Consider the following 43,878-nt stretch of genomic DNA (forward strand, 5'->3'; position numbering starts at 1 on the left):
CCGGGCGATCGAACGGTTGAAAACGCTCTTAGCGGATGAAGATGAGGAAGGTGGGAGTTAAGGCTGGCTGATGCTCTGCCGGCTGGAACACCTCCACAACTTGTACAGATAGAAGAGCCTGTGAGCCATGATAATGGTTTGCAGGCTTTTTCGTTGCGGCATACGTTGATGGCTGTTGATATCGTGCAGCGGGGAAGGATGAGGGGCAGAGAGTGGATTATTGGACGCGGCATAAGAAGAAGGAGCGCCCCGCGGGCGCTCCTTCTTCTATGGTAAGGTATATTATTGAGCGGGATCAGGTGTGCGTCCCTTGCTCTTGACCTCGGAATTGGTAGGCATCTTGTCCATTTCCTTGCCTAGCTTGACGATGTCGTCCTCTGTGGGCGCCATCGAATTGACATCAGCCTTAACGCCTTCTACAGCAGCCTGGGCGCTGTCCTTTGCTTGCTCGCTTACGCTAGTTACCATCTCTTTGGTATGCGTGCTTACGCTTGCTGCAAGCTCCTTGGCGCATTGTCCGATCGACTGGAGCTGATTTCCGATATCCGAGCGAAGCTGCTGGCCGGACTTCGGCGCGAACAACAGAGCTGTGATGGCTCCGACCGCTCCTCCTACCAATGCTCCGACTACAACTCCGCTTGTGGATGTGTTTTTGGACATAGTACATCTCTCCTTCGATTTCCATTGGGCCATACGAACCTGCATATCGCCTCTTATGGATTATTAACCCGATGCGGGGCATTCGAAACAAATAAAAAAGCCGTCTTGCACGCCGGATGCGCGAAGACAGCTTGTCCCTTGAGTTACTTGATGACGCCGCAGGCGATGCGAGCGCCGGAATTGCCAGAAGGGTCGGTTACGTAGTCGTCTGCTTTTTCGTGAATGATGAGCGACGTACCGCCTTCTTTGGTCAGAGAATTCGGCTTGCCTGGCAATAAGGTCGCGGTCTCGCTTTCCAGCATGGCGGTGACTGTGCCGTCTTCATTCACTTTAATATTCGGCAGATCGCCGGTATGGAAGCCTTTCGGGTTTTTGAAGCCATGCTGCTTATGATGCGGATTGAAGTGGTCGCCGGCTGTCTTGAAGTCCGGTGTATCACACTTGCCTTCGGCATGGAAGTGAATGCCGTGCACGCCTGGAGTCAAACCTTTGGCTTCCAGATGAATCAGTACTTTGCTGCCTTGCTGTTTCAAATGGGCGTTGCCGATCTCTTCACCCTTGCTGTTCACAATGGAAATCGACTGCTCTGCAGGAGCATTGTCTTCCTCCGCACTGGCGAGGGCCACCGTCTGGGAAAGCAGCAGCACCGAAAGGAGCATCATTATTTTTTTCATGGGTTCCTCCTGAAGTATGGACATGTAGATTTAACCGTTGCTGGAACGGCTTTATCTTTAGGATGTGCATAAATATGGAAAATATTCTATAGGTGATAAGTTTCCGCATTAAATAAGGATTTGGGGAAATTTAATTCCAAAAAAAACCTAATCAGGTATTACAATTTTGAAGGGACAGGTCGATACTAATAAAAGAACGGGATTAGGACTATATGACTATTAATCTGGGGGTGTTGCGATGCGTATCATGTCAAATTTACCAGCGCTTAATGCTTCCCGTACTTTATCTATGAATCAATATCGAATGTCTGTAGCCATGGAAAGGTTGTCATCCGGTTATCGGATTAATCGCGCAGCGGATGATCCGGCTGGTTTGTCGATCTCGGAGAGAATGCGCGCACAAATTCGAGGGCTGCAGCAAAGTGCAAGGAATATTCAGGATGGCATATCACTAATTCAGGTTGCAGAGGGTGCAATGCAGGAAATGCATGCCATGCTTCAGAGAATGAATGAGCTGGCCGTCCAGGCTTCGAATGGCACTTATAATGATAGCGACAGAAAAAGTATGCAAAAAGAATTTGATTTGCTTAGGACCGCTATAAATGATATTGCGAAGAATACACAATTTAACGGTAACCACTTATTAAATGGCGGCTTACCGATTCATATCAATACTTTAGGACAAAATGGGCATGGATTAGATCTGGAAAGACCTGAAGTAACAAGTTCAATGCTTGGCTTGACAGGTCTTGATATTTCCACACAAAACGGGGCATCCGATGCATTGTCTTCATTGAAAACCGCAATGAGCACTGTTTCGACGGAACGGGCAAAACTAGGCGCATCACAGAACCGTCTTGAACACACGTATAACTTTGTTATGAATTATGTGGAGAATTTGACTGCCGCGGAGTCGAGAATAAGAGATGCAGATATGGCGAAAGAAATGATGGAATTAGCTAGGGCACGTGTCTTAGAATCCGTTGGATTAGCGATATTGGCTCAAGCCAATTCGTTTCCGAAAAGTATTTTAAAGCTACTGGAGATATAGGAGTACGATAAAAATCCCACTGTTTTCGTGATACAACGAAAACAGTGGGATTTTTATTGCTGCTATATCCATGAATACTCTTATGTTGCAGTGGTCGGAGTAACTGGATTCGAACCAGCGACCTCACCCACCCCAAGGGTGCGCGCTACCAGGCTGCGCCATACCCCGGTATGTTCCTTCTCTATTTCTATGATATGAACCAGTCCACTATGTGTAAAGATATGGATGAATTATGGCGTCTCATACAGCACTTGGCCAGTCAGAGACAGGTCATAGCCGGAGATGGAGTGCAGTTCCTGCCGGAACTCATCTGAGCGCAACACAGCCAGTAGCTCGTGAAGCCATGGCTTGCTGCGGTCGTATTTCAGAATAACCAGATCGTATCGTTCTTGCGTGAGCGGGATAAAATCCACCTGTTCCACAATGGATGCGGCTCTGGCGGTTCCCACTCCTACATCGGCTTCACCCGATGCAACCTTGGAGGCGACGGAGATATGGCTGGTGTGGATGTTGTCATAGCCAGTAATGCTCCCAGGCGAGATTCCGTTCAGCCGCAGCTGCTCATCCAGCAGTACACGCGCCCCCGACCCCACCTCTCGATTGGCGAGCCTTAGTCCGGGGAGGTTAAGATCCCGCCATGCAGTAAGGCCGTAAGGGTTGCCCTTTGACACGTACAATCCGGCAGGACGGCTTAACAGATTGACGACGATGTACGGCATGCCAATGAGCAGGCGGCGGATATAAGGGATATTATATTCGCCGCTGTCACCGTCCAAGAGATGCGTACTGACGATGTCCGCCTCCCCTCTGTACATGCTGATCAAGCTGTCTAGGCTTCCGGTATGCGAGCGCAGCGGCCGTAGCCCGGGCATGCGGCGCTCCAGATGGCTGGCGAGCATATCAAGACTGATATCCTGTCCGGTGAGGACAGGCGCTGTGCCCGTCCGATGGGCAACGATTGGAGCAGCCGTCGGAGCCGTATATGCCTCTTGTCCGGCTGACTTTGCTTTGCTGCGCTGCTTGTAGGCTTCAAGGTCAGAAGCGTCGATGCGCATTTGCTTGCCGACCCGATAGGAGGGGAGCTCACCCTTTTTAATCAGATCATAGACGGTTAGCTTTGAAATTTTAAGCAGTTGGGCGATTTCTTCCGTCGTGTAGGAGAGATGCTGAGACATGTTCGATTGTCCTCCTGGTCCGTTTTCCAATTTTGATATAGCCATTGTAGCATATTGGAGCCGGGTGAACGGAGGGCAGGAATGATATTTACAGATCGGAATAGGGGTATGTATAATGCTATTTAGATATATTTGAATATAAATAGATATAACTAGTTATTGGAGCGAGGGAGAATGAACGGAATGAAGAGAAAAGCAATTGTAATTCTGATGGCGGTTGTAATGATGTTGGTAATGACTGCTTGCGGCAAAGACTCTAAGGAGACGAAAGCGGAATTGACGATATCCGCAGCGGCAAGCTTGACCGATGCGCTGAACGAGCTGAAAGCGGCTTATGAGAAGGAACATCCAGGCGTTACGCTGTTGTTCAATTACGGAGCTTCCGGCTCGCTGCAGCAGCAGATTGAGCAAGGTGCGCCAGCGGACTTGTTCTTGTCGGCTGCGGCCAAGAACATGGACGCATTGGTGGATAAGGGACTTATAGATGCGCAGGATCGAATCAACTTGTTATCCAACGAGCTTGTTCTGGTGACGCCGGAGGGCAAAGGGGACAGTGTCGGGAGCGTACAGGATTTGTTGTCTGCTTCGGTGAGCAAGCTCGCAATAGGCATTCCAGAGAGCGTGCCTGCCGGTGCGTATGCGAAGGAAGCGCTGACGAATGCCGGTATATGGGACCAGCTTCAAGAGAAGGCGGTTCAGGCCAAGGACGTGCGGCAAGTGCTTCAGTATGTAGAGACGGGCAACGTGGATGCGGGCTTTGTCTACCGCACGGACGCACTGTCATCGGAATCGAAGACGGACATCGCTTTTGCGGCCGATCCGGACAGCTACAAGCCGATTCTGTATCCGATCGGGATCATCAAGGCGACCAAGCATGAGAAGCAAGTACGCGAATTGTACGACTACCTGCAGACGGAAGAAGCGCTCAACCTGTTCGTGAAATACGGCTTCAGCCTGCCGAAGCAGCCTTAATGAGCTGGCAATCGTTCTGGCCGCCAGTCGTACTGTCATTGCAGGTGGCACTGATCTCCAGCATTGTCGCGGCCGTGGCGGGCATTGCCGCAGCATGGTGGATGTCGAGAAGGTCATTCCGAGGCAAAATCTTGCTGGAGACGGCTTTCATGCTGCCGCTGGTGCTGCCACCCACTGTGGTCGGCTTTCTGCTGCTCGTGCTGTGGGGACGGCAAGGGATTCTTGGCAAAGCGGCAGAGTGGGTCTTCTCCGCGCCGGTTCTCTTCTCGCCATGGGCGGCTGTTATCGCTTCGATCGTAGTGGCGTTCCCGCTGGTGTACCAGACGATGAAGGTAGCGCTCGATTCGGTGGACAAGAATCTGGAGGATGCCGCACGTTCGGCAGGCGCCGGCGAGTGGAAGGTATTCCGCTATGTTACGCTGCCGCTGACGATGCGCGCCGTAATGACTGCCTATATACTCGGCTTTGCGCGCAGCTTGGGCGAGTTCGGGGCAACACTGATGATTGCGGGCAACATTCCGGGCAAGACGCAGACCATTCCTACCGCGATCTATGTCGCGGTCGATTCCGGCAATATGCCGATGGCTTGGGCCTGGACGGCTGGCATGGTCGTGATCTCGTTTGCCCTGCTGCTGGCGACGGGCGGTCTTCGGAAAAATCCATAAAAGGGCTCGCCTGCAAGGCGGAAATCGTGTGCGGCTGTGATTGCACGAGTGTAGAAGAGCTTTTCTCCGAGAAGAGCCGATGAATGCGATAAATCAGATTGCAAGGTATGGAAAATCGGTGAAAGCAGCATTTACTGCTGCTTTACACTTTCAGAAGACAGGAGTAATATTCGGATTAAGCTTTACAGCAATCGCTGAGTTTCCCGCAAGAGGCGGGAAAACGGGGGAACCATTCGCCAAGTGAACAGTCCGGTGTGAGAGCCGGAAGTTCGGATGGCAAGGGGTGAATCGCTTGCAGCGCCAGATTGGGCGCCGGCCAAGCGTAGGGCGACTCTCACCGTCCGAATCCGACAGCTAACCTCGTAAGCGTAGATGGAGAGGAAGTGGCTTGTGATCGCATTGGCGACCACAGGGGACACGTGCCTCTGTGGTTTTTTGATGCGCAAATAGGATTATGACCAAGCAACACGCTGAGTTTCTGCACAGAGCAGAAAACGGGGGAACCATTCGATTTTGCGCCAAGCGTGAAATCCCGGGGTGAATCCGGACCTGGCAGGTCCGGTAGGGCGGCTCTCACGCCCGAATCCGACAGCTAACCTCGTAAGCGATTCGAGAGAGGCCAATTGCAGCTCTTCAGCATAAGCGAAGCTTGTTTCGCTATGCCTACAGAAGAAGCCGCGAGGGACCCCTCCTTCGCAGGCTTCTTTTTTTGCGCCCAATTGGCTGAAAGGGATAAAGGAGAATGAAGAGTGAACTCGTTCCATTCAAAGCTTACGCTGGTATATGCGCCGAATGAATACGGTCGGCAATTTGTGAAGCTGTTGCTATACAAGGGCTGGCCTGTAGCGGCTTTGGTCAGCAGCGGCAGGCAACGGCGAATCCATGAGGGATTCGGAATCAGCTGCTTTATCAAGCTCGATACGAAAGACCAGGATTGTTCGCTGAAGGGCGGACAGATTCATGATGTGTATTTATTCGATAACTCTGTGCCGCTGGTTTGCAGGTACTTAAAGCTATTCCGTCCGCTTGTATCGGGCAGAATCATCGTGGTGACCCAGAATAACAGCATTCCAGGGCTATATCGGCATTTGGGAGCGGATCAGCTGCTGCATGCGTCGCTGCAGCCGGAGGAGCTTGTATCGGAATTCGAAGAGAATCGATTGGAGAAGAACGGAGAGGAGGATGCATCGTGCTAGATGTGATCTTGGTTGCATTTTTGGTTGTGCTGGTGGCTTCCGTATGGGGCCTTGCCGCTTGGTCGGCGAAGGAAACGGATAGCGGGCGGAAGGATCAATAGTTTATCCATTATGGGTGATGAAATGAGGGACTGGAAGTGACGATTGCCGGGCTTCTTTCGATTGGCATTTTTCTATTAATCGTTGTGACGTTGGCAAAGCCAACAGGATTATATATCGCGCGTGCATTCGATTATTCGCCTACAACTCTCGACCGCGCTTTCGGCTGGCTGGAGAAGCCGATTATGGCGCTTAGCGGCATCCAAAAAACGAACCAGACCTGGAAGCAATATGGGTTATCGCTCGTGTTCGCCAACGCTTTTATGATTCTGGTCGTCTATATGATCTTCCGGCTGCAGCACTTGCTCCCTCTCAATCCGGGCAACATTGCAGCTATGGAGCCTACGTTGGCGTTCAATACGGCTATCAGCTTTATGACGAATACGAACCTGCAGCATTACAGCGGGGAGAGCGGCATGTCTTATTTGGCACAAATGCTTGCAATTGTCTTCTTGATGTTCACGGCACCGGCAACGACGCTTGCCGCAGCTATGGCGTTCATTCGAGGCTTGGCTGGCAAGCCGCTTGGCAATTTCTTTGTCGATATGATTCGTTCCATTACGCGCATTCTGCTGCCGATTGCTATCGTCACATCGCTTCTGTTCGTATCGCAGGGTGTGCCTCAGACGCTGGAGCCTTCTGTGACGGCTGCGACGATGGAAGGAGCTGAACAGCATATCGCAAGAGGGCCTGTCGGATCGTTCCTGGCGATTAAGGAGCTGGGCAACAACGGCGGAGGCTTCTTCGGAACAAACTCTGCTCATCCCCTCGAGAATCCAACCAATCTGTCCAATCTGCTGCAAATGCTGCTCATGATGCTGGTGACGACAGCGTTGCCGTTTGCCTACGGGAAGATGGTTGGCAACCGGAAGCAGGGCCTTGTCTTATTTTGTGCAATGGGCGTGATGTTCCTCGTTATGATAGGAGCCTCGCTGGCCGCTGAGAGTGCCGGCAATCCCGCCCTTGGGGAGATCGGCATGGATTCGTCGCAAGGCAGCATGGAAGGCAAGGAGGCGAGGTTCGGTCTGGAGGCTTCTTCCTTGTATTCCGTCGTTACGACCGCTTCGGAGACGGGAGCTGTCAATACGATGCACGATACGCTTACGCCGCTGGGCGGGCTGGTGCCGCTGGCCAATATGATGCTGAATACGATCTACGGCGGGATCGGCGCCGGATTTATGAATGTGCTGATGTATGCCATTATCGCGGTATTTATTGCCGGGCTTATGGTGGGCAGAACGCCGGAATTTTTGGGCAAAAAAATCGAAAGCAGGGAAATGAAGCTGATCGCGATTGTTCTGCTGGTACAGCCGCTGCTCATTTTGGTGCCATCTGCAATTGCGCTCATGGTATATCCGGAGACCGTCTCGAATCCGGGTTTTCACGGTCTGACTCAGGTATTGTACGAATTCACCTCCTCCGCTGCCAATAACGGATCTGGATTTGAAGGGCTGGGCGACAATACGCCGTTCTGGAACATGATGACGGGAGCGGTTATGTTTTTCGGGCGTTATATTGGCGTTATCTTGCTGTTGGCGGTTGCAGGGTCGCTGCTCGCGAAGAAGCCGGTGCCGGATTCGATCGGCACATTCCGTACGGACCAGCCATTATTTGGCGCTCTGTTCGCAGGAACGGTCTTCGTGGTTGGCGCGCTTACGTTTTTCCCGTTTGTTGTACTGGGACCGATTGCGGAGCAATTGACCTTAATGCCATAGTGCTTTTTCGTGAAGGAGAGAGAATCTCGTGAGCCATAAAAAACAATCGATGTGGACGGGGCCGATCGCAAGACATGCGATGAAAGAGGCTTTCCTGAAGCTGGACCCGCGTCTCATGATTAAAAATCCGATTATGTTTGTCGTTGAACTTGGATTTGTAGTTGCGCTATTATTGGCGGTATTCCCGGATGCGCTGGGGTCCTCGGATATCGATGCCTGGTTCAACCTTGCGGTGGCTGCCATTCTGCTCTTGACCATTCTGTTCGCCAACTATGCGGAAGCGCTGGCGGAGGGTCGGGGCAAGGCGCAGGCTGACTCATTAAGAAGCGCGAAGAAGGAGATGCATGCGCGGAAAGTGGCGGGCTCCCGCATCGAGACGGTGCCATCGCATACGCTGCGCAAGGGTGATATTGTGCTGGTCGAGCAGGGAGAGCTGATACCTGCTGATGGCGAAGTCATCGAGGGGCTCGCTTCCGTAGATGAGTCGGCGATTACAGGAGAATCGGCGCCAGTGATGAAGGAAGCGGGCGGCGACTTCAGCTCGGTCACAGGCGGTACAAGGGTCGTCAGCGACCGGATCAAAGTGCGTGTCACCAGTGATCCCGGCGATTCGTTCCTGGACCGGATGATCTCCCTTGTAGAGGGCGCGAAGCGGCAAAAGACGCCGAACGAGATTGCGCTTAACACATTGCTTGTGACTTTGACGGTCATTTTTATGATCGTTGTCGTGACGCTGCCTTTTTTTGCGCGGTACTTGGGCATTACGCTTGAGGTGCCTGTGTTGATCGCTTTGCTTGTGTGCCTCATCCCGACCACGATTGGCGGATTGCTGTCCGCGATCGGCATTGCCGGGATGGACCGCGTGACGCAGTTCAATGTGCTGGCGATGTCGGGAAAGGCCGTAGAGGCTGCCGGCGATATTAATACGATTATTTTGGATAAAACAGGCACGATTACGTTCGGTAACCGGATGGCTAGCGAGTTCCTTCCTGCTGAAGGAACGACGCTGGAAGAGCTTGCAGGCTGGGCAGGGATATGCTCGCTGAAGGATGAAACGCCAGAAGGCCGTTCTGTACTGGAGCTGAATAAGCGTCTCGGGATCGAATCGGATGCTGCCTTCCTTGATGGGGCTGAGGTTGTGGAATTCAGGGCAGAGACCCGTATGAGCGGTCTCGATTTGAAGGATGGCCGGAGAGTCCACAAGGGCGCGGTCAATGCCGTGAGGAAATGGGTGGAGGAACAAGGCGGTTCCATTCCCGCAGGCTTGAAGGAAAGGGCCGACGAGGTGGCCTCGCAAGGCGGAACGCCTCTGGCAGTCGCGGTGGAGGCACGCTTGTACGGCATTATCTACTTGAAGGATACGGTCAAGCCCGGCATGAAGGAACGCTTCCAACAGATGCGGGAGATGGGCATCAAGACGATTATGTGTACAGGCGATAATCCGCTCACAGCGGCTACGATTGCGAAGGAAGCGGGGGTCGACGATTATATCGCCGAGAGCAAGCCGGAGGATAAAATCGCCGTCATCCGCAGGGAACAGGCTGCAGGCAAGCTGGTTGCGATGACGGGTGACGGCACCAATGATGCACCGGCACTGGCTCAAGCTGATGTGGGCATTGCGATGAACAGCGGTACGGTGGCGGCCAAGGAAGCGGCTAATATGGTCGATCTGGATTCCGATCCGTCCAAAATCATTGAAGTCGTCGCCATCGGCAAGCAGCTTCTGATGACCCGGGGTGCTCTGACGACCTTCAGTATTGCGAATGATATCGCCAAATATTTTGCGATTATTCCTGCGATGTTTATCGTGGCCATTCCGCAGATGAGCGCTCTTAATGTGATGCAGCTGGCATCGCCTGAATCAGCGATTTTATCGGCATTAATTTTTAACGCTATTATTATTCCGCTGCTGATCCCCCTAGCGATGAAAGGAATTGCCTATAAGCCGATGTCATCCTCCAAGCTGCTGAGCCGTAATCTGCTGCTCTACGGCGCGGGGGGAGTGATTGTCCCTTTTGCCGGGATTAAGGCGATTGATATGATCGTTCAACTATGGGTGTAAAAAGCAGTTGAGATGTTCTAAGGAGGCTAGGAGCATGGTATCCATAATAATCCGCAGCAGCTTGGTGCTCATGCTGCTGTGCGGAGTCATCTATAATATCGCCGTGACGGGAATTGCCCAGCTGGCTATGCCTTATCGCGCTGACGGAAGCTTGCTCTTGAACGAGAAAGGTCAAGTGATTGGTTCAGAGCTGATCGGGCAATCATTCACAGAGCCGGGATGGTTCCATGGACGCGTATCCAGCATTGGCTATGCGGCTGATGGCTCGGGTACCCCGAATTATGCGCCATCGAACCCGGAGCTGCTGGCACGGATGCAAGCGTCAGCAGAGGAGTGGAGGCAGGCTAACCCGAATATACCGCTCGGCCAAGTTCCGCAAGACTTGCTTACGAATTCGGGCTCTGGACTGGACCCGCATATTAGCGTGGAGGCAGCGCTGGCCCAAATTCCGCGCGTCAGCCAGTGGAGCGGCGTATCTGCGGAGACACTTAAGCAATTGGTTCAGGAGCAAACCAAGGAAAAAGAGCTCGGTGTGTTCGGCAAACGTGTTGTGAACGTACTGCTCCTTAATCTGGAGCTGAAAGATCAGGTCGAGCCGGCTGGCTAAGCAGGGCTTATGGAGCCCTGAGTCTCGTCCGTAAGGGCGAGACTCAGGGTATTTGCGTAGAAGGGAGGCGCGCGTATGAATGAGTATCGGCGCAAGACGCCGGAGGAGCTGCTGCAATCCATAGCAGGCCTTCATCGGGGCAAGCTTAAGGTATATATCGGAGCGTTCACCGGTTCAGGCAAAACTTATCATATGCTGCGCGAAGGGCACGAGCTGTTGCAGCAAGGTATAGATGTCGTCTATTGCGCCGTCACGACGTCGGCCAGGCCGGAGACGAAGCAGCAGCTGGAAGGGCTGGAGCGAATTCCGAGCCTGAAGTGGATGAAAAAGGGCTCTGAGATGAAGGATTTGGATCTGAATGTGATTCTCGCCCGTAATCCAGAGGTTGTGCTGACGGACGGATTGGCGCATCGGAATCAGCCGGGCTCTGCCAGACCATCACGGCTTGAGGATATTAAGCATCTGCTGGCTAATAGCATCAGTGTGATCGTAACGGTAAATGCGATCGAGCTGGAGGGAGCACGCTTGCTGGCCAAACAGCGGGTGGAGCTTGAATCGGCGGATACGGTGCCTGACGATGTGCTTGCAACAGCCCATGAGGTGCGGCTTATTGACGTATCGCCAGAGACGATGCTCAAGCGGATCGGGGATGGCAGCTTGGGCAGCAAAATTCCTGCCCCCCTCTTCAGCCGCGGCAGCTTGGCCATTCTGCGCGAAATTGCTCTCCGACATATGGCGGAAGGGGTAATCGGAACGCTCGAAAAGCATCGGGAAGAGGAAGGGCTGACGGGTCCTTCCGGCGTAGGAGAGCGGATATTGGTCGCCGCTCAATATCATTGGAACGGCTCAATCTATGTCAGGCGCGGCCATCAGATTGCCAAGCGTCTGAATGGGGAGCTGACAGTGGTTGCCTTCGTAAAAATAGGGACACGTCTTACCCGGGAGGCGGAATCGTTTCGCCAATCGATGAAGAAGCTGTGCCATAAGCTGAATGCTCCCTTCAGCGAGCTTCCGCTCCAGTCCAGGAGGAAACTGTCCGGTCAATTGCTGGATTATGCGAGGTCTAATCAGATTACGCGTATCGTGCTCGGCCATTCCAAGCAAACCCGCTGGCAGGAGTGGCGAAGCGGCTCCGTCATCCATAGCTTACTGAGCAAGGCGATAGGAATCGATCTGTTCATCGTAGCTGACCGTACGGAGCTGGATGGCGAGCGCATGCTGCCTGTGCGGAATAATGAAAAGCCAAGCAGCCGTTACCGGAGACTGAGCGGGCCGGAGATCGAAAGGAAAACACAGTCTATTCGCAGAGGAAGATTTAAGGTATACATGGGGGCTGCTCCCGGCGTCGGTAAAACGTATGCCATGCTGCGAGAGGGGAACAGCCTGTTAGCAGAAGGGGTCGATATAGTCATTGGCCTCCTGGAGACCCATGGCCGCAAGGATACAGCCGAGCAGATAGGGGGGCTTTCGGCCATCCCTCAGAAGCGGGTGGATTATCGGGGAACGGTGCTGCATGAGATGAACCTTGAAGCTATCTTGGAGAGGCACCCGGAAGTAGTGTTGGTGGACGAACTGGCGCATACGAATGTTCCGGGTTCGGCTTATAAGAAACGCTATGAGGCTGTTCAGATACTGCTCGACTCGGGCATATCGGTCATCTCCACGATGAATGTACAGCATCTGGAGAGTCTAAATGATGCAGTAGCCGGGGCAATTGGCGTGCGCGTAAGAGAGACGGTACCGGACAGCATTCTGGGTGGGGCGGATGAGGTCGTGCTGATCGATGCGCCCCCCAGTCTGCTTCGGCAGCGGCTGAAGGACGGTAAAATCTATGCACAAGAGAAGGTTGAACAGTCGCTATCGCACTTCTTTCGGGAAGTGAATCTCATTGCCCTGCGGGAGCTTGCGCTTAGGGAGGTGGCGGATGACGTTGATGAGCGACTGGAAGCCTGGCAGAGAAGCGGGGCTTTGCGCGGTCCTTGGCGTAGAAAGGAAGTGATCGGAGTATTTGTTTCCTTGGATGATCAAGCGGAAAGCTTAATTCGCCGAGGATTTCGCATTGCGCACCGGCTTAAGGCGAATTGGCATACGATTCATATCGATACAGGCGTGTCTAAGAAACAGAAAGAGGATCAGGCGTGTATCAAATCTCTTCAAGCATTGGCCGAGCGGCTTGGTGGCAGCTTCGTGCTGCAGTCCGCTCCCGGTGCGCGTAGTGTAGGCAGAGAGGTAGTTGCGGCTGCCAAGCGGCTGGGCTGCTCTCAGCTGGTGCTTGGCCAGCCGGTGCGTCATTGGCATAGGGCACTTGGGGGTAGGAGCATTATGAGGACGGTTATGGCAGACGCCAGATCGATGGATGTGCTGCTGGTAGGGAGAACGAGTGAGAAATAAGTTTGGATGTCATAGAGGAAACATTTGTCTCATTTTAAACGTTATTCATACGAGGGAGGGAGAGACATGAAGAAAAAGACAAAGATTGGACTCTGGGCAGCGTCTGCAGTCGCGGTACTATGCCTTGTATGGGCGGGCGGCAACATACTTCAGAATAGCGGTGTGCTCAATTACATGCGCGGATTTACGGTGCAGGTAGAGAATCAAACGGAGCACGACATCGTCATTGTCGAGGCAGGTCTAGTTAGCGGAGATTCCAAGGATACAATCAATCGTACCATTAAGAGCGGCGAGCGGCTCTCCTTCAAGCCGAATCTTGAGCTTGCTGGCGAAAACGGCGTGTATATGAATCACACTAATGCTAGCGGAGAAATCGTCACGACCGGCGTATGCGGGTATACGGAGACGTTGTCCGGCAGCGCTAAAGTTGTCATTGGCGAGGCGGTTACTGTGGAGCAGAATTGTTACTAGTAGATAAAATAGTGATAAGAAAGCTCAGCCGTCATAGCGGATGAGTTTTTTCATTGCGGCGAGCAGAAGTGTGTTCAGGTTGCGTAGTTCTTGCTATCATGATCCAGCTATACTATACTGGGTATAATAATTAGTAATTGGTTGATCAATAAAGTTATGGTGAAAAGGAGTGCCTATTCAATGGTTCGAGGCATAACGGCATCCAATCGTAGAGACGATATTATAGTGGCGGCGATCGAGGTGTTCGCAGAACTTGGCTATTATCGGGCGACAACGGCGCAGGTCGCGGAGAAGGCGGATATTTCGCAGCCGTATGTATATCGCTTTTTCACAAAAGAATCACTGCTCGTTGCAGCTCTTGAGCTGTCTTGGGAACGCATCCTGAAGGCCTTTCAACGGGTCATTACCGACACTTCTGTGCCGGAACAACTGGAGATCAGCTTGATTCGAGCCTATGAAGGAGTTATGGAATCTCACCGCCATGAAATACTTCTGCAAATGCAGGCGCTGACGATCCAGGAGCCAGTTGTGCGCGAGGCGATGCGAGTAGGCATGGATCAAGTGCAGACGTTGGTACGCGATGCCTTCCAGCAGGCGGGAATCACCGAGGCGGGTGATAGAACATCCAATTTTCTCGCAAGAGGCCAACTGTGCAATGTATCGATGGCGTTGGATATGCCGCAGTTGATGAAGAAAAAGTAACGGATTCGAACAGATTATTTAAGCAAAATGTGCGACTCAGATAGTACGAAACAGCCCAACGGTAACCGTTCATCGGTTATCGTTTTTTTCATTCAGCAGGATAGAACAACCGAATGTTGAAAATTTATGAAAAATAAATGTAACCTGATTAATCATTAATTCGTTTAAGTATTATCAACCTATTACACAAACGAAGGGAATGGTTAGGATGGTAAAAATCAAACGTTTCTCAAAAACAGCAATTAGTCTAATGCTCGCACTTGTACTTGTCATGGTTCCACAACTCGCCACCGCCGGAGAAGCAACTGTACCACAAACCTCTCCACCCCCTATGATGGTGCAGCCAATGGCTGTATTTGAAGGCTATACTTATTTGAAGTCTTCCAATGTAACTCTAACGATTGGCTCTAGTCTTAATGCACAGGTCTCTGCTAATACGTATGCGAAATCACCCGTCTCTGATTTAGGCGGGACGATACAATTGCAAGAATGGTCTGGAACCAGCTGGATTAATCTTATCCCAACGTCTCCTTATTCCGCTAAAAACACAAATTCAATATCTGGGCATATGTCCAAGTCTGTAAGAAGCGGATACTACTATAGAGCGAAGGTAACGCATTTCGCGACACATAACGGAACGACTGAAACGGCAATTGAATATTCGGACACAGTTATGGCGCCGTAATACCTCACATTGAAAAGAAAGAAGGACTGGGCATTAGTAAGGCCCAGTCCTTCTTGTATTTTATTTGGGCATTTTTTCAATAACTTCCTTGGATATCGTTGTCGCCTCTTCTTTACTGAGCGGACCTGATATAGATACATGTATATCATCTATCAAGAACTCTTGGGCAATGTACCCATCATTCGTTGTGAAGATATAAGTTTCTGTAGTACCGATTTTTAATGTATCCATTTTTATGGTTGGTCCGCCTCCGGATGTCATGACAGAGTTTTCTAACAATCTTAAAAAGCCTATTGTATAGTTAATTCCATCAGCATCCGTGTAGACGACCGTTACCCCAAGCGGGATTTGATTGTTTAAAAAGACACCTACTTCATATAATTGATAACCTTCAGCTATATATGTTATTGCTGGTATAGGAAAGTCAATGTTATCGGATGCTTCCTCTAATGTCGAGAACCACATATAGCTGTCCTGCGGGTTATCGGAGTAATATTCCCTATCAGTGTTATTATCAGTCTTATGCTGAGTGGATACATCATTTCCGGTAGCAGGGTTATAATCAGGCGGAGGCGGTGTTTTGGGAACGGTTTTAGATGCATGATCCTCACCAAACATAATTCGCACAACGTCGTCCTTAATGGTCACAACAGCTTTGAATAATGGTTGAAATGCGTTTGACGCTGTAGGCGTGCCGAACAAAAACGCACCTAGAAGAAACGAAGCTGCCACATAGGGCAAGGCACGAAGCTGAGACCTTCTGCGTTTTTTCTTGGCAAGCTGCTGTTGAAGTTTTTCCCAGGAGGGTCCGGCATCAGGGGTGAAATTATGGCTCTGAACACTCTCCTCAAAGGCCTGGTCGAATAGTTTATCGAACTCCTCTTTGTTCATCCTAGTCACCCCACTTCTTGGAAAAGGTTCGTTTCATCGCTTCTCTTGCCCGGTACAGCTTATATTTCACGCGTTCTTCAGTCGTCTCAAGCTCAGTCGCAATCTCCCGGTAGCTGAGATCTTTCTTCCATCTTAATTCAATTAACGCCTTGTACTCCGGCCGCAGCTCATTCAAGCATTGGCTGATCGTCTCCGTCATAAGCTTCAGCTCTACTTCCTTCTCCAGTGAAGCCATCTCGGTGGACATCGGCGCGCTTTCATTTATATAAACACTCTCTGAGTCAATCTCGTTGCGATTTTTTTTCGTTTTTCGAAAATAATTATAGACCATGTTCCGAACGACTACCTTCAGCCAGCTTTTTAGCTGAGCTTCATTCTCGGCGCGCGGTACACTGTCTATAATTTTGATGAATGAATTTTGAATAATATCTTCTGTCGCAGCATGATCCTTAACCATATATATAATTGGAGAATATACGAATTGATAAAACTCCTCGTAGATCTCCTTTTGAAGCTGCGGGCTAAGCGCGTGGTAGTTAGCGCCTGACAGAAGGAACAGCTTGCTTTCCACAGGTAATGCGACCCCCTTACGGATGCATATGGAATTCGGTAGTTTGGAAGATCGTGTAAGTCTATGCCTCCTGCCATTATACCGTATATGGGGGTTAATGTATTACAGAAAAATTAGACAATATTCCATTTATGGAGTATGCAGGTTTTAAGGGACGATAAAAAAGACGAAGTAAAAAGTATGCTTCGACATATGACTTTTATTAAAGGGATCTAAACAAAAAGAAATAGTAGGGAATTAATTGTAAAACGATTTGTAGTCAGGCGGAGGTGCGGTTTTGGGGATTATGTTTTTCTTATGAGCGGGCTCATTGTCAGAGATCCCTAGAACATCTTGTTTAATTACAGTTGCAACGTGCTGGAAGGCATCGGAGATCGTCGGAGTTCCAAATAAAAAAGCACCAAGTAAAAAGGAAATCGCGAAGTAAGGCAGCACTTTGAATATGGAAATGCTCTTCCTGCTGTTAGTTTTCTTCGCAAGCTTCTTCTGAAGCCGTGTCCAGGACTCTTCAGTATCGGGGACAAAACGGGTAAGCTTGACACTTTCACGAAAGGCATGGTCAAATTTCGCTTCAAGTTCTTCTGTTTTCATCCCCGCGCCCCGCTTTCATGACAATAGTATAGAAGTGCATAAGTGGTATCCACTATATAAACACTTGAAAATAGTTGTTCGTTGCACTTTTTCTAGAAATTTTATAATAACTTGTTAGTAGTGTGGCGGGTTGTGTGATGCCAGATTCCCCACTAATCATATGGGTTAAATGAATTATTTTAAAATAATTCGACAAAATTCCGCTACTTTCTTGTTGTTTCGCGTGTTATAGAGGTAAATCTTGCGACGAGCCTGCGGAGGTGACTTATGAAGAGATGGGTGCTGCTGTTGCTGTTGATTATTTTTGTGTGCATACCCATCGTATATGAGCAGGATGGTGCTGAGTTAATCCAAGAAATGGCGGCGGAAGAAATCGGATATTATCATGTCTATGTGTTCTGGGACAATGAGGACGCAGAAGAATCATCGCTCCCTGAATCTTTGCTCCGTCCATTCGATTCCGAGACTTTCCGCCAATCCTTGCATATAGCGAGACTGCAACTTGTCCAGTTAAACCATGATGATCCTAATTACCGCTATGCGAAAGTTTTTGAAATGAAACGTACACCTACCTATGTTTTGTTAGACCATCAAAAGGTTTTGCTGGAGACTACCGAGATTGAAGATATCCCTCGCTATATACACGGAGATACAACCTGGTTAAGTTTGAAGAGAGAAGTCAAGTCTGCGCGCTAGCCGACTGCGCTCTAGAGCCGCTGCCATGCAGGCAATGCCTGTGTATACAGCGGCTTTTCTAATGGAAACAAATGGTGACCCGTCCAGCTCCGCGTATCCAACCCTTTCCTGAGAGGATAGGAAGCTAGAATATGCTATAATAGCCACATTGTTTTTGTACGGAAGGGATCGGGGAGTTATGGGCAAATTAGAGCGTTTCCTGGAGCGCAAGCAGGGGGAGCTTGGCGTAGGACTAAATGAAGTGCAGAAGCAAGCCGTAGGGCAAGCGGAAGGGCCGTTATTGCTGCTGGCATCGCCTGGTTCGGGCAAGACGACGACCCTTATTATGCGAATCGGTTATTTAATCGAAGAGCTTGGAGCTGAGCCGGCGCGAATCAAGGCGGTCACGTTCAGCCGGGCATCCGCGAGAGATATGAAGGAGCGTTTCTCGCGTTTCTTCCCGTTGTTGGAACCCGTGGATTTTTCCACGATTCATAGTCTTGCTTTCGAGATTGTGCGTACACACTTCTACAAGTCGAGAACCGCTTATGACATCATCGAAGGAGCTCTGGAGATTGAAGAGGAGGACGGTGCGCAAGGAACGGAGAAGCCGTTGCCTCTTCACAAACGGATTATTTTGCGCAATTTGTTCAAGGAAGTTGTCGGCGAAAATGCAACGGATGATGCGATGGAGGAACTGACGACTTATATCAGTTATGTAAAGAACAAGATGCTGCCCCTGGAGCAATGGGCGAGCGTCAAGGTTGACGTACCTAAAGCCGAGCAGATCCTGCGCGAATACGAGTTGTTCAAGCGCAATGGAACGCCAAAGCTTCTTATTGACTTTGACGATATGCTGACGATAGCTAATGATGTGCTTGAGAAGGATGGAGCAATGCTCCGCAAGCTGCAAAGCCGCTATGATTATGTCATGACGGATGAAAGCCAGGATACATCGATGGTGCAGCATGCCATTATCGAAAAGCTGGTGAAATCGCATCGTAATCTGTGCGTAGTGGCGGATGATGACCAGTCCATCTACAGTTGGCGGGGAGCGGAGCCTACTTATTTGCTCAATTTCAAGAATATATATCCGGACGCAGTTACGCTGTATATGGTGCAAAATTATCGTTCCTCGCCTGAAATCGTTTCAACTGCCAACACCTTTATCAAGCGCAATAAGAATCGCTACGTTAAAGAGATGTTTACCCATAATGCGTCTCATCAGCCTATTACCTTCAAGACGCTTCGGGATTACCGGGAGCAGGCGAAGCATGCAGTTCGGGAAATAGCGAAGATCGAGAAGCTCTCTGAGACCGCCGTGCTGTACCGGAACAATTCATCGTCGATCGCGCTTATGAATGAATTTGACCGTGCGGGTATTCCGTTCTATATGAAGGATGCGGACAATCGTTTTTTCTCCCATTGGGTGATTGAAGATGTATTGAACTTCATGCGTATGTCCTATACGGACAAGCGGGCGGATATCCTGGAGAATATTCATTTGAAATTCAACGGCTACATTAGCAAGCATCAAATGTCCGTGTTGAAATCGATTGATAACGGAGAGTCTGTCTTCGATAACCTGCTGACGATCGCACAGCTTCATGACTATCAGATCAAGCCGCTTCAAGAGGCGAAAGAGACGTTCCGAGAGATGAACGGCATGCCGCCTCTGCATGCCATTCGCGTCATTCGAACGCGACTTGGATATGAGAAGGCATTGGAGAAGTTATGTGAGCGGCTTGGTTTCCGCAAGGAGTACCTAATCGGCATATTGAATACGCTGGAGGATATTGCGGAGGGGCTGGAGACGATGACCGATTTTGCGGCTCGTCTCAAATACTTGGAGAAGGTGCTGAAGGGTGCGAAGTCGAGGAAAGGGCAAAATGCCGTAACGTTTTCTACGTTCCACAGCGCCAAAGGACTGGAGTTCGATCATGTCTATATGGTGGATCTGATCGAAGGCATCATCCCAGCTTCGGATGACGGCAAGAAGGGGGGAGATGGGAATTCTCCTGCTATGGAGGAGGCGGTTCGACTCTTCTATGTCGGCATGACACGTGCGCGTAAAACGCTGGAGATGATCACGTATGGACAGCGTGACGGAGAGCAAGCGACGGAGTCTTCTTTCATGTCAGCGATACAGGATATTATGGACCCTGGCCGGATATCGACCCGAGCAACGGCAGGCTCGGAACGCCAATCCAGCTTATCTGCTGCTGGCGAGTCTCGGCGCAACACAGTTAGGCTGAAAAGCACAAGCTTCACAAGCAGCAGGGAGCCCGCAAAGGCTGAAGCGAATCCCAACGCTGTCAAAGACCCGGCCGAGCTGGAGGCAGGAGCAAATGTGCGACATCGTGTATTTGGAGTGGGGTGCATAGAGCGTGCTGATAATGAGAGCATCGTCATTCGATTCGGGGAGAACAATGTGAAGACGCTGGCTGTGGCGATGTGTGTGGAGAGAGAGCTGTTGGAGCTGGTGTGAGCGCTAGGGAGGCAAGCGGGGCAGGCATAACATGTAAGGCTAGGTATACAAAAAGAGGGACGGTACAGGCTCAGGCCTGTTCCGTCCCTTTCTATTACATGATTATACTTTGTCCAGCTTGTGGGCTTCCAAAATGCGGATGACGATGACAGCTGCTTGAGCTTTCGTCAGATCAGCTTTCGGATCGAAGGTTGTGCTGGATTTGCCGATCATAATGCCTTCTTGAACAGCAAGCGCGACAGCAGATTTCGCATATGCGGCGATATCTTTAGCGTCAGCGAATGCGTTCAGCTTCGATGCATCAGCATCTGTCTTCACGCCCAGGTAGGAAAGGACGTTCGTCAGAATAACGGCGATGTCTTGACGGCTGATCGTGCTGTCTGGATCGAAAGCCGTCTCGGACTTGCCTTGAATCAGGCCCAGCTTCTTCGCAGCAGCGATGTCGCCAGCGTACTTGGAATTGGCAGCAACATCCTGGAATGGAGCTGTGCCATTCTCGGGCAGGATACCAAGACCTTTGACGATCATGGACGTGAATTCAGCGCGAGTAATGCTGCTGCTTACGCCGAATGTGTCTGCAGACTCGCCTGCAAGCAGAAGCTTGGCTGCAGCGCGTGCCACTGCATCCTTGGCCCAAGCAGCGGTTGCATCCTTGTACGAAATGCTGGATTGTACGATCGTATAGATGCTATTGCCGCTGCGCTTCAGCTCAGCTGTTACTTTGTCGTTAGACAGCTTTGTGAATAGGGTTGGAACTGGACGGAATGTGTTAGTAGTTGGGTCGTACACAACGCCAGTTGCATTTGCCGTATTCACATCCGCAGCTGCCAGTGTAAAGATGCGGCTTAGCGAATACTTGCCAAAGTCTGTAATTTCCTCAAGCTTGCCATCGGAAGTATGCTTCGAAATTTTGAAGTCAAGCGGTTGAGCCAGAAGCTTCAGTCCGCTATCCTTAGCCAGTTTCTCTGCAGCTTCTGCAGCACTTGCAGATGCAGGTGTGATCGAAATTTGCAGGTTAACGCCAAGTGGAAGCGCGTGTGCCGGAATGACATAGGTTACACCGTTCCAGACGATGGACAATTGAGCGTTGTCGCCTTTTGCAGCCAGAGCAGTTACTACTGATTGAGGCAATTCAACTTCAATCGATTTGGCTTCTTTGTCTACGGATAATTTAAAAGCAGTTTCTTTTGAGCCATTAATCGTTTGAACAGAAATACCTTCTTGGATGTTAATTACCCACTTGCCATCGTTTTTCGTAATGGAGGCATCCAGTTCCGTAGTTGTATCTCCGGAACCCGTTGGAGGCGTTACAACTGGCGTACCTGTCAGTTCTGCTGTCTTGATTTTAACCGGATTGCTCATCGGTGAAACTTCAGCAATTTTATTATCGGCATTTTTTACAGCCAAGATGGTTACTGTATACTCCGTGTTGGCTGCAAGATTTGTTAGGGATATTTTTGTATCAGTGATTGTTTTAACGTAAGTGTAGTTGTTAAAGATTTCATAAGAGCTTGCGCCTTCAACGGCATCCCATTGTACAGTAAATGAGTTTGTGCTAGAGCTTACTTTTTTAGCATTTTGCGGTGCTTTCAGTGCCGCTTCGTTTGCTTTTCCGTCAATCGGGAGATCCTTGACGAGTTGAGTTGTTAGCGTTCTGTTTTCATCATTTGTAATATCCCAGCTCATGACGCCTGCCAGGTTCAACGTTTTCACAAGGGAAGCTGTATACATCATGGTTGTCACGTCGTTGTAGCCAATAAACAGCTTGTCTTCCTTGCTGTATACATACGATACTTTGGATGCTTCATTCCAATAATGTTGGAATTTAGGGTTCTTTAAGTAGTTATCTTCAATGTCATCGTATTCGAATAGCCCGCTTTCCCATGTACCAAAATCAGCAAAAGCTTCGCATTCCTGATATTGTCCGGCTTCAGGACAACCAATCCATCCCTTGCCGTAATACGGCACGCCCAGTACCAGCTTATGAGGCTCAACGCCTCCGTTCAAGTGGCCGACTGCTCCTCCTCTTACGTTGTTGCGCTTAGCGGATGCGCCTGGATGCTTCGGATCATAGTAAAGCGGCGAGTTATGATGAGCCAGCTTAGTCCAGGAACCGCTGAAGTCGTAAGTCATAATATTAACGAAGTCCAGATATTTGGACGAATTCGGCAGATCTGCATTGGCGATGAAGCTATCGGCTTGCAGAGAAGCGATCGTCAGCAAATAATATTTGCCATCTTCGGAGCCGGCTGCATCCAGCGCTTCACGAACGGTCTTCATGAGCAAGGTGAAATTGACATTATCTTCAGGACGATGAATGTTGTCGGATTCGCCGCCTTCAACCGGGTACTCCCAGTCAATGTCCAATCCATCCAAACCATATGCTCTCAAAAACTTAACGGCAGAAGCAGCGAATGCGCGTCTTGTTTCTTCAGAAGCAGCCATATCCGAGAAGTGGTTGGAGAACGTCCAGCCTCCTACAGATACTAGCAATTTCAGATGAGGGTTCTCTTCTTTAATGGCAGCAAATTTATTGAAGTTTTGAATATCCACCATTTTATCTCCGACAATCATTTCGCCGTCATGTACATAACGGTCTTGAAGCGGGATGTCGTAAGGAAGTTCCTCGGCATCTTCAGACTTGTCCACCTGGCAGTCTCTGCCGTTAGATCCAACTTTTTTCCAACAAATATCCGCGAAGGCGTAGTTAATGTGCGTAACCTGCGAAACGTCCATGTCTTCTGGCTGGAAGTTTCTTGAATCTGCGCTTGTATAAGCCGCCCAGGAAATGTAGTACGTTACGTTAGTATAGTTGCTTCCAGGAACCACAATTGCAGTGCTGCTGGATTCTGAGGTCCACAGACTGTTCTTGGCTTTAATCGTAAAGCTATACGTTTGGCCTTCTTTCAGGCCAGAAGCGGAATAACGGCTTGTATCGCTAGTTCCAACAAGTTTTCCGTCTTGGTAGATCTCATAGCTGGCAGCTCCGGCTACAGGCGCCCATCCGAGCGCTGCAGTAGTGCTGTTCGATGTAATAACCTGAAGCCCTTGAGGAGCATCGAGCTGTCCCCATTTCAAAGAAACGATATTACTTTTCTCAGAAGTTTCAGTAGGTCCTCCAGCCGCAGCTGCTTGAGCGCCGACCATAAATTTGTAGAGGGTGCCTGCTGTCGTGTTTGGTACGGTATAGGTGATTTCCATCACATCGGTTCCGTCATATTTTCCGCCGCCCCAGCCGCCATTGACATAAAGGTCATATCCATTGGCGCCTGGGCTAACTGTCCAGCTTAGTGTTACTTTATTTTCTACAATGCTTTTAATATGAAGGTTTTGAGGCGGCGTAAGCGGAGCCGGCTCGTATTCGCTGGCATCCGCCAGTGTAGTAAAGGTAATTCGGTTACTCTTTTGTTCCGGCTTCAAGCTGGCATATTGGACTCCGTTAGGGCCAATAATCCAGGAGTAAGTTGTTTCCGGCTTGAGACCGCCAACTACGCTACCTCCTACTTGTGTAAATCCGCTATACGGGTCTTGACCTGCAATTGGCGGATCGGCCCAGATCCAGTAGTGGTCTGTCTTATGGGCAGGGTCGAATTCGATTTTTGCTGTGTTATGAGTCACTTCCACGGCACGCAAGTTTGTTGCTCCTGCAGTACCGGTAGAGCCTGTAGGTGTACCGTCCAACGTTTTAAACTCAACAAAATTACTTCGTTCTACACGGGTGAAAGGTCTCTTATACCAAGTGGAATATAATTTATAAGTCGTATTTGGTTGCAAGTTGGTTAGAGAAACGCTTCCATCTTTACCGGAAGCCAGATAGTTATTGATATCTTCATCCTTTGTTTCTTCTTTTACAAAATACCAGATATCCGCGTCAGCCAGCCCATCGGCAGTTTCCCACTTGAGGGTTGCTGTAGTAGCCGTTACGGAGCCATCAACTACAGACAAGTTCTGTGGTACTGTAGGCGGCGCGCTCTCGTCCGCTGCTGCTGTCTCTTCTTCTGCCTCTTCTTCTGTAGCTGCTTCACCGGATGGTTCGCCTTCAGACTGTTGCTGCTCTTGCGTGACTTCTTCCGGCGCGGCGGCTTCCTCGGCGTAAGAGACGGATTGCAACAGAGGGCTCAGCATGATTGCTAGAGCCAAGAAAACAATAAATAGTAGCTTAAGTTCTTTTTTGCGTGCAGCAAAATACACCATATCACCTCATTGTAATAGTCTGTCCTCGCGGCATGACGTGTCAGCCGCTGGCAGGTGTTGCGGCGGAACTGATGAGGGTTGCTTCATGATGTCGGATTCGATGTTTCATTCGATGTTTAATAGGGAATTTTGCGTGTGCGGAAGAAACTCATGGTGTGTGCTAGCCAATGTTGTACATGCTGCGATCGAGTCGCATGTTGGGAATCATGTACCGGTATTGCACAAGTTGGACTGAAGATAAAGCTTGTCCGTTTTGAATGGGGAGCGATTTGTGATAGCGTTTTCTTTTTCTGAAAAAATCACTCTGGCTAGCAAGTACATTCAGCCCGCTAATGGTTCATTGGATGCTTGCTTCGCCCCTCCTTCCAGCCCCTAGTTTTAGTGGAGATGCGGTGTAGCTACTCCTATCATGATTCGAAGTATGAACAAGCGGAAGGGGTAAATTCGTGGTATGTAAGGGGTAAATTTTTACAAAATATACATAGGATTAATGAATGATTTTATTTTTGTCAATATGGAATGATTTCTGATAGAAATCAATTGTGTTTTTGGGCGGTTGAAGGCTGTGAGGGCAGGCCAGGCAAGGAGTTTGGTTTCCAATTCGGAAGATGTGGTAAGATGAAAAGATCAAAAATGATGGTTTTGAGCTACAGGAAAGGAGTGCAGCATCATGTCTAACGCATTAAAACCCGAGCTTAATCGGGACTATATGATTCGTCAATTAAACCGGCTTCTGAGCATTCCAAGTCCCAGCGGCTATTGCATGGCGATTATGGATGAATTGCGCAAAGAAGTGGAGAGCTTAGGCTACACGATGGAGCAGACACCGAAAGGAACGGGCATCATTACGATTCCGGGCAAGCGTACGGATAAAGTCATCGGAGTGTCCGCGCATGTGGATACGCTAGGGGCTATGGTCCGTTCGATTAAGTCGAATGGTATGATCCGGTTCACTCCGGTCGGCGGTTATGCGATGGGAACGGTGGAAGGCGAATATTGCACCATTCATACGAGAGACGGGCGCCAATATGAAGGAACGGTGCTGACGACCAAGCCTTCGGTGCATGTGTACAGCGACGCCCGCGATATGAAGCGGGAAGAAGCGAATATGGAGATTCGTATTGACGAATCTGTTGCGTCCAAAGAAGATACGCTGAAGCTGGGCATTTCTGTTGGTGACTTTATCTCGTGGGATCCTCGGACCCGGATATTGCCGAATGGCTGGATTAAGTCCCGCCATCTGGATGACAAGGCAAGCGTAGCGGCGCTGCTGGGATTCCTGGAATGGGTGAAGAGGGAGGGGAAGTCGCCTGCTTATACCGTAAAACTGCTGATCTCCACTTATGAAGAGGTTGGACATGGCTGTGCCTACATTCCGCCGGATATTACGGAGCTGCTTGCCCTGGATATGGGGGCGCTTGGTGACGATCTGTCAGCAACGGAGAAGGATGTGTCTATCTGCGCGAAGGACTCCTCAGGTCCATACGATTACGGCATGACGACGCGTCTTATTGAATTGGCGAAGCGGGAAGACATTCCTCATGCGGTGGATATTTATCCTCATTATGGCTCGGATGCATCGGCAGCCTTAAGAGGTGGAAGCAACATTCGTGCTGCATTGATGGGTCCGGGAGTACATGCTTCTCACGGCATGGAGCGCACGCATGAGGAAGCGGTCGTGAATACGGCTGCTTTGCTAATCGCATATGTAATGGAAGAATAGTGGTTGGTTAGAAAAAAGGCGCAGGCGCTGTGAAGGGATAAGCTCCCTTCCAGCGGCCAGCGCCTTTCACTATTTGGACCGGTTCTGAATATATTCGTCCAGCAGGTCGAAAGTCTCGGCGAAGCCTTGCCTTAGATGGTCACGAAGCGCTTCGAATACGCGCATCTCAGCTTTCTTGGCATCCTCGGGCAGGCCGTGCAGGGTCAGCTTTGTGGTCCCCTCCTCTTGCTCTTCGAAGGTTACTGTGTTCAGAATCTCCAGCGGCCAATCCTTGCTGAAGTAGGCTCGGACCGTTTTGCCGTTCTCGTCTGCAAAAGAATTCGCATAGACAAACTTGTCAGGCCCCGCGATTTCCCGGTACGCAAATTTGCCCCACATGACATTGCCTTCAGGGGATTGCTGCTTATAATGAATGATCCCGCCGGGAACGAGCTCTTGAGAGAGGATGGTCATTTCGTATCCTCGCGGCCCCCACCAATTTTTCATATGTTCGCCTTGGGTGAACAGCTCGAACAGCTCTTCCTTAGGCACATTAAATATTCGCGTCATGTACAGTCCGCGCTTGCTGGAAGACGCCGTGCCGGATGCTGCTTTTTTCTTGCGTTGAAACATTGTTGCTTGGCCTCCTCGTTCATCTGTTCCTCTAATCATAACATAGCTTGGTTGAGGGTTGGATGCAAGAAAACTGGCTGATGCTACCGTTGGGATTGGGGTTACGCTATGGTATAGTGGATGTACCAAGTGTGGAAACGGAGCGAATTCATCATGGCACGAATGGAAGACAAGAGAGCGGATCGCAATAGAGGCGAGAGACAACGGAAAGATGCGGGAGTCAAAGGAAAGCGTATGTTTCATGAGGGGCATAGCGGCAGCAAAACAAAATCTGCTCCTTCTCTAAACGCTCATTCGTCTGCCGAAGAGGTGAAAGCGGGAGATCGTATTGTCGTTACGATCAAGCGCATCGGCATTAATGGCGAGGGCGTCGGCTATTACAAGCGGAAGGCGGTCTTCATCGAAGGAGCGCTGGCCGGCGAAGTGGTGAAAGCGCAGGTGACGAAGGCGGAGCGCGGCTATATTCAAGCTTCGGTGACGGAGATTGAGAAGAAGTCGCCGTATCGCCAGCAGCCCCCATGTCCGGTTTATGAGGAATGCGGCGGATGCCAGCTTCAGCATATGACGTACGAGGCGCAGCTTACGGCTAAGGAAGAGATTGTGCGGGAAGCGTTCCAGCGCTATGCCGGCATCGTTTCGCTTCCCATGCGGTCGATTCTGGGCATGGACAACCCTTGGGGTTATCGTAACAAGGCGCAACTGCAGGCGGGACGGCAAGGCGGAGAGATTGTGACCGGCTTGTATGCAGCCGGCTCGCATCGATTGGTCGATATTAGCGGCTGTGAAGTGCAGGACCCTATTGTGAATGAAGTCATTGAGGGAACGAAGGCGGTACTTGGCGAGCTGGATATCCCTATCTATAATGAGCGGACCCGTGAGGGAGCGGTGCGGACGATTGTGGCACGGGTAGGACGGGCTTCCGAGCATGTTCAGCTGACCCTGATTACATCGGTGGACCGCCTCCCTGATGCCAGAAGGCTTGTTCAGCGCATTCGCGAGAAGCTGCCGATGGTGAAGACGATCGCGCAGAATGTGAATAAAGGCAAGTCGCCGCTTATCTTTGGCGAGCGAACGACGGTGCTATGGGGAGACGAGCGTCTGAACGAGACGCTTGGCGATGTGAGGTTCGCGTTGTCGCCGCGAGCATTCTTCCAGCTCAATCCGGATCAGACGGTGAAGCTGTATGACGCGGCGAAGGAAGCAGCTGCACTGACAGGCAAGGAAATGGTCGTCGATGCGTACTGTGGCACAGGCACGATCGGCATGTGGCTGGCGAAGGATGCGCGCGAGGTACGCGGTATTGAAGTTATCCCGGAGGCCGTTGGGGATGCGCGGGATAATGCCCGTGCAAGCGGCATCGACAACGCACGTTTCTTCGAGGGGCGTGCCGAAGAGCTGCTCCCGCAATGGGTCGCCCAAGGCGTCCGCCCGGATGTCGTCGTCGTAGACCCGCCGCGCACAGGCTGCGAGCTGCCGCTCTTGCAGGCGATTGCGAAAGCGCAGCCGAAACGGCTCGTGTATGTGTCATGCAATCCTTCAACGCTTGCAAAGGACTGCAAGGTGCTTCTGGATAGCGGATACATGCTGGAATGGGTTCAGCCGGTGGATATGTTTCCGCAGACATCACATGTGGAGTGCCTAATATTGATGGTTCGTAACAAACAGATTGAGATGTGACAGTAATGCTCAAACATGGTAAGGTCACGATGTATTTGGAGTGTAGTTAGTAGAAGACTTAGCGCAGCTGTGAGAGTGCCTGACTGGCAGTCAAAGGTTCAGAGGGTTCGATCCCTTGGGTCTGTGATGAAGAAAAGAGGTTGTCCGTGAGGATCAGCCTCTTTTCGTATTTTTCAGAAACACGACATCTTCTCCGAGAGATATCTCTTCCTTACTCAAGGCATGCAGCATCGAATAGAACATCTCTTTTGAGCATCCACAGTATAGCAGGTTTGTAACAAAACCAAAAAGAGGGAAAAACCTATATATATCGAATGAGTTAAGTACTGAATTGTAATAATGATTAAGGTCAGGTGAATGATGTAGACAAGGCATTTCTTGAACTGAAGGAAAAAGTCAACTTTATGTCGGAGCCGATTTCTAGACAATATGGGATATGAAGCGTTAATTTCAGAGATCCCGCAGGAAACTTAATCGAGTTGTATCACGAAATTCCAATAGAATAAAAGGTGTTGCAGACTATGGAAGTTTTAAATTATAGGGAATTTGTAGAATTGGTTGAGAATTATAAGATTCTACCCTTTTCAGGCTTTGTTCCTGAATACCCGTCACTAACAGGTGTGACGGCAAATGATCATTGGCACACAGGAACCGATACCGACCCTTGGCAATGGCGTGTTATGATCGTTCAAGACGATGTTGCAGCTTATGGAAAATTTTTCGGTGATAAGGCATGTTTTATTCATAAAGATTTATTTCCCTTATTCAAAACTATTCTTACATTGAACAAAACGGTTGAAGAAAGATATAATGATGGTCATATTTCCAGAACGGCTTTTCATCTCTATAAAGTCTTGATGGAGTATGGAAACATTGATTCACGGAATTTACGGAAAGAAGCAGGGTTAAATGCAAAAGAGGACAAAAAAGAGTATGAAAAATCACTTGTTGAACTTCAAAATTATGGCGATGTAGTCATCACTGGTGCAGCAAAGCAAAGTGAAAGTGATTCTGGTTGGAGCAGCATGTGTTACCAGCCATCGGATTTATGGTTAAACTCGGTGAAAGGGACTCAGGACTATGTGTCTATTGAGGATGCAAAAAAACGGATGTTAGCGGAATTATCAATAACCTGTACTGATAAATCCTTAAAGTTTTTTGCTAAGAAATTGAAGCTTTAGCCGTCACTGCAAGCTCGTCCTCGAACATGGCAGAGCGAGAACCCGACTGGCAATCGGTGCATGTGGAGTGCTGTGTGTTATTAGTAAAGAAGTAATTTAACGGGGCTGCATTTACCTTCCATTAAAGATGAAAGAGCCTAAGTGCGTGCTGTCAGCGCATAGGCTCTTCTTTAGGTTTTAGTTCTACAAAATAGAACCATCGCTGCTAGCAAAATGATTGATGTACCTTTCACTCATATGCAAATGAAGGCGTTAGTCCGGCAAAGTCCCCTGCTAGACTAGCAAGCGGCTTCCACTTATCAGTAGCTATTTTATAGTTTCCTGCATAAAATGCTTCATCGATTTGGACGCATTCAACTTTTCCAAGTACTAGATGATCTACACCGACAGGAATGATCTGGTCTAACTTAAGTTCTATGGAGATCGGCGCTTCTAGCACTGCTGGCACATTCAAAAGTTTACCATTCTGGACAGTCACTCCTGCAAGCTCAAACTCATTTTTCTCCGGTTCTACATTAGCCGATGAACGATACATCGCTTCCCCAAGCGACTCCGGTACCATATTAATGATATATTTCTTCACTTCACGAATATTAGTTAACGTATCCTTAATGCTTCCCATTCGTTCATTCACGCCTGGTCCTATCGAGATCAATAGAGTAGGCGGATTTCTAGAAGCTACCGTAAAAAAGCTGAATGGCGCTAAATTTAAAATACCATCCTTACTTTTAGATGAAACCCATGCAATCGGTCTGGGAATCACAGAGCCAGTTAACAATTTATACATCTCATCCTCTCTCAAATCAGTTGTATGAAATGTGAGTTTTCGTTCTGTAGACAACGCTGCATCCCCTCCAACTATAATTGATTAAGTCATAAGTCGATTCTATAATGGTACTATTAAAGTCTTCTGAAATACTTATCAATCCCTCTCAAATTATAAACTCGAATACAAATAAAACTAGTATGCACTTTTTTGATAGATACTTACTTGAAGGAGAGTAATGGTATTGCCGGATTTAAGTGATAATATTATGGAGCATAACAAACAAAGGCCATTTGACTTCACATTATCGTTAATCGGTGGCAAGTGGAGAATGAAAATCATGTATGAATTATCTTCCGATAAGATTTTGCGTTATGGAGAGCTAAAGCGGAAAATTCCTGCTATCACTCACAAAATGCTAAGTTCACAGTTAAGCGAACTAGAGAACTCTGGAATTATTCATAGAGAAGAATACCCTCAAATTCCTCCAAAAGTTGAATACTCTTTAACGCCAAAAGGAAAGAGCTTAATGCCAATATTAGAGGAAATGTGCAAATGGGGCGTAGCCAATCAAATATAAATAAAGGACGAAAGCCCGAGCAGAAACACTGCCCGGGCTTTTTAAGTTCAGATAAGCACTCTTTATGACCCCCATGGAACAATCTCGAATACAGTGCCCAGGTTAGAATCAGCCACTTTCATAGAGTCGTAAACCCCTAAATACAGCCGGGTTTGATTCAGATTGGCTCCTAGTCCAACATAATAAGCAGCTTGTGAGCCGAAGTTATAATCGGTTTCAATCACAGAGTAATCATTTGGACTGCAACCCGCTTTGACCTTGGTATACGCCAAAACTCCTCTAGCAGGAGAAATTGCTTGTTTCCGGGCAAGGTCGGTAAACACGACACTCCCCCTTAAATCGGGGATTTCATTCCCGCTATAGGCTTGAACGCCTGTTAGAGCGATTCCTCCAAACTTGTCGGGGCGCGGATCTTCATGATAATAACTGGTTAAAGGCTGTAGACGCAGCACTGAAGTTTTTAAGGCTTCATCGTAATAGGCAATGTTTTTCTCATTCAACATCGCGTTTGCGGGACAGTCTCTTGGCACGGAAGTAGGCAAAACGCCTTCCCACCCTCGCCAGTCAAAGTTGGTAAATCCTTCTTGGTCAAGCTCAGAACCCATCATAGAAGTTTGAACAACTTGAGTAACCGTTATCTGAAATCGACGAACGACGATATTCGCCTTCTCGCCATCTGCAACTTCTTTCGCGCCTACCGGACGCTGCACATGAAGCTGGCTGAGGAGCTAGGCGCCGATCTCGGTTCATTTATCCCGCAAGGCATCTGATCTTATAGCAGTAATGAAATGCGAGCGCGCAAAGTTTTGCGGAAAATACGAATCAATTTTTCGGTGCCAAAATCAATATCTTATGCAAAAATTATACATGGTAATTGAAATGTTATTTAGGATAAAATGTAAATAAAAGTGTGGTTAAGGGATTTTGCGTATTCAAAAAACTGTCAGGTTATATTTGTGTAAAAATATTTTTCAATTAAATAAAGTGTTGAATTTTATGAAGTGGAATTTGTTTATTAATATATAGGAGGATTTGGATGAGAAGCTCCTACTCATATGCATTGACGCTAATAGGCTCATTTACTTTGGTAATCACACTATTCTTTTATGGCTTGCAAAATGCCCTTCCGGTAAACCCATTGGAAAATATGAAAATATCGGCTGTGTTTAAAGCATTTCCGCAAGGATGGGGTTTTTTTAGCAAGAATCCTCGGGATGAAGTCATTGTTATGCTTGATTCTACCTATCGACTCGCGCCTAATTGGCCTAATAACACCTGGAGTAATGCCTTGGGTTTAAAAAGGTATGGGAGAACTCAGGGAATTGAACTTGGCTTACTTTATTCAAATGTACCAGAGGGATTGTGGGAAGTATGCGAGACAGATTTGGCTACTTGCACCAAAAACGCGGATGTCCATTTAACTATACAAAACACAACACCCAATCCGGCCTTTTGTGGTGAATTCACTTTAGCTATGAGAGAAGTAGTCCCTTGGGCTTGGGCTGACATATTAACTCCCGAAGAAATGCCGTCAAGGTATGTAAAGGTGGTATCGAGTTGCTCAATAAATTAAACAATTTTGCATACGACTGGGCAAAGGCCAAAAAGCCGTGGACAAATGTCTATGGATTGGCTCGATCGTTAATTGCCTTATCTACCATGTTTACTCTGTTAATGAATGAAGTATCTACCTTTTTCAAACCGGTTGCCGGAGTGGCGGAATTTCCGACTTGCTCCTTATATAAGATTAGCTTTTTTTGTTTGGCTCCGAACGATTACTCTTCATTGAATGTAATGAAGTGGATCTTAATTTTGTTATTATTAATAATTGCCTCCGGATGGCGTCCCAGATTTACCGGGGTGATACATTGGTGGATCGCATCATCCATCCAGAATACGGCTGTAACCCTTGATGGCGGGGAACAAGTAGCGGTTGTTCTTACACTGTTGCTAATACCTGTAACTCTATTGGATGGAAGAAGATGGCACTGGTTGCCTGCAACCGTTCCAGAAAGGCCTTTGAAAATCCAAGCCACAATAATAGCAAGTGTATTTCTTATTGCAATCAGGATTCAAATGTCAATCATTTATATGCAAGCGGCTATTGCAAAAGTGAAAAATCCAGAATGGATTGACGGAACAGCGCTATATTATTATTTCAATGATCCGATGCTTGGGTTAAACCCATTTTTGAAAAGAATATTTGATCCAATTCTGAACTCGTCATTAGTCGTTCTTCCTACCTGGGGAACTATTGTGCTGGAGTTACTGCTGGGCGCGGGAATTATAGCGAATAAGAAATACAAGTTACTTTTACTTTTTTCAGGGTTTTCTTTACATATCGGCATTGCCGTAATAATGGGACTTTACAGCTTCTCGCTTATTATGTGCGCTGGTCTAATCATTTCCTTTTATCCAAGCGAACGAACTTTTTCATTTTTTCGAAAAAGGGTGAAAGCGGCTACATTCAACAACAAAGTGGCGGTCATAGAACAATCTAGTGAATTGTAGCTTATATTAATAGTTATAATCGACAGCCAAAATAAATCAAAGAAAAGGAAGGATAATAAACCCATGAAGAAAATGTTGATTTTCTTCCTTGCGCTGGTAATTGGTACTGGCTTTAGTTTGCAAGGAAACTCGACTGCAGTAGCAAATGGGAAACTTGCTATTTTCACTGGTGAGCAGCTTTTTGCAGGGTTGTTTTTCGCTCAAGGTGAGGTTGCAAAGAGGCTTTCGCCAACATTGTATTCCAAAGAGTTGCTTGCCGCTGCAAATACGCCTGAGGCGCTGTTAGCGGCAAAAGATGTAATAAACAAGGTGAAAACGCAAGACGCTCAATTTTTCTCGTATTTTAAAAGTGCAATAGAGTCCAAAAACCCGCTGCAAATTCAAATGGCCTTCGAAAGAGGGGGAGAATTGCTGATCTCTATTTATAAAGAAATGAACTTGCAGGTAGACCTAGCGGAATTTGAACCAGGATCGGCAACTGGTCAATGTCTAGTGGTGGGACTCGTAGCTTTATTTTATGCCGGTGTGGTCGCTCAGGTTGCGGCTGGTCTTGTATACGTGGTGGGCGGAGCCGTTTATTTTTATGCGGCAGCCGTACAGAAGACTCATGGGGCTGTAAACAGTATAGGTGAACCTCGCGGTAACCTGAGTAACGAGATATTTATTAAGAATATTGTAACCGCTCTGTAGTTACAAAGTTTAAAATGGCGGTCGATTATAACAATCTTTTTCCAAACGCCTACTTCAATTCCGGTTTATAATTGAACGTGCTTCATTACAGAGGAGTGATTTTTATTATCTTCAAGAGCAAGCGCGATATTTCATATAACATATTGTTGACGTTGATGGTATTGATTCTAGCTCCAATTGTTGTCCTTCCCATACTCAAGATTTTGGAGAGCGGTCAATTTTCAATTGTACATTCTCTTATATCCCTTTTTGGAATAGTACTAATACCGGTAATCTTAGGCATATATTTCGGAATCCGTTATCTGTTTGAAAAAGAAGCATTGGTTGTGCGAACTGCCTTTATAAAAAGCGTTATTCCATACACTTCGATTATAAAAGTGCAAAAATCCGTTGAGTTATGGACGGGATTTCGCATTTTAAGCTCGCGGGACGCCATTACGATATTCCATAAAAATGGAGAAGTAAAAATCTCGCCTGCAGACAGAGGGGCATTTTTAAAAGAAATACACAAGCATTGTCCCCAAGTGAAATTAGAAGTAGACCTTTGACAGCAGGTAAATCTGAATCCTGTTCATTTTCGGAAACATGGATTGAAACTAAAATGATTTGGAATGTAAAAATGAGATGATATACAAGAGGAACCAACTGCCCAAATACGGGCAGGGGTTCCTTGTTTGTTTAGACTCACCTTTCCAATATGGAGGGTATGGAGGTAACAACGACACGGTCCAATCCGATCGTACAGATTGGCACGATTTTCTACCTGCTTTCGTTCGGCATGATAGTACCGTGGCGTTTGGCTATGGTGGGCAATTATTTGCGCTTGCAGAAATTGGAGGCTTAAGCGCTAAGTTGGTCATTCTACCCATTACCGAATCAAAAGGGATAATACCATTCTCTTGAACGAGAGGGTATTTTTTAAGTTTAGACAAGCACTCTTTATGACCCCCATGGAACAATCTCGAATACATTGCCCAGGTTAGAATCAGCCACTTTCATAGAGCCATAAACCCCTAAGTATAGCCGAGTTTGATTCAGATTGGCTCCTAGTCCAACATAATAAGCAGCTTGTGAGCCGAAGTTATAATCGGTTTCAATCACAGAGTAATCATTTGGACTGCAACCCGCTTTGACCTTGGTATACGCCAAAACTCCTCTAGCAGGAGAAATTGCTTGTTTCCGGGCAAGGTCGGTAAACACGACACTCCCCCTTAAATCGGGGATTTCATTCCCGCTATAGGCTTGAACGCCTGTTAGAGCGATTCCTCCAAACTTGTCGGGGCGCGGATCTTCATGATAATAACTGGTTAAAGGCTGTAGACGCAGCACTGAAGTTTTTAAGGCTTCATCGTAATAGGCAATGTTTTTCTCATTCAACATCGCGTTTGCGGGACAGTCTCTTGGCACGGAAGTAGGCAAAACGCCTTCCCACCCTCGCCACCCAAGGTTGATACATTCCTCTTGGTCAAGCTCAGAACCCATGATAGAAGCTTGAACAATTTGAGTAACCGGGATCGGTTGATAATGAACGAATGAAAAGACGGATTCTATCAGTTCCTGTCCGACATTTCCTGCGTATTTCACATACTTATTATTGAACCTTTGATAGGAAATGCCCGGTATATTTCGTACTCCTTTGGCGATGACCGTAAGCGTCTCCTGAATAGGCACGGGCAGCTCATTAAACCGTGTAACGACGGGCGGAGGTTCAGTAAATGCATGCATGGCTACATCAATTTCAATGATTTTACCTGCGATCTCCATCATATTTTGGCTTAAATTAAAAGGGTCATAGGCTGATCCGCCATCTCCGGTCGTTAAAACAAGTCTTCCTGTTTCAGGTGAAAAGTTTAAGCTGTTGACACCATTATGATTTAAAAAGGGCCTTCTTATATGGAGTAGTGTACGCCGCATTTGAGGTTGCCCGTTCAATGGAAGAATCCATTCTTCGACGGTATCGATATGGTCGTATTGTTGCTCCCTATCTGTCCACTGTAGGTTTAAAGTGCCAGGATCGCACGGATTAGGTTTAAAAGATTCGGAAAAAGCTGCTGGACCTTGGGTTCCAGCTACTGAGTAATGGAGGTAGAACAAACCGTTATAGTAAAACTGGGGATGAAAAGCTAGACCTAACAGTCCGCGTTCGTCGTATCCGCCACTGGTGCCGCCTAGTTTTAAGACTTGTTGACGTATATCTGCAAATGTCCCGATCACTCCGTGTCTCATGTAGAAGATCTCTCCGACCTGGGTTGCAACAATGATGCTTTCGACCGAGTCCCCTGGAAAGATAGTTGTTTTTATAACCGTTGGCATATTGATCCTGTTAACAATAGGACGTAGACGGACTTTAACTTTTTTCAACTATATACCCTCCCGGTTGTCGTTATCATTAACAGCGTATGATAAATTTAGTTGTTTAGACCGAGAATAGCTCTACTGCAAAGCCGATGAAATTCAGGTTTTTCCTGATTTTTGCTCGGCTTTTTCTTTTTGGGGGAGACCTGCGCGGACTATACGGGGCTAATAGCGTGATTGGCCTAAAGTTACATCTGATACTTGTACCGTGGTGTTTTACCCATACACCTTTGCCGCTTTGATCATAAGCTATCCCGAAAAATAATTTGAGGAGGCTTTATATGGCGGCAAAGGCGAGCGTTAGTCCTCGATTTAAAAGACTTTGTACCCAATTCGGAAGAATTCTGGGCGGTGAATCGGAAGTTGAGGAAGGCCCAGTTTGTTTTGTCATGCGAATGACAAACTTAAGAGCGACGATCCTGAGAAAAAGAACGCGCTCCCCTTTGGTTCAAATGCAAATGTTTTCGTTCGAGTCGCTTGATAAGTCGGGTCGGGCACTTTGTTTGGGCGAGACGGCTGTACACCAAAATCAAGTTAATCGATTGTTGTCCAATCTTCGTAAACGTGGAATAAAAGTGACGGCGCTTCACAACCACTGGCTGAATGAGACTCCTCGTTTAATGTATGTGCACTGGGAAGCCATTGAGAATCCGATTGTGTTTGCTAAAAAATCCAAGGAATCCATTGCATTCTTGGGTTAATGCGGCTTAGCGATGAAACTATATTCATCATATTACGAAAGGATGATATCTTGTGGCAGCTCAAGTGAAAGCAAGTCCTCGTTTTAGAAGGCTATGCAACCAATTCTCAACCATTTTAGGCGGAACAGAACATGAAATTACAAAAGGTCCAGTTTGTTTTGTTTCTAGAAATAGAGTATTTAAGGCAAAAATATTAGGGAGACGCACCACATCGCCAGTCGTTTTTTATCAGTTGTTTTCGTTTGAATCGCTGGACAGTTCGGGCCGCGCGCTCTGTTTAGGGGAAACGGCCCTCTTACAGAGTCAAGTTAATCAATTGCTGTCAAACCTTCGTAAGCATGGGATCAAAGTAACAGCAGTCCATAACCATTGGCTGTTTGAGAACCCGCGTATTATGTATATCCATTGGGAGTCGATCGATAATCCCATTTCATTTGCAAGGAAAACGAAACAATCTATTGCATTCTTAGGTTAATTTGAAGTTAATGCGGATTGATTGCCCTCTCTTGAACGAGAGGGTTTTTTTATTTATTGGGAGCGGAAATGCAACGGGTTTTAAATTTTGGGATTATTACTAGAAAATAGACTATTTCATGCTTGATATTAAAGAGAACGTCCTAAATTGGGCGTTCTCTTTTTGACTGACTTATGATTAGCATGAGCGTATTAGAACTCGTGCTTTTGTGTTTTTTTGAAGCCAAATAAATCGAAAGAATGGCACAGGATGCCTTTACGGATGATGAAGGATAGGCTGTATAGCAGAAGTTGACTAGGAAAAAATCACTTCGGATTTGATAATCATTATCATTTAGATTACCATACAATTAGGGTATGGATTGAAGGAGTGAAGGTAGATGTCAGAGGATATGAATTTCACTAACCACTTTACAAAAGAAATGATTGATATAGCTGTTCGGCTATGGGCAGGCTCATCCATTTCATTAATAGATGTTCGTTACAAGTTGATAGATCCGGACAAGCCGATCCAAAATTACAGGATGCCGACTAGTATGCTGGTGTATACCTGTGGTGGAACGGCTAACGTAAAACTGGATCACACATTATATCAATCCGATCGGTTTGGTATTTTTCATGGAGGGAAAGGGACAGAATTATCGATTCATCCTACAGGCAAAAGTCTCGACACTTACATGGTGCTGTATAGAGCAGAAACGCCGCCATTTTACAAAAGAGAAATGTATCGCTTGCTAGAACAGATAAATCCGTTTATCCAAGTGTATGGCTTTTCACCAGGGAATCCTATTTTTTTGATGGAGAAGTTTTTGATTATGAAAGACCGCTGGAATCGTGAATCCGTGTTGAACCAGTTTTATTCAAAGATCGTTCTGTATCAGATTGTCTATGAGATTTACAATGAGCTGGAGAAGGGAGATACTCTCTATTTCCAGCCTGATTATGTTGTTTTGGTCAAGCAATATTTGGAACAACACTATAGCGAACCTGTGTCCATTCAACAACTTATTGAAATGCTGCCTATTAGCAGAAGCCAGTTAGTTAGGCTTTTTAAAAAACGTGAGGATAAAAGTATTCAGGAGTATTTGAATGAGATAAGGTTGGATGCTGCTAAGCGGCATTTGCAATACACGAATGCTACTATTCAGGAAATTGCTGCTGGGTGCGGTTTTGTGGATGGACTGAATTTAATCCGTATGTTTAAAAAATACAATCATATGACACCGCATGAGTACCGGACAAAAATGATAACGAATATGGACGTTAATGATATTGATAATGATTACCAATATCATTACAGTGAGAGGAGACTAAATCAATTAGTCGAATCTAGCAGAAATGAGGAGTTATTGATGTTTGGAAAGAAAAGAAACAGGGAAATGATATTGGCGGCTGCCATGAGCTTGATGTTGTTGTTATCGGCGTGTACATCGAATGCGCCTGTGAATAATGGAGCGGCGGCGAGCACGGCAGACACGACTCGGACAATATCGAATGCTGAAGCTACAGGGACCGAGGTTGTGACACAGCAAACGAGAATGGTGAACACCTTAAAAGGAGAGGTGGAGGTACCTGTTAATCCGCAGCGGGTCGTTGTCCTGTATTTGATGGGCGATCTTCTTGCTTTAGGAATAAAGCCCGTTGGTATCTCTACTCTGGTGGGAGGGGATGATGCTGCAATCGCTAGCGAATTGGATGGTATCACCACTTTGGGGGATGGCCAACCGAGTCCAGAAGCGGTGATTGCCCTTGACCCAGATCTCATTATTGTTACAACGGATGAAATTTACAACAATCTGAATAAAATTGCCCCTACTATTTACATACCCTATGACTTGCCCGTGGAAGAACGTATGGAAATTCTCGGAGAAATATTTGGCAAAGAAGATCAGGCTAAAGGGCTTATGGATAACCTTTATGAGAAGGTGGAGCTAAGCAAGCAGAAGCTGCAGCAAGCCGGTATCTTGGATAAAACCGTCACAATTATGGAAAGCAACAAAGGTTCTATGGCCGTAATGGTGGGGATGGGCTATGGACGGGGGTCGCAGATCATTTATCAATATTTGGGGCTGAAAGCACCTGAGATCGTGCAGCAGGAAATAGACAATTCCAAGAATGATGCAACTAGCATGGATGTCTCCTATGAAGTGTTGCCTCAGTATGCTGGTGATTATGTGTTCCGCTCTGCCTTTGAAGGAATGGCGGATTTATCAGATAACCCCATTTGGAATAACATTCCGGCAGTGAAGGAAGGGCGGCTTATTGATATGAGCTTTGGCTTGTTTTTCTACAATGATATCTTTTCGTTAGAAAAGCAGCTTGACTTTGTCGTGGATAGCTTGCTGGGCATTGGGGAATCAAAGAAACTCCAATGAGCGAAATACTTGTAGAAGGTTTATGTGCTTGGAGGACATTTTGAGCTAGAACTTAGAAAACGATGTTAACAACGATTTGTTTGCGTGAAGAAATCAGGACCTGCGGAAGCATTTATGGGCAAAACTTTCATACGCTGCAATTCGAAATGCCGCTGTCATCTATTAGTTGACGGCGGCATTTGTATCTGACCTAGTATCCCATAGACTGTTTGAATAGCGAGCCGCTTAGTATTTCGTCAACAGAATATTCATCCACTTTTTCCACTCGGCACCTTCTTGCGCAAGTTCCCAAACGCCCGCCAATGTCCGTCCATCTTCCCCAAAACTACCTCGGAAACGTTCGGTCGATCCGATTATGGTCCATTCGCGTTCATGCAGCTGTGCCTTGTAATTGGCGACTTCCCCGCGATTGTCGTATGACGTCGTCACATACATGCCGTCTTCTTCGTGAAAACCGATCATTTCTATTGCTTTCACTTCGTCTTCTCCCATACGGCCATCCACATGGTGGATAAGGAAGAACTCTCCCGGAAGCCACTCGTAAGTATCGATGGCATCCAACTTCACGGAAGTTCCATTCGGTGCTTGGATCGTGCCTTCCGTTTTCCACTTGCCAATGAACGGTTGCAGACGTTCCATCGCTGATTGGGCGGTCAATTGTTTGTCATCCATTCGCCTCTCCCTTTCCATCAGAATAGTCCCAATATAACATGCTTTTGGATATCGCATTTCTTTCCGATTGCGATGTTATGCATCGTCATAGAGTCTACATTAAAAATGTCTGGAACTCCTTATTTAGCTCGAACCGCCAAGTGCTCTTCTTTTGTCAGAAATCGACATTAAGCAGGGCATAAGATGTATTTCATATAGGACTAAGGATGCTTTTGTTTATTCTATGTTTATTCTCGTGTTGTACAATGATGTCGATTCCTATCAATTGAGGGTCGAATCCCAATGATAGATATAGAAGAGACGGCAGTTCGAGTTCACAATATACGACGAAGGAGACTAAAAGATGACTCGAAAGAGAATAAGAGTTTTAAAAGGATTTTTGGCGGGATTTCTCATTTTGGCTATGCTTTTTCCTGATTTAGGCGGGCAAAGGGCAATGGCTGCGGCAGCACCGACCTTGGCGGATCCTAGCCTCAATATTTATCCAGACTTTTCAGTACAGTCCTATTCCCCGCAGGGTTACATGCGGATAAGTACTGGAAGTGTAGTCGGAGATAGAGAAGACAGTGATCCGGAAGTGATCGGAGATGAGAGATATGTCTTTGATTATTGGGAGACTGATAACAATGGCGGCATGTCAAACTTAGAAAATCGTGCTTTATTATATTTTCAACTTGGCAGCACTTTAGGAATGTATGATTTGAACTTTTACTTTAAAAAGCAAGAATGGGACGGCAGCGACTGGGTAGATACCGGCGATGTTGATATGAAAACAACCAGTTTTCTAGTCTCAAATTGGCCGACTTTAGCCGATGTATCAAAAGTAAAAGCTGAGGTCGAGCCTTCATCGACAATAAACAGCGGCTCATCTTTTACGTTAGTTGCTGAAGGAGACCGTCAGTTCGCAGAAGGAATATCACATCTTGATCAGAAATTTATTCCGGATAAATGGATATCGTCTGAACCTGGTAATCCGGAAGGTTCTTTCGTTTTGGATAGCGACGACAGATACACTTCAGTGTACAAACCTTCAAGCAGCGGAACTTTTACTGTGACGGTTATGTTTAAGGAGTGGGAGTACAATGGATATTTGAAAGAATGGCAACCACGTCCGAATGGTCGCAATCCCTCTAAGCTTCTGGGTGTAACCGTTCAATCTTACAATGCAGATAAGTTCAAAAATAAGCTGACTTTGAGCTCAGAGTCTATTGAAATTGGCGAGACGGTTACTCTGACAGCGGAAGGAGACAGTCCTCCGGGCAGTACGTACTATTATTGGGACACACGCTATATACCAACGACATGGACGTCCACTGAGCCCGGGAAGACAGGTTCCTTCATACTTGGCGAAGATGGCCGCTACACCGCCCAGTATACTCCCACATATCAAGGGCATTTTGACATAGATGTTAAATTTATGCTGCAAAGGTTTCACGGCGGTATTTGGAACAATGAAATTGAGGCATCCTTGACAACGTCGCCCCTTCCGAGATTGATAGTAACTAGACCTCCACCACAATTTGCAGACTCTGACAAAAACAGCTTGACAGCCAGTCCGAGCGAAGTTTCGTTAGGAGGATCAGTGACGCTCACGGCCGAAGGCGACCGCCAGGAGGCAACTACCGGGAACACCAACGATGATCGGTATATACCAGTTAGCTGGACATCGGAGGAGAGCGGGAAGTCGGGAACATTCACTAAGGACAGTAACGGTAACTATACGTCTGACTACACGCCTTCGGCGACGGGCAGTTATCTTGTAACAGCAACCTTCCAAAAGCACATGCTTTTTGAAGGCACATGGTACGATTACGGAAAAGATACAAAAACGACAACGGTGACGGTAACGCTCCCGACGGAACCGACGGAAGCCAGCTCTGGCAACAATAGTGTCAGTGCGAACCCGAGCAGCGTAACGGCGGGGACGGAGGTCACACTGACGGCTGAAGGCGATCGCCAATCGGCGGACGGCGTATTGGCGGGTGACGAGCGTTATGTTCCGGTAAGCTGGAGCTCGACGGAGAGCGGCAAGGCAGGACTGTTCGCCAAAGGCGATGATGCCATTTATACTTCCGATTATACGCCTGTGACTGCGGGCACCTACTCGGTTACGGCGACATTCCAGATGCAAGCGTGGGACGGTACGTCGTGGAACGATGTGAGTGGAGCGACGGATACGAAGACGACTACAGTGACGGTAACGGCCGCACCAGAATTGCCGGATGCGAACGCTGGCAACAACAGTGTTAGCGCGAATCCGAGCAGTGTGACGTCAGGCGCGACGGTCACTCTGACGGCTGTAGGTGACCGGCAATCGGCGGAAGGCGCATTTAGCGGTTATGAGCGCTATTTGCCGGTAAGCTGGACTTCGACAGAGAGCGGTAAGATGGGGACGTTCACGAAGAATAATAATGGAGACTACACATCCGATTATCTGACATCGGCAGCTGGAAGCTATACGATCACAGCGCTATTCCAGAGACAATCTTGGGATGGTACGGTGTGGGTACCGGATGGCGATGAGACGGATACGAAGACGACAACGGTGACGGTAATAGCCGCACCTGAACCAACGGAAGCGAAAGCCGACAACAACAGTGTCAGCGCAAGCCCAAGCAGCGTAGCGACGGGCAAAGAGGTCACGCTGACGGCTGCGGGCGACCGCCAATCGGCGGACGGCACGTTGGTCGGTGACGAGCGTTACGTGCCAGTAAGCTGGAGCTCGACAGAGAGCGGCAAGACGGGCACGTTCACGAAGGACAATAACGGCAAGTACACGGCTGCTTACACACCGTTGGCCGCTGGAAACTATACGGTCACCGCTACATTCCAGAAGCAAACATGGAATGGTACGGCGTGGAGCGATGTTAGCGGAGCGACAGATACGAAGACAGCAACGGTGACAGTGACAGCCGCACCGGAACCGCCGACGGAAGCGAAAGCCGACAACAACAGTGTCAGCGCAAGCCCAAGCAGCGTAGCGACGGGCAAAGAGGTCACGCTGACGGCTGCGGGCGACCGCCAAT

40 protein-coding genes, 1 tRNA gene, 1 pseudogene and 2 riboswitches (1 of these 44 only partly in view) are annotated in these 43,878 nt (G+C 47.9%); of the genes and pseudogenes, 29 read left to right on the forward strand and 13 right to left on the reverse strand.

The genetic code is table 11. The features are described from left to right. Positions 1-61, forward strand: the 3' end of a protein-coding gene (locus tag ACFVSO_RS05255) for a sigma-70 family RNA polymerase sigma factor (RefSeq protein ID WP_387470847.1). Its footprint begins 722 nt before the window's first position; 61 of the gene's 783 nt are visible here — the last part of the coding sequence; its start codon lies off the left edge, out of view; it ends in the stop codon at positions 59-61. A 221-nt stretch (positions 62-282) separates the two neighbouring features. Here the strand turns inward: ACFVSO_RS05255 and ACFVSO_RS05260 are convergent, their stop codons facing one another. Beyond that, positions 283-660 carry a YtxH domain-containing protein gene (locus ACFVSO_RS05260; RefSeq protein ID WP_387470849.1) on the reverse strand — a complete coding sequence of 126 codons (378 nt, stop codon included), beginning with the start codon at positions 658-660 and terminating at the stop codon, positions 283-285. 143 nt (positions 661-803) lie between these two features. Then, positions 804-1,334 (reverse strand): superoxide dismutase family protein, encoded by a 531-nt coding sequence (locus ACFVSO_RS05265; protein WP_387470851.1) that lies wholly within the window; start codon positions 1,332-1,334, stop codon positions 804-806. A gap of 238 nt (positions 1,335-1,572) precedes the next feature. Here ACFVSO_RS05265 and ACFVSO_RS05270 point away from each other — a divergent pair, with 238 nt between their 5' ends. Beyond that, positions 1,573-2,385 carry a flagellin gene (locus ACFVSO_RS05270; protein WP_387470853.1) on the forward strand — a complete coding sequence of 271 codons (813 nt, stop codon included), beginning with the start codon at positions 1,573-1,575 and terminating at the stop codon, positions 2,383-2,385. Between the two features lie 91 nt (positions 2,386-2,476). On the opposite strand, the gene ACFVSO_RS05275 is transcribed toward ACFVSO_RS05270, so the two are convergent. Both ACFVSO_RS05275 and ACFVSO_RS05280 read right to left on the reverse strand, forming a co-directional pair. Continuing rightward, positions 2,477-2,553, reverse strand: a tRNA-Pro gene (locus ACFVSO_RS05275). Positions 2,554-2,615: 62 nt separating this feature from the next. Then, positions 2,616-3,560 carry a substrate-binding domain-containing protein gene (locus ACFVSO_RS05280; protein ID WP_387470855.1) on the reverse strand — a complete coding sequence of 315 codons (945 nt, stop codon included), beginning with the start codon at positions 3,558-3,560 and terminating at the stop codon, positions 2,616-2,618. 174 nt (positions 3,561-3,734) lie between these two features. Here ACFVSO_RS05280 and modA point away from each other — a divergent pair, with 174 nt between their 5' ends. The 11 genes from modA to ACFVSO_RS05335 all read left to right on the forward strand — a co-directional run bounded on the left by modA (position 3,735) and on the right by ACFVSO_RS05335 (position 15,125). Beyond that, positions 3,735-4,532 carry a molybdate ABC transporter substrate-binding protein gene (gene modA / locus ACFVSO_RS05285; protein ID WP_387470857.1) on the forward strand — a complete coding sequence of 266 codons (798 nt, stop codon included), beginning with the start codon at positions 3,735-3,737 and terminating at the stop codon, positions 4,530-4,532. Beyond that, entirely contained in the window at positions 4,532-5,197 is a 666-nt protein-coding gene (modB, locus tag ACFVSO_RS05290; RefSeq protein ID WP_387470859.1) for a molybdate ABC transporter permease subunit, read from the forward strand. Before modA ends, modB begins: the two co-directional genes overlap by 1 nt. 182 nt (positions 5,198-5,379) lie before the next feature. Further along, a riboswitch (cyclic di-AMP (ydaO/yuaA leader) is annotated at positions 5,380-5,582 on the forward strand. 73 nt (positions 5,583-5,655) lie between these two features. After that, a riboswitch (cyclic di-AMP (ydaO/yuaA leader) is annotated at positions 5,656-5,820 on the forward strand. A 126-nt stretch (positions 5,821-5,946) separates the two neighbouring features. Then, positions 5,947-6,393, forward strand: coding sequence for a hypothetical protein (locus ACFVSO_RS05295; RefSeq protein WP_387470861.1), 447 nt, complete (start codon positions 5,947-5,949; stop codon positions 6,391-6,393). Beyond that, on the forward strand, positions 6,387-6,494 hold the full coding sequence (locus ACFVSO_RS05300) for a signal peptide protein (RefSeq protein ID WP_387470863.1): 108 nt from the start codon (positions 6,387-6,389) through the stop codon (positions 6,492-6,494). The genes ACFVSO_RS05295 and ACFVSO_RS05300 overlap by 7 nt, the downstream gene beginning before the upstream one ends. A gap of 42 nt (positions 6,495-6,536) precedes the next feature. Beyond that, positions 6,537-8,207, forward strand: a complete 1,671-nt coding sequence (kdpA, locus tag ACFVSO_RS05305) for a potassium-transporting ATPase subunit KdpA (RefSeq protein ID WP_387471639.1) — start codon at positions 6,537-6,539, stop codon at positions 8,205-8,207. 49 nt (positions 8,208-8,256) lie between these two features. After that, entirely contained in the window at positions 8,257-10,269 is a 2,013-nt protein-coding gene (kdpB, locus tag ACFVSO_RS05310) for a potassium-transporting ATPase subunit KdpB (protein ID WP_387471642.1), read from the forward strand. Between the two features lie 34 nt (positions 10,270-10,303). Then, positions 10,304-10,876 (forward strand): potassium-transporting ATPase subunit KdpC, encoded by a 573-nt coding sequence (gene kdpC / locus ACFVSO_RS05315; protein ID WP_387470865.1) that lies wholly within the window; start codon positions 10,304-10,306, stop codon positions 10,874-10,876. Positions 10,877-10,951: 75 nt separating this feature from the next. Next, on the forward strand, positions 10,952-13,267 hold the full coding sequence (locus ACFVSO_RS05320) for a histidine kinase (RefSeq protein WP_387470867.1): 2,316 nt from the start codon (positions 10,952-10,954) through the stop codon (positions 13,265-13,267). A 66-nt stretch (positions 13,268-13,333) separates the two neighbouring features. Beyond that, a complete protein-coding gene (locus ACFVSO_RS05325; RefSeq protein ID WP_387470869.1) occupies positions 13,334-13,738 on the forward strand; it encodes a hypothetical protein in 405 nt (134 codons plus the stop codon). Between the two features lie 180 nt (positions 13,739-13,918). Next, positions 13,919-14,440, forward strand: coding sequence for a TetR/AcrR family transcriptional regulator (locus tag ACFVSO_RS05330; RefSeq protein WP_387470871.1), 522 nt, complete (start codon positions 13,919-13,921; stop codon positions 14,438-14,440). Positions 14,441-14,648: 208 nt separating this feature from the next. After that, entirely contained in the window at positions 14,649-15,125 is a 477-nt protein-coding gene (locus ACFVSO_RS05335; RefSeq protein ID WP_387470873.1) for a hypothetical protein, read from the forward strand. Between the two features lie 60 nt (positions 15,126-15,185). Here the strand turns inward: ACFVSO_RS05335 and ACFVSO_RS05340 are convergent, their stop codons facing one another. The 3 genes from ACFVSO_RS05340 to ACFVSO_RS05350 all read right to left on the reverse strand — a co-directional run bounded on the left by ACFVSO_RS05340 (position 15,186) and on the right by ACFVSO_RS05350 (position 17,178). Next, the gene (locus tag ACFVSO_RS05340) at positions 15,186-16,016 is read right to left on the reverse strand and encodes a hypothetical protein (protein ID WP_387470875.1); all 831 of its coding nucleotides are present in this window, start codon (positions 16,014-16,016) and stop codon (positions 15,186-15,188) included. Between the two features lies 1 nt (position 16,017). Then, entirely contained in the window at positions 16,018-16,587 is a 570-nt protein-coding gene (locus tag ACFVSO_RS05345; protein ID WP_387470877.1) for an RNA polymerase sigma factor, read from the reverse strand. 237 nt (positions 16,588-16,824) lie between these two features. Next, entirely contained in the window at positions 16,825-17,178 is a 354-nt protein-coding gene (locus tag ACFVSO_RS05350) for a hypothetical protein (protein ID WP_387470879.1), read from the reverse strand. A gap of 267 nt (positions 17,179-17,445) precedes the next feature. Here ACFVSO_RS05350 and ACFVSO_RS05355 point away from each other — a divergent pair, with 267 nt between their 5' ends. Both ACFVSO_RS05355 and ACFVSO_RS05360 read left to right on the forward strand, forming a co-directional pair. Further along, positions 17,446-17,874 carry a hypothetical protein gene (locus tag ACFVSO_RS05355; RefSeq protein ID WP_387470881.1) on the forward strand — a complete coding sequence of 143 codons (429 nt, stop codon included), beginning with the start codon at positions 17,446-17,448 and terminating at the stop codon, positions 17,872-17,874. A 178-nt stretch (positions 17,875-18,052) separates the two neighbouring features. Further along, positions 18,053-20,341 (forward strand): ATP-dependent helicase, encoded by a 2,289-nt coding sequence (locus ACFVSO_RS05360; RefSeq protein ID WP_387470883.1) that lies wholly within the window; start codon positions 18,053-18,055, stop codon positions 20,339-20,341. A gap of 102 nt (positions 20,342-20,443) precedes the next feature. Here the strand turns inward: ACFVSO_RS05360 and ACFVSO_RS05365 are convergent, their stop codons facing one another. Beyond that, positions 20,444-24,466 carry a glycosyl hydrolase family 18 protein gene (locus ACFVSO_RS05365; RefSeq protein WP_387470885.1) on the reverse strand — a complete coding sequence of 1,341 codons (4,023 nt, stop codon included), beginning with the start codon at positions 24,464-24,466 and terminating at the stop codon, positions 20,444-20,446. Between the two features lie 739 nt (positions 24,467-25,205). Here ACFVSO_RS05365 and ACFVSO_RS05370 point away from each other — a divergent pair. Continuing rightward, positions 25,206-26,258 (forward strand): M42 family metallopeptidase, encoded by a 1,053-nt coding sequence (locus ACFVSO_RS05370; RefSeq protein WP_387470887.1) that lies wholly within the window; start codon positions 25,206-25,208, stop codon positions 26,256-26,258. Positions 26,259-26,327: 69 nt separating this feature from the next. On the opposite strand, the gene ACFVSO_RS05375 is transcribed toward ACFVSO_RS05370, so the two are convergent. Next, positions 26,328-26,870 (reverse strand): SRPBCC family protein, encoded by a 543-nt coding sequence (locus tag ACFVSO_RS05375; RefSeq protein ID WP_387470889.1) that lies wholly within the window; start codon positions 26,868-26,870, stop codon positions 26,328-26,330. A gap of 153 nt (positions 26,871-27,023) precedes the next feature. On the opposite strand from ACFVSO_RS05375, the gene rlmD reads away from it, so the two are divergent. Together rlmD and ACFVSO_RS05385 are read left to right on the forward strand one after the other, a co-directional pair. After that, complete coding sequence (gene rlmD, locus ACFVSO_RS05380; protein ID WP_387470891.1) at positions 27,024-28,547, forward strand: 23S rRNA (uracil(1939)-C(5))-methyltransferase RlmD; 1,524 nt, start codon at positions 27,024-27,026, stop codon at positions 28,545-28,547. 521 nt (positions 28,548-29,068) lie between these two features. Beyond that, positions 29,069-29,728, forward strand: a complete 660-nt coding sequence (locus tag ACFVSO_RS05385) for an AlkZ-related protein (RefSeq protein ID WP_387470893.1) — start codon at positions 29,069-29,071, stop codon at positions 29,726-29,728. Between the two features lie 229 nt (positions 29,729-29,957). On the opposite strand, the gene ACFVSO_RS05390 is transcribed toward ACFVSO_RS05385, so the two are convergent. Then, positions 29,958-30,569, reverse strand: coding sequence for a flavin reductase family protein (locus ACFVSO_RS05390; protein WP_387470895.1), 612 nt, complete (start codon positions 30,567-30,569; stop codon positions 29,958-29,960). Positions 30,570-30,762: 193 nt separating this feature from the next. Here ACFVSO_RS05390 and ACFVSO_RS05395 point away from each other — a divergent pair, with 193 nt between their 5' ends. Next, positions 30,763-31,074 carry a winged helix-turn-helix transcriptional regulator gene (locus ACFVSO_RS05395; protein ID WP_387471644.1) on the forward strand — a complete coding sequence of 104 codons (312 nt, stop codon included), beginning with the start codon at positions 30,763-30,765 and terminating at the stop codon, positions 31,072-31,074. A gap of 62 nt (positions 31,075-31,136) precedes the next feature. On the opposite strand, the pseudogene ACFVSO_RS05400 reads toward ACFVSO_RS05395, so the two are convergent. Continuing rightward, positions 31,137-31,712 (reverse strand): annotated as a pseudogene (locus ACFVSO_RS05400) (PQQ-dependent sugar dehydrogenase); the annotation flags it as partial. Between ACFVSO_RS05400 and ACFVSO_RS05405 the strand changes: the two are divergent. From ACFVSO_RS05405 to ACFVSO_RS05430, 6 genes are all read left to right on the forward strand, one after another. Further along, complete coding sequence (locus ACFVSO_RS05405) at positions 31,698-31,844, forward strand: hypothetical protein (protein WP_387471689.1); 147 nt, start codon at positions 31,698-31,700, stop codon at positions 31,842-31,844. The pseudogene ACFVSO_RS05400 and the gene ACFVSO_RS05405 sit on opposite strands and share 15 nt — an antisense overlap. Positions 31,845-32,110: 266 nt before the next feature. After that, complete coding sequence (locus tag ACFVSO_RS05410) at positions 32,111-32,647, forward strand: SdpA family antimicrobial peptide system protein (RefSeq protein ID WP_387470897.1); 537 nt, start codon at positions 32,111-32,113, stop codon at positions 32,645-32,647. Next, complete coding sequence (locus tag ACFVSO_RS05415; protein ID WP_387470899.1) at positions 32,632-33,585, forward strand: sporulation-delaying protein SdpB family protein; 954 nt, start codon at positions 32,632-32,634, stop codon at positions 33,583-33,585. The genes ACFVSO_RS05410 and ACFVSO_RS05415 overlap by 16 nt, the downstream gene beginning before the upstream one ends. 63 nt (positions 33,586-33,648) lie before the next feature. Beyond that, positions 33,649-34,275, forward strand: coding sequence for a sporulation delaying protein family toxin (locus tag ACFVSO_RS05420; RefSeq protein ID WP_387470901.1), 627 nt, complete (start codon positions 33,649-33,651; stop codon positions 34,273-34,275). 155 nt (positions 34,276-34,430) lie between these two features. After that, positions 34,431-34,823, forward strand: coding sequence for a PH domain-containing protein (locus tag ACFVSO_RS05425; protein WP_387471646.1), 393 nt, complete (start codon positions 34,431-34,433; stop codon positions 34,821-34,823). Positions 34,824-34,981: 158 nt separating this feature from the next. Then, the gene (locus tag ACFVSO_RS05430) at positions 34,982-35,119 is read left to right on the forward strand and encodes a CcdC protein domain-containing protein (protein WP_387470903.1); all 138 of its coding nucleotides are present in this window, start codon (positions 34,982-34,984) and stop codon (positions 35,117-35,119) included. Between the two features lie 95 nt (positions 35,120-35,214). Here ACFVSO_RS05430 and ACFVSO_RS05435 read toward each other — a convergent pair whose 3' ends face one another. Then, positions 35,215-36,636 carry a PQQ-dependent sugar dehydrogenase family protein gene (locus ACFVSO_RS05435; protein WP_387470905.1) on the reverse strand — a complete coding sequence of 474 codons (1,422 nt, stop codon included), beginning with the start codon at positions 36,634-36,636 and terminating at the stop codon, positions 35,215-35,217. Between the two features lie 275 nt (positions 36,637-36,911). On the opposite strand from ACFVSO_RS05435, the gene ACFVSO_RS05440 reads away from it, so the two are divergent. The 3 genes from ACFVSO_RS05440 (at position 36,912) to ACFVSO_RS05450 (ending at position 40,180) form a co-directional block, all read left to right on the forward strand. Then, positions 36,912-37,331 (forward strand): DUF1259 domain-containing protein, encoded by a 420-nt coding sequence (locus ACFVSO_RS05440; protein WP_387470907.1) that lies wholly within the window; start codon positions 36,912-36,914, stop codon positions 37,329-37,331. Positions 37,332-37,383: 52 nt separating this feature from the next. After that, complete coding sequence (locus ACFVSO_RS05445) at positions 37,384-37,806, forward strand: DUF1259 domain-containing protein (RefSeq protein WP_387470909.1); 423 nt, start codon at positions 37,384-37,386, stop codon at positions 37,804-37,806. Between the two features lie 379 nt (positions 37,807-38,185). Beyond that, a complete protein-coding gene (locus ACFVSO_RS05450; RefSeq protein ID WP_387470911.1) occupies positions 38,186-40,180 on the forward strand; it encodes an ABC transporter substrate-binding protein in 1,995 nt (664 codons plus the stop codon). 225 nt (positions 40,181-40,405) lie between these two features. Here the strand turns inward: ACFVSO_RS05450 and ACFVSO_RS05455 are convergent, their stop codons facing one another. Beyond that, positions 40,406-40,852 (reverse strand): DUF1579 family protein, encoded by a 447-nt coding sequence (locus ACFVSO_RS05455; protein ID WP_387470913.1) that lies wholly within the window; start codon positions 40,850-40,852, stop codon positions 40,406-40,408. Between the two features lie 1,090 nt (positions 40,853-41,942). Between ACFVSO_RS05455 and ACFVSO_RS05460 the strand changes: the two genes are divergently transcribed. After that, positions 41,943-43,878, forward strand: a 1,936-nt coding sequence (locus ACFVSO_RS05460) for a hypothetical protein (RefSeq protein ID WP_387470915.1), incomplete at its 3' end; no start/stop codon positions are given.

The sequence above is a fragment of the Paenibacillus sp. NPDC057967 genome, from assembly GCF_042887015.1.
Taxonomy (GTDB): Bacteria; Bacillota; Bacilli; order Paenibacillales; family Paenibacillaceae; genus Pristimantibacillus.

Bases quoted from the DNA above. Each gene is read 5' to 3' on its own strand.
- ACFVSO_RS05260 (WP_387470849.1), bottom strand. From the start codon at position 660: ATGTCCAAAAACACATCCACAAGCGGAGTTGTAGTCGGAGCATTGGTA.
- ACFVSO_RS05265 (WP_387470851.1), bottom strand. From the start codon at position 1,334: ATGAAAAAAATAATGATGCTCCTTTCGGTGCTGCTGCTTTCCCAGACG.
- ACFVSO_RS05270 (WP_387470853.1), top strand. From the start codon at position 1,573: ATGCGTATCATGTCAAATTTACCAGCGCTTAATGCTTCCCGTACTTTA.
- ACFVSO_RS05280 (WP_387470855.1), bottom strand. From the start codon at position 3,560: ATGTCTCAGCATCTCTCCTACACGACGGAAGAAATCGCCCAACTGCTT.
- modA (WP_387470857.1), top strand. From the start codon at position 3,735: ATGAACGGAATGAAGAGAAAAGCAATTGTAATTCTGATGGCGGTTGTA.
- modB (WP_387470859.1), top strand. From the start codon at position 4,532: ATGAGCTGGCAATCGTTCTGGCCGCCAGTCGTACTGTCATTGCAGGTG.
- kdpB (WP_387471642.1), top strand. From the start codon at position 8,257: ATGTGGACGGGGCCGATCGCAAGACATGCGATGAAAGAGGCTTTCCTG.
- kdpC (WP_387470865.1), top strand. From the start codon at position 10,304: ATGGTATCCATAATAATCCGCAGCAGCTTGGTGCTCATGCTGCTGTGC.
- ACFVSO_RS05320 (WP_387470867.1), top strand. From the start codon at position 10,952: ATGAATGAGTATCGGCGCAAGACGCCGGAGGAGCTGCTGCAATCCATA.
- ACFVSO_RS05325 (WP_387470869.1), top strand. From the start codon at position 13,334: ATGAAGAAAAAGACAAAGATTGGACTCTGGGCAGCGTCTGCAGTCGCG.
- ACFVSO_RS05330 (WP_387470871.1), top strand. From the start codon at position 13,919: ATGGTTCGAGGCATAACGGCATCCAATCGTAGAGACGATATTATAGTG.
- ACFVSO_RS05335 (WP_387470873.1), top strand. From the start codon at position 14,649: ATGGTAAAAATCAAACGTTTCTCAAAAACAGCAATTAGTCTAATGCTC.
- ACFVSO_RS05340 (WP_387470875.1), bottom strand. From the start codon at position 16,016: ATGAACAAAGAGGAGTTCGATAAACTATTCGACCAGGCCTTTGAGGAG.
- ACFVSO_RS05350 (WP_387470879.1), bottom strand. From the start codon at position 17,178: ATGAAAACAGAAGAACTTGAAGCGAAATTTGACCATGCCTTTCGTGAA.
- ACFVSO_RS05355 (WP_387470881.1), top strand. From the start codon at position 17,446: ATGAAGAGATGGGTGCTGCTGTTGCTGTTGATTATTTTTGTGTGCATA.
- ACFVSO_RS05360 (WP_387470883.1), top strand. From the start codon at position 18,053: ATGGGCAAATTAGAGCGTTTCCTGGAGCGCAAGCAGGGGGAGCTTGGC.
- ACFVSO_RS05365 (WP_387470885.1), bottom strand. From the start codon at position 24,466: ATGCTGAGCCCTCTGTTGCAATCCGTCTCTTACGCCGAGGAAGCCGCC.
- ACFVSO_RS05370 (WP_387470887.1), top strand. From the start codon at position 25,206: ATGTCTAACGCATTAAAACCCGAGCTTAATCGGGACTATATGATTCGT.
- ACFVSO_RS05375 (WP_387470889.1), bottom strand. From the start codon at position 26,870: ATGTTTCAACGCAAGAAAAAAGCAGCATCCGGCACGGCGTCTTCCAGC.
- rlmD (WP_387470891.1), top strand. From the start codon at position 27,024: ATGGCACGAATGGAAGACAAGAGAGCGGATCGCAATAGAGGCGAGAGA.
- ACFVSO_RS05385 (WP_387470893.1), top strand. From the start codon at position 29,069: ATGGAAGTTTTAAATTATAGGGAATTTGTAGAATTGGTTGAGAATTAT.
- ACFVSO_RS05395 (WP_387471644.1), top strand. From the start codon at position 30,763: ATGGAGCATAACAAACAAAGGCCATTTGACTTCACATTATCGTTAATC.
- ACFVSO_RS05410 (WP_387470897.1), top strand. From the start codon at position 32,111: ATGAGAAGCTCCTACTCATATGCATTGACGCTAATAGGCTCATTTACT.
- ACFVSO_RS05420 (WP_387470901.1), top strand. From the start codon at position 33,649: ATGAAGAAAATGTTGATTTTCTTCCTTGCGCTGGTAATTGGTACTGGC.
- ACFVSO_RS05425 (WP_387471646.1), top strand. From the start codon at position 34,431: ATGGTATTGATTCTAGCTCCAATTGTTGTCCTTCCCATACTCAAGATT.
- ACFVSO_RS05430 (WP_387470903.1), top strand. From the start codon at position 34,982: ATGGAGGTAACAACGACACGGTCCAATCCGATCGTACAGATTGGCACG.
- ACFVSO_RS05440 (WP_387470907.1), top strand. From the start codon at position 36,912: ATGGCGGCAAAGGCGAGCGTTAGTCCTCGATTTAAAAGACTTTGTACC.
- ACFVSO_RS05450 (WP_387470911.1), top strand. From the start codon at position 38,186: ATGTCAGAGGATATGAATTTCACTAACCACTTTACAAAAGAAATGATT.
- ACFVSO_RS05455 (WP_387470913.1), bottom strand. From the start codon at position 40,852: ATGGATGACAAACAATTGACCGCCCAATCAGCGATGGAACGTCTGCAA.